General features: G+C 61.8%; 29 protein-coding genes, 2 tRNA genes and 4 rRNA genes (2 of these 35 running past the window's edge). 12 read left to right on the forward strand and 23 right to left on the reverse strand.

What is annotated here, in order from left to right; genetic code table 11:
* From AC5QPF_RS00825 to AC5QPF_RS00845, 5 genes are all read right to left on the reverse strand, one after another.
* Nucleotides 1–450, reverse strand: partial view of a DUF5924 family protein gene (locus tag AC5QPF_RS00825; RefSeq protein ID WP_494961604.1) — the 5' portion only. It extends 570 nt beyond the left edge of the window; the window shows 450 of its 1,020 coding nt (coding positions 1–450); it begins with the start codon at nt 448–450; its stop codon lies beyond the left edge, outside the window.
* 174 nt (nt 451–624) lie between these two features.
* Complete coding sequence (locus tag AC5QPF_RS00830) at nt 625–1,998, reverse strand: insulinase family protein (RefSeq protein ID WP_494961605.1); 1,374 nt, start codon at nt 1,996–1,998, stop codon at nt 625–627.
* 38 nt (nt 1,999–2,036) lie between these two features.
* Nucleotides 2,037–3,695, reverse strand: a complete 1,659-nt coding sequence (locus AC5QPF_RS00835) for a sodium-dependent inorganic phosphate transporter (RefSeq protein WP_494961606.1) — start codon at nt 3,693–3,695, stop codon at nt 2,037–2,039.
* Nucleotides 3,696–3,889: 194 nt separating this feature from the next.
* The gene (locus tag AC5QPF_RS00840; RefSeq protein ID WP_494961607.1) at nt 3,890–4,666 is read right to left on the reverse strand and encodes a TerC family protein; all 777 of its coding nucleotides are present in this window, start codon (nt 4,664–4,666) and stop codon (nt 3,890–3,892) included.
* 66 nt (nt 4,667–4,732) lie between these two features.
* On the reverse strand, nt 4,733–6,040 hold the full coding sequence (locus AC5QPF_RS00845) for a citrate:proton symporter (RefSeq protein WP_494961608.1): 1,308 nt from the start codon (nt 6,038–6,040) through the stop codon (nt 4,733–4,735).
* 397 nt (nt 6,041–6,437) lie between these two features.
* On the opposite strand from AC5QPF_RS00845, the gene AC5QPF_RS00850 reads away from it, so the two are divergent.
* Nucleotides 6,438–6,839 (forward strand): GFA family protein, encoded by a 402-nt coding sequence (locus tag AC5QPF_RS00850; protein WP_494961609.1) that lies wholly within the window; start codon nt 6,438–6,440, stop codon nt 6,837–6,839.
* Nucleotides 6,840–6,841: 2 nt separating this feature from the next.
* Here the strand turns inward: AC5QPF_RS00850 and AC5QPF_RS00855 are convergent, their stop codons facing one another.
* The 10 genes from AC5QPF_RS00855 to AC5QPF_RS00900 form a co-directional block, all read right to left on the reverse strand.
* Nucleotides 6,842–8,800: a DUF7844 domain-containing protein gene (locus AC5QPF_RS00855; protein ID WP_494961610.1), complete on the reverse strand. Its 1,959-nt coding sequence runs from the start codon at nt 8,798–8,800 to the stop codon at nt 6,842–6,844.
* The gene (locus AC5QPF_RS00860; RefSeq protein ID WP_042127693.1) at nt 8,797–9,117 is read right to left on the reverse strand and encodes a DUF2388 domain-containing protein; all 321 of its coding nucleotides are present in this window, start codon (nt 9,115–9,117) and stop codon (nt 8,797–8,799) included. Before AC5QPF_RS00860 ends, AC5QPF_RS00855 begins: the two co-directional genes overlap by 4 nt.
* Before the next feature lie 29 nt (nt 9,118–9,146).
* Nucleotides 9,147–9,437, reverse strand: coding sequence for a DUF2388 domain-containing protein (locus AC5QPF_RS00865; protein ID WP_494961611.1), 291 nt, complete (start codon nt 9,435–9,437; stop codon nt 9,147–9,149).
* A 98-nt stretch (nt 9,438–9,535) separates the two neighbouring features.
* The gene (locus tag AC5QPF_RS00870) at nt 9,536–9,853 is read right to left on the reverse strand and encodes a DUF2388 domain-containing protein (RefSeq protein ID WP_494961612.1); all 318 of its coding nucleotides are present in this window, start codon (nt 9,851–9,853) and stop codon (nt 9,536–9,538) included.
* 233 nt (nt 9,854–10,086) lie between these two features.
* Nucleotides 10,087–10,302: a DUF1127 domain-containing protein gene (locus AC5QPF_RS00875; RefSeq protein ID WP_330073003.1), complete on the reverse strand. Its 216-nt coding sequence runs from the start codon at nt 10,300–10,302 to the stop codon at nt 10,087–10,089.
* Nucleotides 10,303–10,722: 420 nt separating this feature from the next.
* On the reverse strand, nt 10,723–12,216 hold the full coding sequence (gene scpC / locus AC5QPF_RS00880; RefSeq protein WP_494961613.1) for a succinyl-CoA:acetate CoA-transferase ScpC: 1,494 nt from the start codon (nt 12,214–12,216) through the stop codon (nt 10,723–10,725).
* A 178-nt stretch (nt 12,217–12,394) separates the two neighbouring features.
* Nucleotides 12,395–13,831, reverse strand: coding sequence for an NAD(P)(+) transhydrogenase (Re/Si-specific) subunit beta (locus AC5QPF_RS00885; protein WP_494961614.1), 1,437 nt, complete (start codon nt 13,829–13,831; stop codon nt 12,395–12,397).
* A 2-nt stretch (nt 13,832–13,833) separates the two neighbouring features.
* On the reverse strand, nt 13,834–14,151 hold the full coding sequence (locus AC5QPF_RS00890; RefSeq protein ID WP_009403440.1) for an NAD(P) transhydrogenase subunit alpha part 2: 318 nt from the start codon (nt 14,149–14,151) through the stop codon (nt 13,834–13,836).
* 10 nt (nt 14,152–14,161) lie between these two features.
* Complete coding sequence (locus AC5QPF_RS00895) at nt 14,162–15,283, reverse strand: Re/Si-specific NAD(P)(+) transhydrogenase subunit alpha (protein WP_494961615.1); 1,122 nt, start codon at nt 15,281–15,283, stop codon at nt 14,162–14,164.
* Between the two features lie 418 nt (nt 15,284–15,701).
* Complete coding sequence (locus tag AC5QPF_RS00900) at nt 15,702–16,616, reverse strand: transcriptional regulator GcvA (protein WP_494961616.1); 915 nt, start codon at nt 16,614–16,616, stop codon at nt 15,702–15,704.
* A 151-nt stretch (nt 16,617–16,767) separates the two neighbouring features.
* On the opposite strand from AC5QPF_RS00900, the gene AC5QPF_RS00905 reads away from it, so the two are divergent.
* The 8 genes from AC5QPF_RS00905 (at nt 16,768) to rrf (AC5QPF_RS00940) (ending at nt 25,136) form a co-directional block, all read left to right on the forward strand.
* Nucleotides 16,768–17,949 (forward strand): acyl-CoA dehydrogenase family protein, encoded by a 1,182-nt coding sequence (locus tag AC5QPF_RS00905; RefSeq protein ID WP_494961617.1) that lies wholly within the window; start codon nt 16,768–16,770, stop codon nt 17,947–17,949.
* A gap of 17 nt (nt 17,950–17,966) precedes the next feature.
* The gene (locus tag AC5QPF_RS00910) at nt 17,967–19,187 is read left to right on the forward strand and encodes a CoA transferase (protein WP_494961618.1); all 1,221 of its coding nucleotides are present in this window, start codon (nt 17,967–17,969) and stop codon (nt 19,185–19,187) included.
* Nucleotides 19,188–19,734: 547 nt separating this feature from the next.
* Nucleotides 19,735–21,271 (forward strand): 16S ribosomal RNA (locus AC5QPF_RS00915).
* Nucleotides 21,272–21,348: 77 nt separating this feature from the next.
* A tRNA-Ile gene (locus AC5QPF_RS00920) sits at nt 21,349–21,425 on the forward strand.
* Between the two features lie 23 nt (nt 21,426–21,448).
* Nucleotides 21,449–21,524: transfer RNA gene (locus AC5QPF_RS00925), tRNA-Ala, on the forward strand.
* A gap of 235 nt (nt 21,525–21,759) precedes the next feature.
* Nucleotides 21,760–24,650, forward strand: a 23S ribosomal RNA gene (locus AC5QPF_RS00930).
* A 142-nt stretch (nt 24,651–24,792) separates the two neighbouring features.
* A 5S ribosomal RNA gene (gene rrf, locus AC5QPF_RS00935) occupies nt 24,793–24,908 on the forward strand.
* A gap of 112 nt (nt 24,909–25,020) precedes the next feature.
* A 5S ribosomal RNA gene (gene rrf / locus AC5QPF_RS00940) occupies nt 25,021–25,136 on the forward strand.
* The 16S, 23S and 5S rRNA genes sit together here with 2 tRNA genes alongside, the layout of an rRNA operon.
* Before the next feature lie 63 nt (nt 25,137–25,199).
* On the opposite strand, the gene AC5QPF_RS00945 is transcribed toward rrf (AC5QPF_RS00940), so the two are convergent.
* The 5 genes from AC5QPF_RS00945 to AC5QPF_RS00965 all read right to left on the reverse strand — a co-directional run bounded on the left by AC5QPF_RS00945 (nt 25,200) and on the right by AC5QPF_RS00965 (nt 32,101).
* The gene (locus AC5QPF_RS00945; RefSeq protein WP_494961619.1) at nt 25,200–25,667 is read right to left on the reverse strand and encodes an SRPBCC family protein; all 468 of its coding nucleotides are present in this window, start codon (nt 25,665–25,667) and stop codon (nt 25,200–25,202) included.
* Between the two features lie 24 nt (nt 25,668–25,691).
* Nucleotides 25,692–29,096, reverse strand: a complete 3,405-nt coding sequence (locus tag AC5QPF_RS00950) for an amino acid adenylation domain-containing protein (RefSeq protein ID WP_494961620.1) — start codon at nt 29,094–29,096, stop codon at nt 25,692–25,694.
* Nucleotides 29,093–30,040, reverse strand: a complete 948-nt coding sequence (locus tag AC5QPF_RS00955; RefSeq protein WP_494961621.1) for a diiron oxygenase — start codon at nt 30,038–30,040, stop codon at nt 29,093–29,095. Before AC5QPF_RS00955 ends, AC5QPF_RS00950 begins: the two co-directional genes overlap by 4 nt.
* Nucleotides 30,037–30,813, reverse strand: a complete 777-nt coding sequence (locus AC5QPF_RS00960) for a DUF3050 domain-containing protein (RefSeq protein WP_494961622.1) — start codon at nt 30,811–30,813, stop codon at nt 30,037–30,039. The genes AC5QPF_RS00955 and AC5QPF_RS00960 overlap by 4 nt, the downstream gene beginning before the upstream one ends.
* Nucleotides 30,814–31,411: 598 nt before the next feature.
* On the reverse strand, nt 31,412–32,101 hold the full coding sequence (locus AC5QPF_RS00965; protein ID WP_494961623.1) for an FCD domain-containing protein: 690 nt from the start codon (nt 32,099–32,101) through the stop codon (nt 31,412–31,414).
* A gap of 339 nt (nt 32,102–32,440) precedes the next feature.
* Here AC5QPF_RS00965 and lapG point away from each other — a divergent pair, with 339 nt between their 5' ends.
* Both lapG and lapD read left to right on the forward strand, forming a co-directional pair.
* Nucleotides 32,441–33,103, forward strand: a complete 663-nt coding sequence (gene lapG / locus AC5QPF_RS00970; RefSeq protein WP_494964100.1) for a cysteine protease LapG — start codon at nt 32,441–32,443, stop codon at nt 33,101–33,103.
* 9 nt (nt 33,104–33,112) lie between these two features.
* A complete protein-coding gene (gene lapD / locus AC5QPF_RS00975; protein ID WP_494961624.1) occupies nt 33,113–35,044 on the forward strand; it encodes a cyclic di-GMP receptor LapD in 1,932 nt (643 codons plus the stop codon).
* Between the two features lie 28 nt (nt 35,045–35,072).
* Here lapD and AC5QPF_RS00980 read toward each other — a convergent pair whose 3' ends face one another.
* The 3 genes from AC5QPF_RS00980 to AC5QPF_RS00990 all read right to left on the reverse strand — a co-directional run bounded on the left by AC5QPF_RS00980 (nt 35,073) and on the right by AC5QPF_RS00990 (nt 56,935).
* Nucleotides 35,073–35,414, reverse strand: a complete 342-nt coding sequence (locus AC5QPF_RS00980) for a tryptophan synthase subunit beta (protein WP_494961625.1) — start codon at nt 35,412–35,414, stop codon at nt 35,073–35,075.
* Nucleotides 35,415–35,732: 318 nt separating this feature from the next.
* Complete coding sequence (locus AC5QPF_RS00985) at nt 35,733–36,464, reverse strand: type I secretion C-terminal target domain-containing protein (protein WP_494964101.1); 732 nt, start codon at nt 36,462–36,464, stop codon at nt 35,733–35,735.
* Nucleotides 36,404–56,935 carry an immunoglobulin-like domain-containing protein gene (locus tag AC5QPF_RS00990; RefSeq protein ID WP_494961626.1) on the reverse strand — a complete coding sequence of 6,844 codons (20,532 nt, stop codon included), beginning with the start codon at nt 56,933–56,935 and terminating at the stop codon, nt 36,404–36,406. Before AC5QPF_RS00990 ends, AC5QPF_RS00985 begins: the two co-directional genes overlap by 61 nt.
* Nucleotides 56,936–57,289: 354 nt before the next feature.
* Between AC5QPF_RS00990 and AC5QPF_RS00995 the strand changes: the two genes are divergently transcribed.
* Nucleotides 57,290–57,671, forward strand: the 5' end (the start) of a protein-coding gene (locus tag AC5QPF_RS00995; RefSeq protein WP_494961627.1) for a TolC family outer membrane protein. The gene runs 968 nt beyond the window's last position; 382 of the gene's 1,350 nt are visible here — the first part of the coding sequence; it begins with the start codon at nt 57,290–57,292; its stop codon lies beyond the right edge, outside the window.

The raw sequence follows: 57,671 nt of genomic DNA on the forward strand, positions 1-57,671 counted from the left end.
CATCGCCGCGAACAGGGTCAGGGTGTGCATGGCCATGAACAGCCAGCGCCGTGGTGCTACCCACTTGTAGTACAGCGGGTCGATGATCGAGACCAGGCCGGCGGCGCCGAGCAGGCCAGTGAAGATCAACTGGCCGCTGTTCCAGGTGGTGGTGACGAAGAAGAACGGCAGGACGAAGAACAGGCTTTCCTGGTGGATCATCTGCGTTGCATAGCGCAGCAGCGGTTGCGGGATCTCGCGCTTGAAGGTGCGGCTGAACAGCTCGGTGAAGCTGTTTTCCAGCATCAGCCAGACCCAGCTCACCAGCATGAGGATGGCCACCCAGCTGGCCAGGCTTTCCTGGCGGTCGACGAGGATGAAGCTGCCGATGCCGGAGATGAAGCCACCGAGTGCGATGACCCCGGGGTAGCGCTTGATCAGTTCGATGATGCGCTGGATGTAGATGGGCATTTGGGGGGTGTTCGCAGAGGTCTGAAAAATACGGTTACAAGGATACCTTGGATTGGGTGAGCCTGTGAGGGCCTCATCGCGGGCAACGCCCGCTCCCACAAGGATCGCGTGCGCCGCATGACCTGTGGGAGCGGGCGTTGCCCGCGATGAGGCCCTCAAGGTCGCCACAAGGCTTCAATGCCTGCGCCGGTACCAGATGCCCCCACCAATCACCACCAGCATCACCCCCAGCACGGCCATCCAGAACACCTCGTCATACCCCAGCAACGGCTTCTCCACCCTCACCCACCCGGGCTCCTTGAACAGCTCGCGCATCGCCTGGTTCGCCTCTTCCAGGCTCACTCCGCGCAAGCGCTGGGCCGGATCGACGAAGCGTCCGTCGGCATAGCCGTTCAGCGCGCCCCAGTAGTAGTCCGCCAGCGCACTGTTGCCCTGTGTGGTCCAGGCCTCGCGGGCGATGGTGGCCGCCTGGATCCGCTCGAAGGTCCGCGGATCCAGGCCCTCCTTGCGCAGGCGCTGGAGCATGGCCTCGATCACCTCCTCGGCCTCGTCCACCTGGTCCCGCTCCAGGTCGGCATTCAGGCTGAGCATCCCGCTGTCGCCAAAGGTCTCGCGCTGGCTCCATGGCCCGTAGGACAGGCCATGCTTGAGACGCAACTCGTCATACAGCGCCCAGTCCAGGTAGCGCTGCAACAGCTCCAGGGTTTCATCGTGCTCGTTGTCCAGCACCGGCTCCAGGAACATCCAGCTCAACCGCGCGCTATTGCCCAGCAAGCCACGGGTCAACGTGCGGTAGGCCTCGGCCTGGTGGGTGACGCCGTCCAGCGCCCGGCGTTCGGCGGGTTCCACCGGCTCCAGCTCGCCCCAGGTCCGCTCCAGATAGGCCGGCAACACCTTTTCCAGGCCGCCGACGACGATCAGGCTCATGTTGTTCGGCGCGTACCAGTTCTTGCGCACTTCCTCCACTTGCGCCACGGTCATGTCCTCGACGCTGGAGCGCTCGGCGCACTTCAGGCCCAGTTCCACCGCCAATTGGTCGCTCGAGCGCTGGCCGAGGTCCTGGCGGTCAAGCCAGCGTTGCAGATGCGAGTAATGCCCGCCGTCCTCGCGCTCGACGATGCGCTTGGACAGCGCCAGGTCATCGTCGTCGATCTGGGTCTGGCGGATGATCGCCAGCAGCAGGTCGAGGACCTTGCGCTGGTTGCGCGCCGGCGCCTCGATGACGAAGGTGGTATCGGCGCTGCTGGTGTAGGCGTTCCATTCACCGCCCAGGGCCTGCATGCGTCGCTCCAGGCCGCCCTCGCCGCTGTCGTCGACGCCGCTGAACAGCAGGTGTTCGAGCAGGTGCGGCAGCTCTTTCTTGTCGCAGGCAAAGTCGTCGAAGCCGATGCCCACCACGAGGCGAATCGATACATGGTCGCGCTCATAGCCTGGCTTGAGCAGCACCTGCAGGCCGTTGGGCAGCAGGTAACCCTCGACCTGGTTGCGATCGAGGGCAAAGCCGGGGGCACAGCCCAGCAACAGGCAGACGAAGATCAGGCAACGCATGAAGAACTTCCTTGAACCGGTTCGAGGCGGCACGGGGGTCACGGCGAGTGGATTTCATCCGGTACGCTGTCGATCAGCAGCCCACCCGTGTCATGACCACCGAGTACCACATAGGCACTGCTACAGAACAATGAATTCAATCTTTTCATGTCCGCGATCAGCTCCAGGTGCAGCGAGCTGGTCTCGATGCTTTGTACCACCCCGCGTTGCAGACGGCTGACATGGGCATGGGCCAGACGCCGCTCCTGAGCACGGAAGCGGCGCTTTTCCCGGAGTAACTGACGCGCGCTTTCCGGATCTGCGCTGAGGAACACCGACAGGCCCAGGCGCAGATTGGCTAGCAACTGGGCGTGCAAGCCGGTCAGTTCCTCCAGGCCCACCTCAGAGAACTCGCGGCGTTGCGAGGTCTTCTGCTGCTGGATCTTGCGCAGCATGCGTTCGATCAGGTCGCTGGCCATTTTCAGGTTCAGGGCCAGCTCGATGATTTCGGCCCAGCGCTGGCTGTCCTGCTCGCTGAGGTCTTCCCGGGGCATCTGCGCCAGATACAGCTTGATGGCGCTGTAGAGGGCATCGATATCGTCGCCGAGGGCGCGGATTTCCTGGGTCACCGTGGTTTGGGTACCGCGCAGCACGCCGTGCATGGACTCCAGCATGCTGTCCACCAGATCGCCCAGGCGCAGGGTCTCGCGCACGGCATTGGCCAGGGCCAGGCTGGGCGTGGCGAGGGCGGCGGGATCGAGGTGGCGCGGCGTGGTGTGACCATTGGGGTCCGGGCGCTCCGGCAGCAGCCAGCTGCAGACCCGCGACATGAGGTTGACGGTCGGCAACAGGGTGAGGCAGCGCAGGCTGTTGTAGAGCAGGTGGAAGCCAATCACCAATTCGGCGGGGCGGAAGTTCAGGCTGTCCATCCATTCCACCAGCGGATGCAGCAGTGGAATGGTCACCAGCAGACCGATCAGCTTGTACAGCAGGCTGCCCAGGGCCACCTGGCGCCCGGCGCTGTTGCGCATGCTGGTGCTGATGAAGGCCAGCAGGCCGCTACCGATGTTGGCGCCGATAACCAGGCCGATGGCCACCGGCAGACTGATCACCTCGGCGCCGGCCAGGGTCGCGGTCAGCAGCACCGCCGCCAGGCTGGAGTAGGAAATCATCGCGAACAGCGCGCCGACCAGGGCATCGAGGAGGATATCGCCAGTCAGCGAGGCGAACAGCACCTTCACGCCATGGGCCTTGGTGATCGGCTCGGCTGCGGCGACGATCAACTGCAAGGCGAGGATGATCAGGCCCAGGCCGATGCCCACGCGGCCGAGCTGACCGGCACGGGTCTGCTTGCGCGAGAGGAAGAAGATTACCCCGAGGAATATCAGCAGCGGCGACAGCCACGACAGGTCGAGGGTCAGCACCCGCGACATCAGTGCGGTACCGACGTCGGCCCCGAGCATCACCGCCAGTGCCGGGGTCAGTGCCATCAGGCCCTGGCCGACGAACGAGGTCACCAGCATCGCCGTGGCGTTGCTGCTCTGCACCAGGGCCGTGACGAGGATCCCGGCGACGAACGCCAGCGGCTTGCGCGCCATGTTCTGGCTGATGACGCGGCGCAGGTTGGAGCCGTATACCCGCAACACGCCGGTACGGACAATGTGTGTGCCCCAGATCAGCAGGGCGACGGCTGACAATAGATTGAGCAGGGTCAGCATGGTGGGCCCCCTGTTTTCCTGTGCCCCAGCGGGGCTAATGAACGATGTGGCGAGCCTGGCCGTGAAGACGGCGGTTGTTTCCAGTGCTCTCTTTAAGCTTTAGTCCGCCAGGGGCTGTGGCGCCAGCGTGTTTGTCACTGATCCACAAAGAAAAAAGGCCCCGAAAGGGGCCTTGGTCCAGCGAATGGCCAGTATTACTGACCCGGAATGTCCTTGCGAAGTTTCACCGGCTCGGTCGGTTCCTGGTCACGCTTCTTCGCCATTGCGGTGCGCATGCGGATGTTGATTGCCTCTACCGCCAGCGAGAAGGCCATGGCGAAGTAGACGTAGCCCTTCGGCACATGGACGTCGAAGGCCTCGGCGATCAGTACGGTACCGACCACGATCAGGAACGACAGGGCGAGCATCTTCAGCGAAGGGTGCTTGTCGATGAAGTCGCTGATGGCCTTGGCACAGAGCATCATCACCAGCACGGCGACAATGATCGCAGCGATCATTACCGGTACATGGGAAACCATGCCCACTGCGGTGATCACCGAGTCCAGGGAGAACACGATGTCGATAATGGCGATCTGGACGATGGTGAACAGGAACTTGCCGCCCGCGCCGCTGCTCGGCTCATCGGCACTCTCATCCTCGCCCTCGAGGCCGTGGTAGATCTCCTGGGAGCTTTTCCACAGCAGGAACAGGCCACCGAAGAACAGGATCAGGTCACGCCCGGAAATGCCCTGGCCCAGCACCTCGAACAGGTTGTCGGTGAGGCGCATGACCCAGGTGATCGAGAGCAGCAGCATGATCCGCGTGACCATGGCCAGGGCCAGGCCGAAGATCCGGGTACGCTGTTGCATGTGCTTGGGCATGCGGCTGACCAGGATCGAGATCATGATGATGTTGTCGATCCCGAGCACGATTTCGAGTGCGGTCAGGGTGAAAAAGGCAACCCAGATTTCCGGGCTGGTCAGCCATTCCATGTTTGTTCCTTCGAGCGTGACGTCGCGCGCCTGGTCAGCGCGCGAACGGGTTGGGTGAATCGTTTACTAGAGGCTGCTGAACAGCGGGAAAATTCCCATGAGCAGCGCGGCGAACATTATGCACAGGCAGACTAGCACTGCCCATTTCAGCGTGAAGCGCTGGTGGTCACCGAATTCGATGCCGGCCAGGGCTACCAGCAGGTAGGTGGAGGGCACCAACGGGCTGAGCAGGTGCACCGGCTGGCCGACGATCGAGGCGCGGGCCATTTCCACCGGCGAGATGCCGTAGTGGCTGGCAGCTTCCGACAGCACCGGCAGCACGCCGTAGTAGAAGGCATCGTTGGACATGAAGAAGGTGAACGGCATGCTCACGATCGCCGTGATCACCGCCAGGTACGGGCCCAAGGCATCCGGGATCACCGCCAGCAGGCTTTTGGACATGGCCTCGACCATGCCGGTGCCGGAGAGGATGCCGGTGAAGATGCCGGCGGCGAAGATCAGGCCGGTTACCGCCAGCACGCTGCCCGCGTGGGCGGCGATGCGGTCCTTCTGCTGCTGCAGGCACGGGTAGTTGACGATCATCGCGATGCTGAAGGCGATCATGAACAGCACTGGCAGCGGCAGCAGGCCGGCGATCAGCGCCACCATCAGGGCGGCGGTCAGGGCGCCGTTGAACCACAGCAGCTTGGGACGGCGGGCGTCCGGGTACTGGGAAACAGTGATTTCGCTGTGGTCGACCTCGTCACCTGGCAGGTGCAGTTCGCCGAGGCGGGCGCGTTCGCGCTTGCCGTACATGTAGGCGATGACCAGGATGGCCACGACGCCGGCGAGCATGGCCGGAATCATCGGCACGAAGATGTCCGACGGGTCGACATGCAGGGCGCTGGCGGCGCGGGCGGTCGGGCCGCCCCAGGGGGTCATGTTCATCACCCCGCCGGCGAGGATGATCAGGCCGGCCATGATCCGCGGGCTCATGCCCAGGCGGCTGTACAACGGCAGCATGGCGGCGCAGCAGATCATGTAGGTGGTGGCGCCGTCACCGTCGAGGGAGACGACCAGGGCCAGTACGGCGGTGCCGACCGAGACTTTCAGCGGGTCGCCCTTGACCAGCTTGAGGATCTTGCGCACGGCGGGGTCGAACAGGCCGGAGTCGATCATCAGGGCGAAATACAGGATGGCGAACATCAGCATGACGCCGGTCGGCGCGAGCTTGCTGATGCCTTCGAGCATCATTGGGCCGATCTTGGCGGAGAAGCCGCCGAACAGGGCGAACAGGATCGGTACCAGGATCAGCGCGATCAAGGCCGACAGGCGCTTGGTCATGATCAGGTACATGAAGGTGATGACCATGGCGAAGCCGAGGAAGGTCAGCATGGGCGTACTCCAGGGATAGTGCGTCGGGATGGGGACGTGACGGACGGATCAGCGGGTGGGGCGCTGGGTCTGGAGTAGCAGGGGGAATTGCGGGCGCAGGTAGGGACGGAAGGACATCAGAATCACCATTGTTTTTGTTGAGTAGGCCGGGCTCCATTGAATTCAGGATGCCCTGGCGCGCCGGTCGCTATGCCGGTGGTGAGGCGATGCTAAGGGGCTAAGCTTTCAGCCAGCTTTCGAGGACTGAAAGCAGACAGGTGGTTATTTATTGATCTTCGGGCCTCATCCCCGGCAACGCCGGCTCCCACAAGGTTCAGCGGTGTACGCGATACCTGTGGGAGCCGGCGTTGCCGGCGATAGGGCCCGGGAGAACACAACATCACGGAGTGCCGAACATATGAGCCAATCACAGGAAGGCGGCTGCCATTGCGGTGCCCTGCGCTACCGGGTCCAGGGCCCGCTGACCGACGTCGCCCACTGCCACTGCTCGATCTGCCGCAAGGTCTCCGGTGGCCTGCTGATCACCTGGGCCACCGTGCCCTGCTCCGCCTTCCAGTGGCTGGCCGGCACGCCCCAGCGCTACGACTCCTCCGCCAGTTGCGTGCGCTATTTCTGCAGTCGCTGCGGCGCCCATCTGGCCCTGACCACCGACCTGAGTCCGGAATCCATCGATATCACCATCGCCACCCTGGATGATCCGGCCTGCGTCCGCCCCGACCGGCATATCTGGACCGAAAGCCGCCTGCCGTGGCTGCACCTGGATGAACACCTGCCCGGCGAGGCCCATGAGACGCTCTGACTTCAGGGCAACTCCAGCCCGCCGGCCGCCTTGTGCAGGGCCCGCAGGTGGTCACCGATCAGCTTGGTGTTGGCTTCCACCGCGCGGATTTCCTCATCGCGCTCCGGCCCCAGCAGGGCGCGGGCTTCCTTGTCGAGGTCGGTACTCAGGCTCTGTAGCTGGGCCTGGCGCTTGCTGCTGCTTTCCTCCAGCTCGCGCCGCTCGTCCGCCTGGGGCACGCCATAACCGCCCTGCCCCAGCAATTCCGCCGGTTTGCTGAGGAAGCCACTATTGGCGAGGATCTGTTGCAGGGTCTTGTTGGCCTTGTCCACGCCACCGTCATTGCGCGAACGACCGCTGAGGTACCGCTGCTTGACCTCGTCCTGGGCCAGCAGCAACTGCTGGCGCAGTGCCGCCTGTTCCAGCAACAGCATGGCGGCGCTGGTGCGCAGGTCGGCGCGCTCGAACCAGGCGCGGCGTTGCTCGGCACTCTGGTCCAGCCAGGCCTCGACGCTGTCCTGAGGGATCGGCAGATGCTGCCTGAGGACCTTGAACATGGCATCGAAACGGTCGCGGTAGGAGTCGAAGCGATAGCCCAGGCGCAGCGCCTCGCGCGGGTCGTCGAGCACGCTGGTATCCGCCAGGCCACGGCCCTGGAGTACTTCCAGCAGGCCGTTGGGCATGATGTTGTCGAGGCTGGTCAGTTGCGGGTTGCCGGTGCCGGCACGTAGCAGCTTGAGGGTCTCCACCGCGCAGTTGTTGGACAGGAAGTAATAGTTGCCGTCGTAGCTCCAGTGCATCTCCATGGCCTGGCGCACCAGGTTTTCCAGTTCGGGGCGGGACAGCTTCAGCGGCACCGAGGACAGGCTGCGCAGCTCGGTCTTGGTGTATTCGTCGATGACCTGGCCCAGAGGCAACACGAACAGCCGGGATGGATAGTCGCCCACCAGGCCGCCCCAGCTGGACAGTTGCACGTCGTTGACGAAGGCGCGGTACGACAGCACCAGGTGCTGATCCAGGTCCAGGCGGCAATCCGGGCCGCGCGGTCGGCCCGGGGCACAGATCACCAGGCGCAACATGCTGTGGCCCCAGCGACTGACCCAGTTCTGGTTGGCCTCGGCCAGCAGGTAGTCGACGGAATAGACCCGCTCCGGGTCGATCTGGCCGAGGGGTTGCTTGGCGAAGTCGTTGCCGGCGTTGAGGTAGGGCAAGGCCGTTTCGCAGGGCGGATGCGCCGGGCTCCAGCCGAAATGCTCGCTCAGGTAGGCATGCAGGGCCGGACGACGGCAGGCGTAGCTGGGGTCGAGGAGGAAGTACTCCATGTTGACCGCGACGAACTCCTTGGGGCTGCTCAGTTCATAGCTGTCCGGGGTGCGCACGTCCTGGTGGTTGTCCTGCTCGCGTTCGCCGCGGCGGCCGACGTATTGCGGCCAGCCGGCGAGATCGAGGAAGCGCGGATCGTCGCTCAGGGTGAAGCGGCGCTCTGGCTGGCCTCGGCATTCGTCGCGCAGGCCGACGTTGCCGTGGGTCTCGAACTGGCGCTTGCACTGGACGATCAGGCGGCGCTGGTCTGCCGGCCACAGGCGGGCGCGGTCGTAGATATGGGTGGTTTCGTGGAGGACGGTGGCCAACAACTCTTCGCGCACGGTGCCATGGGGGCGCCCGGTCTTCTGCGTGGCGGCGCTGCCGTCGGTGAGGCCGGGCAGGAGTCGGCGGTTGAGTTGCAGGGTCGAGACCAGCGAGGCCTGGCCGTAGACGTCCTCGGGGATGCTGTCGCTCCAGCTGACCACCACGGTGCGGTCGAGCCGGGTCTTGAAGCTGGGGGGAAATTTTTGCAGAGCTTCATCGAGCAGTGCCTGGCTGGCCTGCCTTTGCGCCGCACTCAGGCCGTCGTCTTGCAACTTCAGTTGCAGGTCGGCCAGGGCGGGCAGGCTGAGCAGCGCGAGTACGCCGCCCAGCATCCAGGCACGCAAGGGCTTCACAGGGCGAGGATGGCTTCGGCCAGGACCTGGTCGCTGGCCTGGCGGGCTTCAGGCACGCGCTGACGCAGGGTGTCGAAGGCGGCTTCCAGCTGGGCGCCACGGATATCGCCGTTGCTGGCGACGAAGCTGGCGGCGTCGTCACGGGCTTCGCGGACGACTTTCGAGTCGCGGATCGAGGTGGTGGTGTCGGACGTGAAATCGATCGACCGGCCGAAGGCGCGGACGATGATGTTGCTGGTGGCCACCAGGGTGTGCGCCTGGGCCACGTCGGCCAGCAGGAGGAAGCCGAGGGTGGCGGCGATCAGCGGGTTACGCATGGAACTTCTCCGGGGGAAAACAGGTGTGCTTATTGGACGAGAATTGCCTGCGCCAGTTCAAGGTCGCCAGCATGAAGATCGGGGTTTTCCTGGTGCAGCCGGCGCATGACCGACTCCAGCCGCGCGCCGCGGACCTGGCCGTCACTGGCGACGAAGACGGCAGCGTCGTCCCGGGCGGCCCGCACCCATTTGCGATCGAAGGGCGCGCTGGTCACCTGGCTGGTGGCGTAGCCACTGATGACGGTGCCGGCGGTGGTGGTGTCAAACGCCAGGGCCGTCCCGGGCCCGAGCAATGCAAACAGCAGAAACAGATAACGCATGGGAACGGTTGCCTTGCCAACAAGGTGACCAAGGCTATCCCAATGCAACAGCCCGGGCCAGAGCGGCTGGTCCGGGCTGTTTTGCACGCTGTTGCCGGTCAGATGGCCAGAATGGCCTGGGCTAGCTGTGCGTCGCTGGCCTGCAGGGTCGGCAGTTGCTGGCGAATGTGGGCGAAGGCGCTTTCCAGCTTCACGCCGCGGATAGCGCCGTTGCTGGCGACGAAGCTGGCAGCGTCGTCACGGGCGGCGCGTACGACCTTGTTGTCGCGGAACGAAGAGGTGACGTCGGAGGTGGCATCGGAGGTGGCCTTCAGGGCGCCCACCAGGGAATCGGTGGTCACGACGAAGCTCGTTGCGTGTGCGGTGGAAGCCAGGGCCAGCAACAGGGCGGCGCCGAGCAGGCGGGTGCGGATCATGGTCGATCTCCTCGGGGGTGGGACGAATCAGGCGGTTGCAAAAAAGCGTAACACGTAACAAGCGAAACGCCGTTTGGTTCAACTGTTAAGCTTGATTTGTGTTTTTGTAAAACTGTACTGGTCTCTGGGTTGGGCGCTCTATTCTGCGTCTTCCAGAACGAAAAAACCCGTCAGCAGTCACCTGCGACGGGTTTTTCGGAATTCGGTGCCGGCCGTGGCCGGCGGGCCTTGCATCAACGCCAGAACGGCTTGCTCAGCTCTTCGTAGCGTTGTGCTTCGCTGATACCGGCGTCGGCCAGCAGGCGGGCATCCAGGCGAGCCAGTTGGTGGCGGCTGGAGATGCGGCGCTGCCACAGGACCAGATTGGCCAGCAGGCGCAAAGGCAGGGAAGCCTTGGATTGTTCAACGTTGCTTTCGAAAACCAGACCGGAACTGAGGGTACGTTCCATGATGTGCATCCTTCCGCTTATGGCGGCATTGAGGAGGTGATTAACTTGACTGGTGCCCATGATCCTCCTCTGTGGTCCATAACAGTAGATACAGTTCACCTGCATTGTGATGGTCCAGTTAACTGTTTAAGGGCACTGTTGCACCTGAAATGGACGAAACTGTACTGGTCTGCGTCAATATGGTGCATTTTCAAGTAAAGGAGGGGGTTTGAGGCGGGAAAATGGGGGATTTTGACCGGTACAGTAGAACAGTTTTTGTAAGTTGTTAGCCGAAAACTGTTTTAGCGATCTGTTGCAACTATGTGGAAGGCACGACGCGAACTCTATGGGAGCGGGTTTACCCGCGATTGCGATGGTGAATTCACTACCGTAATCGCAGGTAAAGCCGCTCCCATACGTCCGTGCTAAATCAAAGAGGAATCAGCCCGCCAGCATCCGCCCGGTCTCTTCCAGGTTTTCATGCCACGCCAGCGCTTCGCGCAGGATATGCGGCGTATGCCCACCCCGCTCGCAGGCGCGAGTGAAGTAGTCGTTCAACGCATCGCGGTAATCCGGGTGCACACAGTTGTCGATGATCACCCGCGCCCGCTCCCGCGGCGCCAGGCCGCGAAGGTCGGCCAGGCCCTGCTCGGTGACCAGGATGTCGACGTCATGCTCGGTATGGTCGACGTGGCTGACCATCGGCACCACGCTGGAAATCGCGCCGCCCTTGGCGATCGACTTGGTGACGAAGATGGCAAGGTGGGCGTTGCGGGCGAAGTCGCCAGAGCCGCCGATGCCGTTCATCATCCGCGTGCCGCAGACGTGGGTGGAGTTGACGTTGCCATAAAGGTCGAACTCCAGCGCGGTGTTGATGCCGATGATGCCCAAGCGCCGCACGACTTCAGGATGGTTGGAGATTTCCTGCGGACGCAGCACCAGTTTGTCCTTGTAGCGCTCGAGGTTGCCGAACACGTCGGCATTGCGCCGGCTCGACAGGGTGATCGAGCTGCCCGAGGCGAAGCCCAGTTTGCCGGCGTCGATCAGGTCGAAGGTCGAGTCCTGCAGCACTTCGGAGTACATGGTCAGGTCTTCGAACGGCGATTCGATCAGGCCGCACATCACGGCGTTGGCAATGCTGCCGATGCCGGCCTGCAGCGGGCCGAGCTTGTTGGTCATGCGCCCTGCCGCCACTTCTTCCTTGAAGAAGTTGATCAGGTGGTTGGCGATGCCCTGGGTTTCGTCGTCCGGTGGCAGTACGGTGGACGGCGAATCCGGCTGCTCGGTGATGACGATGCCGACGATCTTCGCCGGGTCGATCGGGATCGCGGTGCTGCCGATGCGGTCATCGACCTTCACCAGCGGGATCGGCGTGCGGGTCGGACGGTAGGTCGGGATATAGATGTCGTGCAGGCCTTCGAGGTTGGCGTTGTGCGCCATGTTGATCTCGATGATCACCTGCTTGGCGAAGATCGCGAAGCTCGCCGAGTTGCCCACGGAGGTGGTCGGCACGATATGGCCTTGTTCCGTGATCGCCACCGCTTCGATGACCGCGATGTCCGGCAGCTTGAGCTGCTGGTTGCGCAGTTGCTCGACGGTTTCCGACAGGTGCTGGTCGATGAACATCACCTTGCCGTCGTTGATCGCCTTGCGCAGGGTGCTGTCCACCTGAAACGGCATGCGCCGGGCGAGAACGCCGGCTTCGGTCAGTTCCTTGTCCAGGTCGTTGCCCAGGCTGGCGCCGGTCATCAGGCTGATCTTCAGCGGCTGCTGCTTGGCCCGCTCGGCCAGCGCGTGGGGAACGGCCTTGGCTTCACCGGCGCGGGTGAAACCGCTCATGCCAACGGTCATGCCATCCTGGATCAGGCCGGCGGCGTCGGCCGCGCTCATGACTTTACTGTGCAGCGAGGACAAGCGAATACGATCACGGTACATGGATTGTTATCTCGGGCTACTGAAGCTAGGTGCGCAGTCTATTGCTTTCCCGAAAACTCGTCCCGCGACCAAGGTCGTATGTGAGCCCCTGAAATAGAGCCTTCCGTCGGCGCGGCGGGCACGAAAAAGCCCCGGTCGTTGCCGAACCGGGGCTTATTGTCACAGCCGCGAAGGAGGCTTATTCCACGGCTTTGACCATGTCCTCGATGACCTTCTTGGCATCGCCGAAGACCATCATGGTCTTGTCCAGGTAGAACAGTTCGTTGTCCAGGCCAGCATAGCCGCTGGCCATCGAGCGCTTGTTGACGATGATGGTCTTGGCCTTGAAGGCCTCGAGGATCGGCATGCCGGCGATCGGCGACTTCGGATCGTTCTTCGCCGCCGGGTTGACCACGTCGTTGGCACCGAGCACCAGGACTACGTCGGCCTGGCCGAACTCGGAGTTGATGTCCTCCATCTCGAAGACCTGGTCGTACGGCACCTCAGCCTCGGCCAGCAGTACGTTCATGTGCCCGGGCATGCGCCCTGCCACCGGGTGGATCGCGTATTTCACGGTCACGCCGGCGTGGGTCAGCTTCTCGGTCAGTTCCTTCAGTGCGTGCTGCGCACGGGCCACCGCCAGGCCGTAGCCAGGGACGATGATCACGGTGTCGGCGTTGCTCAGGAGGAAGGTGGCGTCGTCGGCGGAGCCGGACTTCACCGGGCGCTGCTCCTTCGAGCCGGTCGCCGCGCCGGCATCGGTATCGCCACCGAAGCCGCCGAGGATCACGTTGAAGAACGAACGGTTCATCGCCTTGCACATGATGTAAGAGAGGATCGCACCGGACGAGCCCACCAGGGAGCCGGCGATGATCAGCATCGAGTTGTTCAGCGAGAAGCCGATACCGGCCGCCGCCCAACCCGAGTAGCTGTTGAGCATCGACACCACCACCGGCATGTCGGCGCCGCCGATCGGGATGATGATCAGCACGCCCATGACGAAGGCCAGGGCCAGCATCACGGTGAAGGCGGTGTAGTTGCCGGTGAAGGTGAACACCAGGCCGAGGCCGATGGTGGTCAGGCCCAGCACCAGGTTGAGCTTGTGCTGCCCGGCGAACTGCACCGGTGCGCCCTGGAACAGGCGGAACTTGTACTTGCCCGAGAGCTTGCCGAAGGCGATGACCGAACCGGAGAAGGTGATCGCACCGATGGCTGCGCCCAGAAACAGCTCCAGGCGGTTGCCGGTGGGGATCGGGTCGCTGATTGCGCTGACGATGCCCAGGGACTGCGGCTCGACCACCGCCGCGATGGCGATGAACACCGCAGCCAGGCCAATCATGCTGTGCATGAACGCCACCAGCTCCGGCATCTTGGTCATTTCCACGCGCTTGGCCATGATCGCGCCGGCGCTGCCGCCGATCAGCAGGCCGACGAGCACGTAGGCGATGCCGTCGGTGGCCAGCTCGGCGCCCAGCTTGTAGATCAGGCCGACGGTGGTGAACACCGCGAGGGCCATGCCGAGCATGCCGAACAGGTTGCCACGGCGCGAAGTGGTCGGGTGCGACAGGCCTTTGAGGGCCTGGATAAAGCACACCGACGCCACCAGGTAGAGAAGGGTTACCAGGTTCATGCTCATGTTTACTTCTGCCCCTCTGCCTTCGCGGCTTTCTTCTTGAACATCTCCAGCATGCGCCGGGTGACGAGGAATCCACCGAACACGTTCACCGCCGCCAGGGCGACCGCGAGGGTGCCCATGACCTTGCCCAGCGGGGTGACGGTCAGGGCGGCGGCGAGCATGGCGCCGACGATGACGATGGCGGAAATGGCGTTGGTCACCGCCATCAGCGGGGTGTGCAGCGCCGGGGTAACGTTCCAGACCACGTGGTAACCGACGTAGATCGCCAGCACGAAGATGATCAGGTTGTAGACGCCGTGGGAAATCAGCATGTCTTCCATTACGGGCTCCTTATCCGTTCTTGCGGATGACCTGGCCGTCACGGCACATCAGGCACGCGGCGACGATGTCGTCTTCGAGGTTGATGGTCAGGGCGCCGTCCTTGTCGAACAGCAGCTTCATGAAGTCCAGCAGGTTGCGTGCGTATAGCGCCGAGGCGTCGGCGCCGACCTGGGCCGGCAGGTTGGTCGGACCGACGATGGTCACGCCGTTTTCCACGACGACCTGGTCGGCGACGGTCAGCGGGCAGTTGCCACCTTGGGCCGCGGCGAGGTCGATGACCACCGAGCCAGGTTTCATCTGCGCCACGGTTTCCGCGCTGAGCAGGGTAGGTGCCTTGCGGCCCGGGATCAGCGCGGTGGTGATGACGATATCCGCCTGCTTGGCGCGCTCGTGCACGGCCAGTGCCTGGCGTTGCATCCAGCTTGCCGGCATCGGCCGGGCATAGCCGCCGACGCCTTGGGCGCACTCGCGCTCCTCGTCGGTCTCGTACGGCACATCGATGAACTTGGCGCCGAGGGATTCGATCTGCTCCTTCACCGCCGGACGCACATCCGAGGCCTCGATCACCGCACCCAGGCGCTTGGCCGTGGCGATGGCCTGCAGGCCGGCCACACCGGCACCGAGGATCAGCACGCGGGCGGCTTTCACCGTACCGGCGGCGGTCATCAGCATCGGCATGAAGCGTGGGTAGTGGTGAGCGGCGAGCAACACGGCCTTGTAGCCGGCGATGTTGGCCTGCGAGGACAGCACGTCCAGGCTCTGGGCCCGGGAAGTGCGTGGCGCGGCTTCGAGGGCGAAGGCGGTGATGCCGCATTCGGCCATCTTGGCGATGAGTTCGTTGTTGAACGGGTTGAGCATGCCCGCGAGCACGGTGCCGTTCTTGATCTGGCCCAGTTCGCTGTCGTTGGGCGCTACAACCTTGAGGACCAGCTGCGCGCCAAACGCATCGGCGGCGCTTCCAAGTACGGCGCCGGCTGCTTCATAGGCGCTGTCCGGGATGCTGGCGTTGATGCCGGCTCCGCGCTGGACGGTGACCTGATGACCCTGTCCCACCAGTTTCTTGATGGTTTCGGGAGTGGCAGCGACCCGTGTTTCGCCCGTCTGCGTTTCGAGAGGAACACCAATGTGCACGTCATTTCTCCTGCGTGATCTTTGTTGTTGAACCAGCGCACTGCGGATGGTGCGTCTGGGGCGGCCGATCAGCACGATCCCGCCTGAAAACAGACGGGGCGCGGCATTTTGCAAGCGATCTTTAGTCGTATCAATGGGTTCTGATTGGAAACTACAAACAAACTACAAGTCACCCTGTGACCGCATGTCGCACCGATACGGCCACAGCCCGTCAAATACGGGCTTTAGCGACATTAAGATAAATTTTAAAAATTTTCTGACAATTTTCGCGGATGGGACGAAAAAGGTCGTTTTCAGGCGGGGAAACCCCTGTAATCAATGGGGTTTGAGGGGGTTTTGGGGGTGAGCAAAACAGTTGTCGCCGAAGCGACATTTACGTATATCTGTAGGTGTTTAAAATTATTGACTACCAAGTCAACTAGTCCGTTTGGTCCTTGTGGGCCGCGGCATAGCGCTGTGCCTCGCTGACCAGCCAGTCGCGAAAAGCCCGCAGGGACGCCGATTCCACCTTCCGCTCCGGGATCATCAGGTAATAGGCCTTGATGCTCGACAGGGCATGGGGGTTGGCGATGACCAGGCGTCCTTCCTGCAGTTCGCGCTGGATCAGGAACGGTGGGATCAGCGCTACACCCATGTCGTGCATGGCCGCCTGGGCCAACATCGAGAATAGTTCATAGCGCGGGCCTGTCATGTCGCGGGCGACATTCATGTCCAGGCTGTCGAACCATTGCCGCCAGGCGTAGGGCCGGGTGGTCTGCTGCAGCAGCGGAAGCTGGGCGATGGCCTGCGGGGTGAGCGTGGCGTGTCGTTCGAGCAAGGCCGGGCTGCACACCGGCACCGGGTTTTCTCCCATCAGCCGGTGGGATTGCGTACCGGACCAGTCGGCATCGCCGAAGTAGATCGCGGCGTCGAAGTTCGTGTCGGCGAAGAGGAACGGGCGGGTGCGGTTGGTCAGGTTGACCGTGACTTCCGGGTGGCGTTGCTGGAAGTCCTTCAGGCGCGGCAACAGCCATTGGGTGCCGAAGGTCGGGACCACCGCCAGCTCGATGACATTGGCGCCCTGCTGGCCCATCACCGACAAGGTATCCCGTTCCACGGCATCGAGCTGAGTGGCTACCCGCCTGCTGTAGGACAGCCCGGCTTCGGTGAGCTTCACCCCGCGCCGTGAGCGGCGAAACAACTCGACATTGAGAAACTCCTCCAGTCCGCCAATCTGCCGACAGACGGCACCCTGGGTGAGGGACAGTTCCTGCGCGGCCTTGGTAAAGCTCTCGTGGCGGGCGGCGGCCTCGAAGCAGACCAGTGCCGTGGTGCTGGGGATCTTGCGCCGCATATACGTCAACCTCACTAATTGAGCGTTTAAATGGCCTTGATGACCGTTACGGAGTGAGAAATTAGCACAAGACCTTGCGCAATCCTCGTTTGTCGCCCTGCCCGTTCGGGCCTAGGATCAATGCACGAGAAAAACATTCGAGGATTCACGCATGGCCGGCAAAGCAAGCTTCAACTGGATCGATCCGCTGCTGCTCGATCAGCAGCTCACTGAAGAAGAACGCATGGTGCGGGACAGCGCCTTCAGCTTCGCCCAGGACAAGCTGGCATCGCGCGTGCTTGAAGCCTTCCGTCATGAGCAGACTGATCCGGCGATCTTCCGCGAGATGGGCGAAGTCGGCCTGCTCGGCGCGACCATCCCCGAGCAGTACGGCGGCAGTGGTCTGAACTACGTGTGCTACGGCCTGATCGCCCGCGAAGTGGAGCGCATCGACTCCGGTTACCGTTCGATGATGAGCGTGCAGTCGTCGCTGGTGATGGTGCCGATCAATGAATTCGGTACCGAAGCGCAGAAACAGAAGTACCTGCCCAAGCTGGCCAGCGGCGAGTGGATCGGCTGCTTCGGCCTGACCGAGCCGAACCACGGCTCCGACCCGGGTTCGATGATCACCCGGGCGAAGAAGGTCGATGGCGGCTATCGCCTGAGCGGCAGCAAGATGTGGATCACCAACAGCCCGATCGCCGATGTGTTCGTGGTCTGGGCCAAGGACGATGCCGGCGATATCCGTGGCTTTGTCCTGGAGAAAGGCTGGCAGGGCCTGAGCGCTCCGGCGATCCACGGCAAGGTCGGCCTGCGTGCGTCGATCACCGGCGAGATCGTGATGGACAACGTGTTCGTGCCGGAAGAGAACATCTTCCCGGACGTGCGCGGCCTGAAAGGTCCGTTCACCTGCCTGAACTCGGCACGCTACGGCATTTCCTGGGGCGCCCTGGGTGCCGCCGAAGCCTGCTGGCATACCGCGCGGCAATACACCCTGGATCGTCAGCAGTTCGGTCGCCCGCTGGCGGCCAACCAGCTGATCCAGAAGAAGCTGGCCGACATGCAGACTGAGATCACCCTTGCCCTGCAGGGCTGCCTGCGCCTGGGCCGGATGAAGGATGAAGGCACCGCCGCGGTGGAAATCACTTCGATCATGAAGCGCAATTCCTGCGGCAAGGCCCTGGACATCGCGCGCATGGCGCGGGACATGCTGGGCGGCAACGGCATCTCCGACGAGTTCGGCGTGGCCCGTCACTTGGTCAACCTCGAAGTGGTCAATACCTACGAAGGTACCCATGACGTGCATGCGCTGATCCTCGGTCGCGCACAGACCGGCATCCAGGCCTTCTATTAATTAGAGAGGAACAGTCCATGGGCGCGCTTTCTCATTTGCGGGTCCTGGATCTGTCGCGGGTGCTGGCCGGACCATGGTCCGGCCAGATCCTTGCGGATCTGGGGGCGGAGGTCATCAAGGTCGAGCGGCCGGGCAGCGGGGATGACACCCGCGCCTGGGGCCCGCCCTTCCTCAAGGATGCCAGAGGCGAGAACACCAGCGAGGCGGCTTACTATTTGTCGGCCAACCGCAACAAGCGCTCGGTGACCATCGACTTCACCCAGGCCGAGGGCCAGCGCCTGGTGCGCGAGCTGGCAGCCAAATCGGATGTGGTTATCGAGAACTTCAAGGTTGGCGGGCTGGCGGCCTATGGTCTGGACTATGAGAGCCTGCGTCAGATCAACCCGAATCTGATTTATTGCTCCATTACCGGTTTCGGTCAGACCGGTCCTTATGCCAAGCGTGCGGGTTACGACTTCATGATCCAGGGTCTGGGTGGGCTGATGAGCCTGACCGGGCGTCCGGAAGGTGATGAAGGGGCCGGGCCGGTGAAGGTTGGCGTGGCACTGACCGACATTCTTACCGGGCTGTATTCCACAGTGGCGATCCTGGCCGCCCTCGCCCATCGCGACCAGCATGGTGGCGGGCAGCACATTGATATGGCCTTGCTGGATGTACAGGTGGCTTGTCTGGCCAATCAGGCGATGAACTACCTCACTACTGGTAATGCGCCGCGTCGGTTGGGTAATGCGCATCCGAACATCGTGCCTTATCAGGACTTTCCTACTGCTGATGGGGACTTCATCCTGACCGTGGGCAATGACGGGCAATTCCGTAAGTTCGCCGAAGTGGCGGGTCAGCCGCAGTGGGCGGACGATCCACGCTTCGCTACCAACAAGCTGCGGGTGGCCAACCGTGCCGAGCTGATTCCGCTGATTCGTCAGGCCACGGTGTTCAAGACCACGGCAGAGTGGGTCAGTCAGCTGGAGCAAGCGGGCGTGCCGTGTGGGCCGATCAACGACTTGGCGCAAATGTTTGCTGATCCCCAGGTGAAGGCCCGCGGGCTGGCGATCGATATCCCGCATCCGCTGGCGGGCAGCGTGCCGCAGGTGGCCAGTCCGATCCGGCTGTCCGCTACGCCGGTGGAGTACCGCAATGCTCCTCCTTTATTGGGTGAGCATACCGAGCAGGTCCTCGGTGGCGTGCTAGGCCTGGCGGCGGAGGATATCCAGCGTCTGCGCGAGGCTGGGGTGCTCTGAGGGATTGCTCTTCTATATAGAAGAAAACGGGGCGTCGGCACTGATTTGAATCAATTTCAAATTAGTGCTTGACGCCCCGTTTTATCTCTCTATAATTCGCCCCACTTCCGGCGCAGTCGGAACGGAAAACTCCTTAGGATTCAACGAGTTAGACGTTTCAGGTAGTATCGGAAGTGCTTCGGTCGTTTACGAAGGCGGTTGAAAAAGGCAGTTGACAGCAGGTTGTAACGCTGTAGAATTCGCCTCCCGCTAACGAGAGATCGCAGCGAGTCAAGTGTTTGAAGTTGAACGAGAAATTCTGAAAAACTTCAAAATAAACGCTTGACAGGCTTAGAGGAAAGCGTAGAATGCGCGCCTCGGTTGAAGCGAAGTGCTTCACCAACCGCTCTTTAACAATCGAATCAAGCAATTCGTGTGGGTGCTTGTGATAATGGACTGGTAGTCAAAAAGATTATCAGCATCACAAGTGACTATACGAGAAATCGAAATAGTTCATTTTGAGATTGCTGAGCCAAGTTTAGGGTTTTCTCAAAACCCAAGCAGTATTGAACTGAAGAGTTTGATCATGGCTCAGATTGAACGCTGGCGGCAGGCCTAACACATGCAAGTCGAGCGGATGAGAAGAGCTTGCTCTTCGATTCAGCGGCGGACGGGTGAGTAATGCCTAGGAATCTGCCTGGTAGTGGGGGACAACGTTTCGAAAGGAACGCTAATACCGCATACGTCCTACGGGAGAAAGCAGGGGACCTTCGGGCCTTGCGCTATCAGATGAGCCTAGGTCGGATTAGCTAGTTGGTGAGGTAATGGCTCACCAAGGCGACGATCCGTAACTGGTCTGAGAGGATGATCAGTCACACTGGAACTGAGACACGGTCCAGACTCCTACGGGAGGCAGCAGTGGGGAATATTGGACAATGGGCGAAAGCCTGATCCAGCCATGCCGCGTGTGTGAAGAAGGTCTTCGGATTGTAAAGCACTTTAAGTTGGGAGGAAGGGCAGTAAGTTAATACCTTGCTGTTTTGACGTTACCAACAGAATAAGCACCGGCTAACTCTGTGCCAGCAGCCGCGGTAATACAGAGGGTGCAAGCGTTAATCGGAATTACTGGGCGTAAAGCGCGCGTAGGTGGTTCGTTAAGTTGGATGTGAAAGCCCCGGGCTCAACCTGGGAACTGCATCCAAAACTGGCGAGCTAGAGTAGGGCAGAGGGTGGTGGAATTTCCTGTGTAGCGGTGAAATGCGTAGATATAGGAAGGAACACCAGTGGCGAAGGCGACCACCTGGGCTCATACTGACACTGAGGTGCGAAAGCGTGGGGAGCAAACAGGATTAGATACCCTGGTAGTCCACGCCGTAAACGATGTCAACTAGCCGTTGGAATCCTTGAGATTTTAGTGGCGCAGCTAACGCATTAAGTTGACCGCCTGGGGAGTACGGCCGCAAGGTTAAAACTCAAATGAATTGACGGGGGCCCGCACAAGCGGTGGAGCATGTGGTTTAATTCGAAGCAACGCGAAGAACCTTACCAGGCCTTGACATGCAGAGAACTTTCCAGAGATGGATTGGTGCCTTCGGGAACTCTGACACAGGTGCTGCATGGCTGTCGTCAGCTCGTGTCGTGAGATGTTGGGTTAAGTCCCGTAACGAGCGCAACCCTTGTCCTTAGTTACCAGCACGTAATGGTGGGCACTCTAAGGAGACTGCCGGTGACAAACCGGAGGAAGGTGGGGATGACGTCAAGTCATCATGGCCCTTACGGCCTGGGCTACACACGTGCTACAATGGTCGGTACAGAGGGTTGCCAAGCCGCGAGGTGGAGCTAATCTCACAAAACCGATCGTAGTCCGGATCGCAGTCTGCAACTCGACTGCGTGAAGTCGGAATCGCTAGTAATCGCGAATCAGAATGTCGCGGTGAATACGTTCCCGGGCCTTGTACACACCGCCCGTCACACCATGGGAGTGGGTTGCACCAGAAGTAGCTAGTCTAACCTTCGGGAGGACGGTTACCACGGTGTGATTCATGACTGGGGTGAAGTCGTAACAAGGTAGCCGTAGGGGAACCTGCGGCTGGATCACCTCCTTAATCGACGACATCAGCCGTATCATGAGCTCCCACACGAATTGCTTGATTCATTGAAGAAGACGGAAAAGCAGCTTATTGGGTCTGTAGCTCAGTTGGTTAGAGCGCACCCCTGATAAGGGTGAGGTCGGCAGTTCGAATCTGCCCAGACCCACCAATTAAGTTACACCGCCTCAGTCTGGGGCCATAGCTCAGCTGGGAGAGCGCCTGCCTTGCACGCAGGAGGTCAGCGGTTCGATCCCGCTTGGCTCCACCATAATCTGCATCCTGTTGAAAGCTTAGAAATGAGCATTCGGTTCGAATGTTGATTTCTAGTCTTTATAGACTGGTCCGTTCTTTAAAAATTTGGGTATGTGATAGAAATAGACTGAACGACACTTTCACTGGTGTTGATTCAGGCTAAGGTAAAATTTGTGAGTGACTCTTAAGAGTTTTGCAAATTTTCGGCGAATGTCGTCTTCACAGTATAACCAGATTGCTTGGGGTTATATGGTCAAGTGAAGAAGCGCATACGGTGGATGCCTTGGCAGTCAGAGGCGATGAAAGACGTGGTAGCCTGCGATAAGCTCCGGGGAGTCGGCAAACAGACTTTGATCCGGAGATCTCTGAATGGGGGAACCCACTCAGCACAAGCTGAGTATCTTGCACTGAATACATAGGTGCAAGAGGCGAACCAGGGGAACTGAAACATCTAAGTACCCTGAGGAAAAGAAATCAACCGAGATTCCCTTAGTAGTGGCGAGCGAACGGGGACTAGCCCTTAAGTTGATTTGAGATTAGTGGAAGGCTCTGGAAAGTGCCGCCATAGTGGGTGATAGCCCCGTACACGAAAATCTCTTGTCAATGAAATCGAGTAGGACGGAGCACGAGAAACTTTGTCTGAATATGGGGGGACCATCCTCCAAGGCTAAATACTACTGACTGACCGATAGTGAACCAGTACCGTGAGGGAAAGGCGAAAAGAACCCCGGAGAGGGGAGTGAAATAGAACCTGAAACCGTATGCGTACAAGCAGTGGGAGCCTACTTTGTTAGGTGACTGCGTACCTTTTGTATAATGGGTCAGCGACTTATATTCAGTGGCGAGCTTAACCGAATAGGGGAGGCGTAGCGAAAGCGAGTCTTAATAGGGCGCTTAGTCGCTGGGTATAGACCCGAAACCGGGCGATCTATCCATGGGCAGGTTGAAGGTTAGGTAACACTGACTGGAGGACCGAACCGACTACCGTTGAAAAGTTAGCGGATGACCTGTGGATCGGAGTGAAAGGCTAATCAAGCTCGGAGATAGCTGGTTCTCCTCGAAAGCTATTTAGGTAGCGCCTCATGTATCACTGTAGGGGGTAGAGCACTGTTTCGGCTAGGGGGTCATCCCGACTTACCAAACCGATGCAAACTCCGAATACCTACAAGTGCCGAGCATGGGAGACACACGGCGGGTGCTAACGTCCGTCGTGAAAAGGGAAACAACCCAGACCGTCAGCTAAGGTCCCAAAGTCATGGTTAAGTGGGAAACGATGTGGGAAGGCTTAGACAGCTAGGAGGTTGGCTTAGAAGCAGCCACCCTTTAAAGAAAGCGTAATAGCTCACTAGTCGAGTCGGCCTGCGCGGAAGATGTAACGGGGCTCAAACCATGCACCGAAGCTACGGGTATCACTTAGGTGATGCGGTAGAGGAGCGTTCTGTAAGCCTGTGAAGGTGAGTTGAGAAGCTTGCTGGAGGTATCAGAAGTGCGAATGCTGACATGAGTAACGACAATGGGAGTGAAAAACTCCCACGCCGAAAGACCAAGGTTTCCTGCGCAACGTTAATCGACGCAGGGTTAGTCGGTCCCTAAGGCGAGGCTGAAAAGCGTAGTCGATGGAAAACAGGTTAATATTCCTGTACTTCCGGTTATTGCGATGGAGGGACGGAGAAGGCTAGGCCAGCTTGGCGTTGGTTGTCCAAGTTTAAGGTGGTAGGCTGGAATCTTAGGTAAATCCGGGATTTCAAGGCCGAGAGCTGATGACGAGTTGCCTTTAGGCGACGAAGTGGTTGATGCCATGCTTCCAAGAAAAGCTTCTAAGCTTCAGATAACCGGGAACCGTACCCCAAACCGACACAGGTGGTTGGGTAGAGAATACCAAGGCGCTTGAGAGAACTCGGGTGAAGGAACTAGGCAAAATGGCACCGTAACTTCGGGAGAAGGTGCGCCGGCGAGGGTGAAGGACTTGCTCCGTAAGCCCATGCCGGTCGAAGATACCAGGCCGCTGCGACTGTTTATTAAAAACACAGCACTCTGCAAACACGAAAGTGGACGTATAGGGTGTGACGCCTGCCCGGTGCCGGAAGGTTAATTGATGGGGTTAGCTAACGCGAAGCTCTTGATCGAAGCCCCGGTAAACGGCGGCCGTAACTATAACGGTCCTAAGGTAGCGAAATTCCTTGTCGGGTAAGTTCCGACCTGCACGAATGGCGTAACGATGGCGGCGCTGTCTCCACCCGAGACTCAGTGAAATTGAAATCGCTGTGAAGATGCAGTGTATCCGCGGCTAGACGGAAAGACCCCGTGAACCTTTACTATAGCTTTGCACTGGACTTTGAATTTGCTTGTGTAGGATAGGTGGGAGGCTTTGAAGCGTGGACGCCAGTTCGCGTGGAGCCATCCTTGAAATACCACCCTGGCAACTTTGAGGTTCTAACTCAGGTCCGTTATCCGGATCGAGGACAGTGTATGGTGGGTAGTTTGACTGGGGCGGTCTCCTCCTAAAGAGTAACGGAGGAGTACGAAGGTGCGCTCAGACCGGTCGGAAATCGGTCGTAGAGTATAAAGGCAAAAGCGCGCTTGACTGCGAGACAGACACGTCGAGCAGGTACGAAAGTAGGTCTTAGTGATCCGGTGGTTCTGTATGGAAGGGCCATCGCTCAACGGATAAAAGGTACTCCGGGGATAACAGGCTGATACCGCCCAAGAGTTCATATCGACGGCGGTGTTTGGCACCTCGATGTCGGCTCATCACATCCTGGGGCTGAAGCCGGTCCCAAGGGTATGGCTGTTCGCCATTTAAAGTGGTACGCGAGCTGGGTTTAGAACGTCGTGAGACAGTTCGGTCCCTATCTGCCGTGGACGTTTGAGATTTGAGAGGGGCTGCTCCTAGTACGAGAGGACCGGAGTGGACGAACCTCTGGTGTTCCGGTTGTCACGCCAGTGGCATTGCCGGGTAGCTATGTTCGGAAGAGATAACCGCTGAAAGCATCTAAGCGGGAAACTTGCCTCAAGATGAGATCTCACTGGAGCCTTGAGCTCCCTGAAGGGCCGTCGAAGACTACGACGTTGATAGGTTGGGTGTGTAAGCGCTGTGAGGCGTTGAGCTAACCAATACTAATTGCCCGTGAGGCTTGACCATATAACACCCAAGCAATTTGAGTGAGGCCGGAAGGCGCGCCAGATTGCGGTGTTGTGAAGACGAAATGACCGAAAGTTTGCGACTCACACATCACATACCCGATTTGTCGTAGCGTTGAAAGACGAGACGACAGCCAGAATTTCTTGACGACCATAGAGCGTTGGAACCACCTGATCCCATCCCGAACTCAGCAGTGAAACGACGCATCGCCGATGGTAGTGTGGAGCTTCTCCATGTGAGAGTAGGTCATCGTCAAGATTAAATTCCGAAACCCCTATCTGCGTAAGCAGGTAGGGGTTTTGTCTTTAAGTAGAAGTACCAAGAATTTCGCTGAGGCTGTTGCCTGACGACAGATCGGCACACAGAATTTCTTGACGACCATAGAGCGTTGGAACCACCTGATCCCATCCCGAACTCAGCAGTGAAACGACGCATCGCCGATGGTAGTGTGGAGCTTCTCCATGTGAGAGTAGGTCATCGTCAAGATTCAAATCCAGAACCCCTGTCTGCCCTGCAGACAGGGGTTTTGTCTTTTCAGGCTTGTGGTTTTCAACTGAGCAGGTTGCGCACGTTGTTCATCGCCTCATCGGCGAACTTCTGCAGGAACGCCTGAAAGCCTGGCAGCGCCTCCGCACCGCCGTCATAGGGCTCGCCCTGGATGGTCCAGATCGCCCTGCTACGGCCTTCACCCAGCTCCTTCACCTCCATGGCCGCCCACAGGTTGCCGATGTTCAGGCTGGTGTGGATCAGGCTCCAGGTCATGGTCATCGCCTTGTCGTCCCGGGAGTTCAGTTGCTCGATAACGAAGTTGTTGTCCTTGAAGAACTTCTTGCGAATCGAGCGCACGCCGCTACCGGTCATCTCGATATGGCTCAGCGCCGGAATGAACACCGCGAAACCGGCGAAGTTGCCCACGATGTTCCACACGCTCGCTGAGTCCGCAGCGATATCGACCTGGGACACGACCAGGCAGCCTTCAGGATTGCGAACCAGCGTATCGGGTTTCAGTGCTTGCATGATGTTGCTCCTCTGGGTGGTGAATCAGATGAACTGGATTTCTCGCAGGTACTGACAGCCCCGTGCCAGCAGGGCCGGATTCTTCTCTGGATAGCGATCGCCCATGCGCTGCACCCCTTCGCGAGCATTGGCGTGATCGATCAGCGAGGTGTCGCCGATGTCCTCTTCGAAACCTTCGAGATAGAAGCCGAGGACGTCGAACAGCGCGTTGTCGCGATCAACCCGTTGCAGTTCGCGTTGCCAGCGCGCCACGCTGACCAGTTCGAAGGTCTGGCCATAATCGCGAAACGCGCTGACATAGCGCTCCCAGCGCAAAGGTTCGGGGTTGTGCAGGTTGAACACGGCCTGAGCGGCGCGATAACGACTGGCATGGAAACCAATGAAGCGAGCCAGGAAGTCCACCGGCATCAGGTCGAATTCCAGCTCCAGCGCCGGTACCTGGCCCAATTGCAATGAACCCTTGAGCATCAGCATCAGACGGTTTCTGTGTGGCTGTGAGACGCCGCTGATGCTGTTGAAGGATATATTCCCGGGGCGGAACAGGTTGACCCATACCCCTTGCTCGCGAGCCCGCTCCAGGATCCGTTCGCCGACCCACTTGCTGAGGTTGTAGCCATTGCGGATGTAGAGCGGCGGTGTCGCCGCTGCCGGCGCTTCCAATACCCGGCCTTGTTCATCCCTGGCACTGCAGGCGGAAAGGGTGGAGACGAAATTGAAGATCTTCTTGCTGCGCCCCTCGCACAGGCGCAGGCATTCAAACAGCGGCTGGACGTTGTCTGCCGCTAGCGCAGGGTAATCCAGCACATGATTGACCTGCGCTGCATTGTGGATAAGTGCGCCGTAGCGCCGGTCGAGGTCTTCGTAGTCGCTGTCGCTCAAGCCGAATCGCGGCTTGCGCAGATCTGCCTCGAACACTCGAATGCGTCTCCAGTCCAGGTCCCCGATACGGTTGTCGGCCAAGGCCTGGGCAAAGCGCTCGGCCGCGGAAACACCCTCGCCACGTCGCACCAGGCAAGCCACCTCGGTCGCCCCCCAGCCCAGCAAAGCCTCGACGATATGCACGCCAAGAAAGCTGTTGGCACCGGTGACGATCACCTTGTGCACATCCCCCAGTCGTTCGATCGGTAGTGCCCGCAACCCCAGCGGGCGATCGGCGTCGGCCAGTGCCTGAGGATGCAGCGCGCCATTCCCGTCCGCTTCGCCACTGAGCAGCGCAGCCAGGCGCAGCAGGGTCGGCTCCTCGATAAAGCGATTGATCGGGATACCTCGCCCGAAGGCCTCGCGAATCGCCAACAGCAGGCGCGACAGCAGGATCGAATGTCCGCCGAGATTGAAGAAACTGTCGTCGGTGGAGATATCCTCTGCAGGCAGCTCCAGCAGTTCGCTCCACAGTTCCAGCAGTCGGCTCTCCAGCGGATTCGCCGGCACCAGCCGCTGTACCGTGGCTGCCAGGTTCACCGGCATCTCCAGCAATGCCCGGCGATCGACCTTGCCATTGGCCGTGTAGGGCATGCGAGGCAGCACTTGGTAGAGCACGGGACGCATATAGTCGGGAAGGTGCTGCTCGGCATGGGCTCGCAGGTGCTTGATCGCCTCGGCCTCACGCGGCTGGGCGAGAAAGGCCAGCACCCGGCGTTGCACGTCGATCACCACAGCCACCTGAGCGAACGACCGGCTGGCCCGCAGGCAATGCTCAATCTCTTCCGGCTCGACGCGGAAGCCGCGTATCTTTACCTGGTTGTCGCGTCGTCCGCAGATCTCAATACCCTCGACGGTCCATTGCGCCAGGTCGCCGGTGCGGTAAAGGCGCAGGGGTTCACCGTCCGGCAGATCCAGGGTGATGAAGCGCTCGGCACTCAGCACGGCATTGTTCAAATAGCCCAGGCCCACGCCAGGGCCGCCGATGTAGAGCTCGCCAGCGCTGTGCTCCGGCACCGGCTGCAGCGCCTCATCAAGCAGCAGCACTCGGGCATTGTCGATCGGCACACCGAGGTTGCGCACATTGTCGCCAGCGGCGAAGACCCGGGTGGTGGCCAGTACCGTGGTTTCCGTCGGGCCGTAGATATTGTGGAAGCGGCATTGCCCGGCAAACCGCTCGATCACCTCCGGCTCGCAGACGTCACCGCCGGTGATCAGATGTTCCAGGCCGCTGTCCTCCAGCCGCAGCAGACTGAGCAGGGCTGGGGGCAGGAACGCATGGCTGACCTCCTGGCGCTGGATCAGTGCCTCCAGTTGCGTGGGGTCTTGCCGTTGCGCTTCGTTGGGCACCACCAGTTCCGCCCCGCACACCCAGGTCGGGATGATGTCGAGCAGTGAGGCGTCGAAATTGATGGTGGAAAACTGCAACGCCCGACTCTGCGTGCACAGTCCCACGTGCCCGGCGTACCAGGCCTGGAAGTGGCTGATGTTGCGCTGGCTGAGCACCACGCCTTTAGGGTGGCCTGTGGTGCCGGAGGTATAGATCGCGACACAGGGCGCGTCTGCTGCCGGGTGACAGCGCATCAGCCCGGTCAGTGGCAAGGGTTCAGGCAACTGACTCAGGTCGAGCCCCGGAATCGACCTATCCCATTCCGGGAATCGTCCGTCATGAATCAACACACTGGCCTGGGCGTTCTTCACGATGAAGCGCAGTCGCTCCGGTGGAGTCGCCGGGTCCAGTGGCAGATAGACAGCCCCACAGCCGAGTACGGCCAGGAGGCTGGCATACAACGCCAGCGACTTCGGCAGACAGACTGCGACCAGTGGTGCATCACCATCCAAGGACGGCAGCAACTGCGCCTGGATCGCCAGCGCCTGGGCGTGCAGTTGTGCATAACTGATTCGCTGTCCATCGAAGTTCAGCGCCGGCAGCCGCGCATGCTGCACCAGGCTGTGTTCCAGCCGTTCGATGACGGGCGTTTCGCTGGCTCGCAGCAGGTCGTGCTGTGCTCCCCGGTTGAACACATGCAGCCAGGCCAGGCGTTCCAGCCAGGGAAGGGGATGCTCGTGGGCCTGGCGCATCGGTCCGATGGCTTCGGCCTCGCGGAAATACTCGGGGTTGCGTGAGAAACGGCTGACATGCAGCGCCACGCGCTCGCGCAAGGTATCCAGCGCCATTAGATGCAACGCCTGGCCGTTGCCTGACGCTTCCTGAGGCAGCGGCTGGCGGTCGATCAGACGTTGGGCGCGGGCGGTCCCGCTCCAGTACAGCAACTCCAGTTCAGGCAACTCACCCTCGACCAGCGCACCGCTGCCGACCCGCAGGCTGAGAAAGGCGCACCCGGCGACCTCCGGCAATTCGACACTGCCGTCCTCGATAAGCAGGTCGGATCGGGTGAGCGGGCAGCCTTCCGTCAGCCGGTGCAGGATATGCCCATGCTGTACCAGCTCATCGAACAGCTGGTGCAGGGCCGGACTGGTACCGACCAGCAGAATATCCAGGCGTCTCATGGTTCTCTCCTTGGCGGCGGCAGGTACTCGGCCAGCGCGGCTTGCACGTAAGGCGCGTCGAGCAGCGTGCTGTTTTTGAAAAAGCGCAGGATGTTGCCCAGCAGGGGATGCTGGTGGGTGATCGGCCAGGCCATGCCGGCCACCTCCTCGCGTAGTGCTGTGGCGACTTGCGCGGTAACGTCCAACGCTGCGATAAGGCGGAAATCGAAGTCCTGCTGGATGTCGTTGGTCAGGTATTGACCAATGAACACCGGCAGCACCCGGGCAATGGCCTGACGGTCCGCTTCCGGTGCCTGGCTCCAGTACAGGCGCGCCAGCCGTGCCCAGAAGGAGGAGTGGCGGCCCTCGTCGAGCAGGTGATCGGCCATCAGGCCCTTGATCGATGTCTTGACGCTGTCATCCCGGGCGAAGGCGGCGACGTCATTGGTCAGGGTGTTCTCGGCGATGCCCACGCAGACCAGCTCCAGCGCATCCCGCAGATGTGCCGGCACCATCGCCAGGGCTGCTGGAATGGCCCGGCTCAGCTCGATTTCCGCTGGCAGCATGATCGGCTCGATGCCGGTCAGCGCGATGGTCTGCTGCATGAAGTCCATGGCCACCAGCGCGTGGTAATCCTCGTCCACTACCACGGTCATGGCGTCGTAGCGACAGGCGAAGGGAAAGCACACGGCGAAGCGGTTCTTGGCAATGGCGCGGGCGGTGCGGTCGACGATCTCGGTCTCGAAGATGACCACGTCGTTGATGAACTTGTAGAGGCTTTGCACCAGGACGAAATCGCGCAGCTGCGGGCATTCGCGCTGGAAGGTCGCGGTGAGCACCAGCGACTGGCGACTCAGCGGGAAGATCAGCCGCTGATCGTCCTCCACCAGGCGTCGTGGGCGGGTACGGATGGTCGCGCGGCTTTCCCAGGTATCGGCGAAGGATTCATAGTCGAGAGGGTTCATACGCTGGCCTCGGCAACTTCCTGGCGCATCGACAGACGCAGCCGATCCCAGAAGGCCAGGCGGCTCTCTACCGCGGCGATGGCGGCCTCGTACACCTCGCGCTCGCGCTGCGCATCGTCGTTGACCAGGCGTGCCAGCAACTGCCCGGCGGCCGGACCGTGGTCCTCGGAATCCACCTCGATATGGCGCTGCAAGTAGTAGCGGAAGGTCGGCGCCTGGTTGCCGGTGATGCCCCAGTCATCGAGGATGCGTTGGAACATGGTCGGGATGACGCTCTCGCGACCATGCAGGAAGGCCGCAGCCACGGCATGGGCCGGCGCGTTGAGGGCAATTTCCAGAGTCTGCTCGACGAAATGTCGCGCCGCTTCGCTGGCCCCGGCGCCGTGCAATGCGGCATGATGGTGCACGCCGTCGCGCTGCAGAGCGACGAAGCGCTCGATGCTGTCCGTGCGCGCGCCGACTTCGCGCATGGCATCCAGATACAACTCGAAATGGCTGTAGTGGCCGTGATCGACGCGGTCGTCGGACTCCTCGCCCAGCACGATCTCATTGATCAGGCGGGCGGCCTTCGGGTCCTGCGGCGGTAGCCAAGGCAACTGAATGCACGTCAGTTCCTGCTGCAGGCGCTTGGTCAGTGACATGAAGTCCCACACTGCATAGACATGGGTTTCCATGAACCGGCGCAATACCGGCAATGAATCGATTTCAGCGAAGATGGAATGGTTCGCCAGTTCGGTTTTCTTTTCATGTAACAGTTGTTCGAGACTGTTCATTGCAAGTTCCTTGAGTGATCTGACGGCAGCGCAAGTTTGGCGATAGTCATTGATTCCGGGCGAGCGCCGGCCCTGGGCAATAACCATGGAGAATCAATTGGGTATCGAGTGTTGCCGAGGCAGCCGTTACGGGTATTCGCTGCTGGCATGGAGAAGCTAAGGCAACTTCAAAATATCTCGCAAGCTATTTTTTGGATATATTTTGTTTGGCGAATTTTTCAAGTTGTAAGTGCGCGATAAAACAATTTAAAGTTGTTTTATTGATGTGAGAGTGCCCGCTCCGGCTATTTACAGCCAAAGTCATTTATTAGTGAGTGAATGCCTCACTCCGGGCACTGTTGCAGCGCTGGAATTCGGTTGAATGGACTCTGGGGGCGGTTGATCGCAATCGGCCCTCGCCCGGGGCGCGCTCCTTCTGCTGGTGGAAATGAGGCAGGCGACCGGGCCGTACCGCAGCCGATCAAGAGGTCGCTTGCTCAGTAAGAGTGTGCAGAAAACACCATGACTGTCATGGATCGACGAAGGCGATGTGGGATGTGGGAAGGCAGAGCAAGGGCAGGGCCCGCCGTCGCGGTGGGCCCGATTTCAGGCAGCGAGACTACGGATTCGTCTTCGCCAGGTAGTCGCGGATGGTCTTCATCGCGTTGTTGAGGTGGCGGTGCAGCACGGTCACGGCCAGCTCGATGTCCTGGTCGCTGGCCGCGTCGGTCAGGCCGTTGTGATCGTCCTGGGTCAGCTTGCCCAGGCCCATGGACGACAGGTGGAAACGCAGGAAGCGCTCTTCCTGCAACAATTCGTTATCAATCAGCCGCAGCAGCTTCTGGTTGGTGGCCTTGCTGTACAGGGTCATGTGGAACAACCGGTTCAGACGACCGATCTCGGAATGGCGGGTTTCGTTTTCCAGCTCGTTTATGTAGCTGCGGGCCTGGGCGATGTCGGCGGCGTCCAGCAACGGGATCGACTGGCGCAGTGCTTCGGTTTCCAGCATGACACGCAGTTCGTAAGTGTCGACGGCATCCTCGCCGATCAGCGGGGCGACTACTGCGCCCTTGTGCGCCACTACCTTTAGCAGGGACTGCGCCTCCAACTGGCGCAGCGCCTCGCGCACCGGCATGCGGCTGACCCCGAACAGCGTTGCCAATTCCTGCTGACGCACCGCCATGCCCGGTGGCAGCCGGCCATCGAGGATGGCGCTGCGCAAGCGTTCTTCGATCACGCTGCGCGCCAGGTGCGGGGGCACCTGCTCGTCACCCAGGATGCTGCTAAGGATTTTGGTTTTTCCGGCCACGCTCGTGTTGTCCTGCAATGCGGCGCTTGATTGGATCCAATCAAGCTAGTGAGGGAGTCGATTCTTGTCAAACCGGTCGGCGCTGATTGGCGGAATCGTTTCGCCCTGCGGCGCAACGCGCCTGCCGCTGAATCGCGGTGCTAATCGTGAAGGAACTTTGACGGGAAAGAAAGTGTGGCCCCTGGTCGCGCGTCAACCGATTGTCGGAGGTTTATCGCGCTGATATCAAAGTGATTGTCCTGTGCCATTGTCTTTTCCCCGGTGTAGCGGCACCATCGGCGTTTCCAGGGATTTCGCGGACAGTTTGCCTTGGCGATACGTTGGACCTTTTCTCTGACCATGCGCCGGGTAGGGCTGGCCCTGCTGCTCGGCCTGGCCATGCTGGGCGGGCTGCGCGCGGATTGGGACTTCTCCCAGATCAGCCGCAAGGCCGCGGCCCTCTATGGCCCGCTGGGCGCTGGCCAGCAGCGCATCGATGCCTGGCAGCAACTGCTGGCGACGCAGAAGCAGCTCAGCGATGCCGAGCGCCTGCAGGTGGTCAACCAGTTCTTCAACCGCCAGTTGCGCTATGAAGAGGACATCGACCTGTGGCACGAAGTCGACTACTGGGCCACACCGATCCAGTCGCTGATCAAGGGCGCGGGAGACTGCGAGGACTACGCTATCGCCAAGTACTTCAGCCTGCGCCACCTTGGCGTCCCTGCGGAAAAACTGCGTATCACCTACGTCAAGGCCCTGCGCCAGAACCGCGCGCACATGGTCCTGACCTACTATTCCAGCCCTGACGCCATGCCTCTGGTACTCGACAGCCTGATGGACGCGATCAAGCCGGCCAGCCAGCGCCCTGACCTGTTGCCGGTCTATGCCTTCAACGGCGAGGGCCTGTGGCTGACCGGCGCGGCGGGCAACAAGAAAGTGGGCGATACCAAGCGCCTGTCGCGCTGGCAGGATCTGTTAAAGAAAATGCAGGCGGAGGGATTCCCTGCCGAGCCGGTCTACTGAGGAGCTCCGATGTCACTGTTCAAACAATTGTTGCTCGCCATCTGCCTGTTCCTGGTGGTCGCTTTCAGTGGCAGCTTCATGGTCAGCCTGGAAAGCTCGCGCAGCCAGTACGTCAACCAGTTGCGCTCCCACGCCCAGGACGCCGCCACGGCGCTGGCGCTGTCGCTGACGCCGAACCTGGATGACCCGGCGATGGTCGAGCTGCTGGTCAGCTCGATCTTCGACAGCGGTTACTACGCCAGCATCCGCGTGGTCGACCTCGGTTCCAACGCCGTGCTGGTAGAGCGGCATGCCGATCCCGACCCGGGCGGGGTACCGCAATGGTTCATCAAGATGATTGGCCTGGAAGCTGCGGGCGGCGATGCCATTGTCATGCGTGGCTGGCAGCAGGCGGCGCGGGTCGAGGTGGTCAGCCACCCGATGTTCGCTCTTGCCAAGCTGTGGCAGAGCGCTCTCGGCAGCCTTGGCTGGCTGCTGCTGTGTGGTGCCCTGAGTGCGGTGGCGGGAGCGCTGTTGCTGCGTCGGCAACTGCGGCCGCTGGACTACATGGTCGAGCAGTCCCACGCCATCGCCCGTCGCGAGTTCCTCAGCCTTCCGGACCTGCCGCGAACCCCTGAGCTGCGCCGCGTGGTCCAGGCGATGAACCAGATGGTCGAGAAGCTCAAGGCGCTGTACAAGGAACAGGCCGAGCGCAGCGAAAAGCTGCGGGTCGAGTCCTATCAGGACAGCCTCACCGGTCTTGCCAACCGGCGCTATTTCGAGATGCAACTGAACGCCCGCGTGAGCAATCTGGAAGAGGCTCGCGAAGGCTATCTGCTTCTTTTGCGGGTCCAGGACCTCGCCGGTCTCAACTCGCGTCTTGGCGGCCAGCGTACCGACCAGTTGCTGCAGGCGGTGGGTCAGCAACTGCAGCGCATCTGTGCCAGCTTCCCGGAAACCAACAACCTGATCACCCGCAGCCGTGGCGGCGAGTTCGCCGTGCTGGCGCCGGGCATGGTGCATGACGATGCCATTCGCCTGGCCGAAGCGCTGGAAGCCGGCCTGCGCGGCATTTCCGATGTCACCCCGTCGGTGTGCATTGGCCTTGCGCCATTCAGCCCCGGGGACGAGCCCAAGGCGCTGCTACAGCTGGCCGACGAGGCCCTGGCCCGCGCCCAGAGCCAGCCGGAGCCGTCCTGGGTGTGCCTGGAGCAGGGCTCCGCGTCCCACGCCAGCGACAACCTTCGCCAGTGGCACACACTGCTGGACGAGTCCCTGACCCATGGGCGCTTCCAGCTGTTCTTCCAGCCGGTGGTGGACAGCAACCAACTGGAGCGTGTGCTGCACTACAAGGTGCTGTCGCGCCTGGTCGACGACAACGGCGAGACTATCGCCGCCGGCCGTTTCCTGCCCGCACTGGAGCGCTTCGGCTGGGCGACCCGGCTCGACCTGGTGATGCTGGACAAGGTGCTCAAGCAGATGCATGGCCATGATCGGTCACTGGCCCTGAACCTCTCAGCGACTACGGTCAACGACCCCGCCAGCCTGCAGAAGGTCTTCGACCTGCTGGCCCAGCACGCTGCGCTCGGCCCGCGCCTGACCCTGGAAATCGCCGAGGAACAGTTGCCCGAGCAGGCGGTGCTGGAACAACTGACCCGACGCCTGAGAGCGCTGGGCTTCAGTCTCAGCCTGCAGCATTTCGGTGGCCGCTTCAGCATGATCGGCAACCTCGCGCACCTTGGCCTGGCCTACCTGAAGATCGACGGCAGCTACATTCGCGCCATCGACCAGGAGCAGCACAAGCGTCTGTTCATCGAAGCCATCCAGCGCGCAGCGCACAGCATTGACCTGCCACTGATCGCCGAGCGTGTGGAAACCGAAGGGGAGCTGCAGGTGCTGCGGGAAATGGATATTCAGGGCGTGCAGGGCCGGCTGGTGGGCGAGCCGGCGCCTTGGGCGTGAACCCGGCCCCTTGATGGGGCCGACGGGTTCAGATCAGACCGCCGACCTCTTCGTCGTCGATGAGGTTGTTCAGGCCACCGAGGGCAGCACGTGCGGTATTGCGGTTGAGCAGTTTGGCCTGGGCACCGGGGGGCAGATCGGTGATGCTGATCACGCCCTTGCTGGTCAGCACCTCGATCAGGTCTTCCAGTACCCGGATCATGTCAAGGTCGCTCTGCTTGAGTTGCTTGAGGCTGTTCTCCACCACATCGTCGGCGAACCACTCCAGCACCTCGGCGTGATCGGCCGGGAGAATCTCCGTGGCTTCGGCAAAGGCAGCCGGCTCGACCCGCGCCAATTGGCCGTCCGCATCGCGTTGCACGTAGAACATGGGGTTTCCTCGTGAATGTGAATCCATAGTCGCTTTCAGAGAATAGGCCCTCTATCAGAAATGGCTATGCCGTTGATGCGGCGTTGCGAACGGGCTCCCATCATCAGGACCGAACAGCTCCAACGTACGACGCGGACCCTGTGGGAGCGGGTTCACCCGCGATTGCGGTAGTGAAGTCACCGTCGCAATTGCGGGTAAACCCGCTCCCAAAAGGGGCATACGTACATCCGCCGGTCCGGTGGCGCGCCAGTATGCGCTGCGAGCGTTTCCTGGCCAAGACCGCACCCGCCCCCGAAGGGGCGGGCACGCTTCCCGTCATCAGCTGTTGTTGTGATCGATCTTGATGGTCGGGTCGGCACCGCTGATCAACGAGTTGATCGTGGTGTTGGACCAGTTCACCCCTTCCAGCTTGATCGTGACGTCGGCGTTGGCGATGCCGCCGGCAGCGTTGAGCTTGCCTTCACTGCTGACCTGCAGGGTAGACTCGCCGTTCACCGTGGTGATCTTCAGGTAGTTGTCGATGGTGCTGGCCTTCTCGCCCTGGAGCAGGTCGCTCAGGTCGAGACGGTCACCCTCGGCCGCCTTGAAGTCCTTGATGATGTCGTTGCCGACATCGCCCGCCTTCCAGATGAAGGTGTCGGCGCCGGCACCACCGGTCATGGTGTCATTGCCACTACCGCCGAACAGCAGATCGTTGCCATCGCCGCCGAGCAGGGTGTCGTTGCCACTGCCGCCCAACAGGATGTCATTGCCTGCTCCGCCGTCGAGCAGGTCGTTACCGCCCTGGCCGAAGAGGATGTCGTTGCCGTTGCCGCCGTACAGCTTGTCGTCGCCATCGCTCGTACGCGACACGTCGAACTCGCTGACGTGTTCGGTGACGTACTGGTGCAGCGTCCGCGCATCGACGGCACTGACATCCACCCCGGTCTGCAGCGCCACGTACGACTTCAGCGCCTCGGCACCGTTGCCGGCCACCTGGGAGAACATGATCAGGTCGCCGAACACGATGTCGTTGCCGTCGCCAGCGTTGACCGTGTCGTTGCCCGGCAGGGTCGCCCGGTGTGGCCGAGGATGGCGTTGGCCAGGTTGCTCGGGTCGATGTTGGTCTGCGGTACGCCGTCGGAGTCGTAGGGCTTCAGGTCATTGACGTTGACGCCGCTGTTCAGGCCGATCGCCTCCACCGCCGACAGCGCCTTGAGCGTGGCGAAGCTGGCCAGCGAGTTGCTGCTGGTATCGGAGTCGGTGTAGCTGCCCTGGCCGGCCAGGCTCGACAGCTCGTAGGTACCGTCGCCCTGGGCGTGCAGGGTACCGCTCAGCGACGAGTAGTTGCTGCCGTTCTTGTACAGGTTCAGGTTGCCGCTGCTGTCGATGGTCAGCTTGTTGCTGCTGTCGATGTTGACGTTGACCACCTGGCCGAGCTTGTAGCCGATCGACGTCAGGTAGCCGTCCATGGTGACTTCGGCCTTCGACCCGCTGGCTTTCACCAGCGTCGGGTTGGTGCGCTCGCCGGTCTGGTAGTAGGTCGGCTGGCCGTCGGTGATGAAGAAGGTCTGGTTGCTGGCGGTGACGCCGGCGTTCTTCAGGGCCTGGAACCAGTTGGCAGTGGTCTTGAACGCATCCTCGTAGTTGGTACCGCCACCGGCGGACATCGCGGTCAGGGCGTTCTTCAGGGTCGTCAGGGCATTGCTGTCGGCCAGGTTGACCGACACGGTGGATTTCACCTGGGTGGCGAAATCTACCAGGAGGATGTTCACCGTACCGGAGCTGGCGCCCTGAACACTGTTGGACAGGGTGTTGAACACCGACTGCAGGGCTTTCTGCGCTGCGTCCACGCCGTCCGACTTCATGCTGCCAGAGGTGTCGACGATAAACGCCAGGTTGTAGTTCTGCCCGGCAACCACGTGCAGGCCGTTGATGTCGGCGACGATCACGTCATTGCCGTCGGTACCGGTCCAGGTGTCGCTGTCGGCAGTGGCGTTGACCACCGCGTAGGTGTCCGGATAGACCGTGACCTTGATACTGCCGGTGGTGGCGGCGGTACTGCTGTTGACGGTCTCGGTGGAGGTCGAGGTGACCGACACGTCGAAGCTGCCGCTGTAGTACGCCGGCGGCTTGATGCTCAGGTTGTTCAGGTTCCAGCCGGTGACATCCACCGCAGTGGCACCCACGGTGATGCTGTGCCCGGCATTGTCGCTGACCACCGAGCCGGTCGGGATGCCGCCGAGCTTGACGCTCAGGGTTTCCGAGCCGTCGGTGTCGGTCAGGGCAGTGGTGATGCCGACCAGCTTGACGGTGCCACCCTCGCCGCTTTCGTTGAGTTTGTAGGCGTCGTAGTAGCCCTTGCCGCTGGTGCCGTGGAAGTCGGTGATGGTCACACCGGCCGCCGCCAGTGCGGTCGTGCTTGGGTACAGTGCGGTACCGACCTGGCTCAGGTCGATGGCCGCAGCGCCGTTGATCGACAGGTTGACGTCGTAGCTGCCCGGGCCCGCCTGGTTGTAGTGGTACACCTCGACGGTGTAGTAGCCACTCTTGGTCGGGGTGAAGGTCCCGCTCAACTGGCCACCGGCGCCCCAGGTGGTGCTGGCCACATCCTTGCCGCCGACGACTACCGCCAGGCTATCGTCGCCGGTACCGGTGAAGGTGTAGGTCTTGCCGGCTTCCATGTACATCAGGCCGGAAGTCTTCGAGGCGACGCCCGCGGTGACATCGGTCGAGGCGACGTTGGTCGCGATCGCGGTCGACTGCGCCTTGCCGGCCGCGGCGTCGATCACTGACTTCAGGGTCGCGGCATCGGCGCCATTACCGCTGGTACCCAGGCCGGACAGACCGGTGTAGATCTCCTTGGTCAGGCCGATCGAGGTCACGGCATTGCTGCCGATGGCCAGGGTCGGCTTGTCGGCGACCGGAGTGATGTCGATCTTCAGCGTGGCTTCGTTGCCCAGCGCCTGGCCGTCGTACGGCTTGTATTTGACCTGCGCGTAGTCGGCCTGCTGGTTACCCACGCCGGTGCCACCGTTGGCGGTGATGCCGGACTGGTTGGCCAGCGGTACGAACTTGACGTTACCCGCGTCGATATCGGCCTTGGTGAAGACCTTGCCAGCATCCGCCGCAGTGAGGGTCTTCCAGGTCGAACCGTCCTTGTACTGCAGGGTGCCGTTGGCAGGCAGTTGAGTGAAGGTGACACCCAGCGCGCTGGCGGCGTTGTCCAGATCGCTGATGCCGAGGCTGGTCCAGGTCAAGGCCAGGTCGGTGTCCTCGGTCCCGGTGATTTCGCCACCGGTGGCTGTCGGCGCATCGTTCACCGGCACCACGTTGACCGTGGTGGTGGCGACGTTCGAGGTGTTGACCCCGTCGGTCACCGTCACGGTGATGATCCGTGGCGTGCTGCTCGGGTCATCGCTGGTGTTGATGAAGGTGATGTTCTTCAGGCGCGCGATGTAGTCGGCGATGCTCGCGTTGCCGCTCAGGGTGATGGTCACCTTGTCGTTGGTGCTGACCACGTTGGCGGTGATGCCGCCAACGCTGTTGCCCAGGTTCAGTGCATCGCCTGCCATGCGGTTGGTCAGGGTGATGGTGGCACCGGTCATGTTGGTGCTGTCGATGTCGGTGATGCTCAGGTCGGTATCGCCGATGGACACGCCTGCGCCCGGCTGGCCTTCGGTGAAGGTCACCTGGTAATCCGCACCCGCCTTGCCGCTCGAGTCGTTGGCGTCCAGATCGAGGATCGGTGCCGGCTCGAAGATCTGCGTGGTCACGCTACCTGCGCTGCCGCTCACCACCAGGCTTTCGAAGTTACCGCCGCTGGCCGAGTCGACCTTGACGGTGAACTGCTCGGTGCCTTCGGTGACGGCGTCCTTGATGGTCGGGATGGTGAAGTCGACCTTGCTGGCACCGGCCGGGATGGTCACGGTGGTGACCCCGGTATAGTCGCTGCCGTTGGTGGCGGTGCCGGTGTAGCTCAGCTTCACGGTGACGGCGGACTGCGACGGGTTGCTCAGGTTGATCGTGTAGGTCGCGATGCCACCCTCGGCCACCGAGGTGGTGCCGGTGATGCTCACCGTGGTCGGGGTCATGGTGTCGGTGACCTGGGTGGTCACGTTGTTGGTGCTGAACGTCAGGTTCTCGAAGCCGCCGCCGCTGGCGCCGGTGATCTTCGTACTGATGCTGGTGGCGTCGATGTACGGCGTGTCGGCCGGAGCACTGACGGTGACGCTGTTGGACAGCGCATCCTTTGGAATGACGATGGTCAGTCCGTTGGACAGGGTCACGGTGACCGCCGATGCCGCCGGGTTGGTCAGGGTAGCGGTGTAGACGATCTGGCCGCCTTCCTGCACCGAGCTGGTGGCGCTCAGGCTGACGTTGGTGGTGTCGATCGGACCGTCGGTGACCGTGGTGCTGGTGGTGCCGGTGGCGTCCAGTTTCTCGTAGTTGCCGCCGCTCACCCCGGTGATGCTGTTGGTCAGCGTCGGGTTGGCGGTGTAGACGTTGTTCGGCGCGGTGAAGTTGACCGTGCCGACGGTCTGGCCGACTGCGATGGTGATGGTCTGGTTGTTGGCCAGGGTAATCACCAGCGGCGACACGGTGACCGGCGCGCTGACGGTGGCGGTGTAGACCACGGTGCCGCCCTCGGCCACGCTCGGGGTCGCGGTCAGGGTCACGGTGGAGGTGTCGATGGTATCGGTCACCGCCGTGACGGCTGGCGTGGTGCTGACGTTGACCTTCTCGAAGTCACCGCCGGTGGTGCCGGTGATGGTTGCGCTGACGTTAGTGGCATCGACGTAGACGCTGTTCTTCGGTGCATCGACAGTGACAGTACCTTCGGTGGCGCCCTTGGCGATGGTGATGGTCGAGCCGTTGGACAGGCTGACGGTCATCGCCGTGCCGGTCGGGTTGCTGACCTTGGCGGTGTAGGTGATCTGGCCACCTTCGTTGACACTGTTGGTCGCCGTCAGGGTGACGTTGGTGGTGTCCAGGTTGGCCGGATTGTCGGTCACGCTGGTCACCGGCGTACCGGCAGTGACCAGTTTCTCGTAGTTACCGCCGGACACGCTGCTGATGCTGGTGCTCAGCGACGCGTTAGTGGCGTACACGTTGTTCGGCGCGACCAGGGTCACCGTGCCCACGGTGGCACCGATGGCGATGGTGATCATCAGGTTGTTGGCCAGGTTGATCACCAGCGGTGCAACGGTGACCGGCGCGCTGACGGTGGCGGTGTAAGTGATCACGCCGCCTTCGGTTACGGTCGGGGTCGCTGTCAGGGTCACGGTCGACGTATCGATCGTATCGGTGACGGCGGTCACGGCCGGGGTCGAACTGACGTTCAGCTTCTCGAAGTCACCGCCGGTGGTGCCAGTGATGGTAGTGCTGACGTTGGTGGCGTCGACGTACACGCTGTTCTTCGGCGCATCGACCGTCACGGTACCTTCGGTAGCGCCCTTGGCGATGGTGATGGTCGAGCCGTTGCTCAGGCTCACGGTCATCGCGGTGCCGGCCGGGTTGGTCAGCTTGGCGGTGTAGGTGATCTGGCCGCCTTCCTGGACGGTGCCGGTGGCGGTCAGGCTGAGGTTGGTGGTGTCGAGGTTCGACGGGTTATCGGTGACCGTGGTGCTTGGGGTACCGGCGGTCACCAGCTTCTCGTAGTTGCCGCCGGACACATTGGTGATGCTGTTGGTCACTGCCGAGTTGGTGGCATAGACGTTGTTCGGTGCGGTGAAGTTGACCGTACCGACGGTCTGGCCGACATCAATGGTGATGGTCTGGTTGTTGGCCAGGGTGACCACCAGCGGAGCCACGGTGACCGGGGCGCTGACGGTGGCGGTGTAGGTGATCACACCGCCTTCGACGGCGCTCGGGGTCGCTGTCAGGGTCACGGTCGACGTGTCGATCGTGTCGGTGACGGCAGTCACGGCAGGCGTGCTGCTGACGTTCAGCTTCTCGAAATCACCACCGGTGGTGCCGGTGATGGTGGTGCTGACGTTGGTAGCGTCGACGTACACGCTGTTCTTCGGTGCATCGACCGTCACGGTGCCTTCGGTGGCGCCTTTGGCGATGGTGATGGTCGAGCCGTTGCTCAGGCTCACGGTCATCGCGGTGCCGGCCGGATTGGTCAGTTTGGCGATGTAAGTGATCTGGCCGCCTTCCTGAACGGAACCGGTGGCGGTGAGGCTCAGGCCGGTGCTGTCGAGGTTGGCCGGATTGTCGGTAATCGCCGTGGTTGGCGTGCCGACGGTCACCAGCTTCTCGTAGTTGCCACCGGTCACGTTGGTGATGGTGTTGGTCACCGCCGCATTGGTGGCATAGACGTTGTTCGGTGCGGTGAAGTCGACCGTACCGACGGTCTGGCCGACCGCGATGGTGATGGTCTGGTTGTTGGCCAGGGTGACCACCAGCGGAGCCACGGTGACCGGGGCGCTGACGGTAGCGGTGTAGGTGATCACACCGCCTTCGACGGCGCTCGGGGTCGCTGTCAGGGTCACGGTCGACGTGTCGATCGTGTCGGTGACGGCAGTCACGGCAGGCGTGCTGCTGACGTTCAGCTTCTCGAAATCACCACCGGTGGTGCCGGTGATGGTGGTGCTGACGTTGGTAGCGTCGACGTACACGCTGTTCTTCGGTGCATCGACCGTCACGGTGCCTTCGGTGGCGCCTTTGGCGATGGTGATGGTCGAGCCGTTGCTCAGGCTCACGGTCATCGCGGTGCCGGCCGGATTGGTCAGTTTGGCGATGTAAGTGATCTGGCCGCCTTCCTGAACGGAACCAGTGGCGGTGAGGCTCAGGCCGGTGCTGTCGAGGTTGGCCGGATTGTCGGTAATCGCCGTGGTTGGCGTGCCGGCGGTTTCCAGCTTCTCGTAGTTGCCGCCCGAGACGTTGGTGATGCTGTTGGTCACGGCCGGGTTGGTGGCGTAGACGTTGTTCGGTGCGGTGAAGTTGACCGTACCGACGGACTCGCCAACCGGAATGGTAATGGTCTGGTTGTTCGCCAGGGTGATGACCAGGGCGGTACCGGTAACTGGAGCAGTGACGGACGCGGTGTAGGTGACCACACCACCTTCAACGGCGCTCGGCGTCGCGGTCAGGGTGACGGTCGACGTATCGATGGTGTCGGTCACCGCGGTGACGGCTGGCGTCGGGCTGACTTCCAGCTTCTCGAAGTCGCCGCCAGTGGTACCGGTCACGGTGACGCTGACGTTGCCTGCGTCCACATAAACGGTGTTCTGCGGTGCCGCGACAGTGATCGAGCCTTCAGTCTGGCCCTTGGCGATGGTGATGGTTTCACCGTTGCTCAGGGTGACCTTCATCTCGGTGCCGGTCGGATTGGTCACGCGAGCGGTGTAGATGATCTCGCCGCCTTCCTGGACATTGCCGGTGGCGCTCAAGGTCAGGCCGGTGGTGTCCAGACGCGCTGGATCGTCGGTGACGACGGTGGTCGGCGTGCCGGCGGTTTCCAGGTGCTCGTAGTTGCCGCCGGTGACGCCCGTGATGCTGTTGGTCAGCGGAGTGTTGGTGTTCAGCACGTTGTTCGGCGCGATGAAGTCGACCGAGCCGCTGGTGGCGTTGACCGGGATGGTGATCGACTGACCGTTGGCCAGGCTGATGACCAGTGCGGTGCCGGTAACTGGAGCAGTGACGGAGGCGGTGTAGGTCACTACGCCGCCTTCAACGGCGCTCGGCGTCGCGGTCAGCGTCACAGTGCTGGTGTCGATGGTGTCGGTAACGGCAGTCACCGCCGGGGTCGGGCTGACTTCGAGTTTCTCGAAATCACCACCGGTGGTGCCGGTGACGGTCACGCTGACGTTGCCTGCGTCGACATAAACGGTGTTCTGCGGCGCCGCGACAGTGATCGAGCCTTCGGTCTGGCCCTTGGCGATGGTGATGGTCTCACCGTTGCTCAGGGTGACCTTCATCTCGGTGCCGGTCGGGTTGGTGACCCGAGCGGTGTAGATGATGTCGCCGCCTTCCTGGACGTTGCCGGTGGCGCTCAAGGTCAGGCCGGTAGTGTCCAGGCGAGCCGGGTCATCGGTCACGACGGTGGTCGGCGAGCCGGCGGTTTCCAGGTGCTCGTAGTTACCGCCCGTCACGCCCGTGATGCTGTTGGTCAGCGGAGTGTTGGTGTTCAACACGTTGTTCGGCGCGATGAAGTCGACCGAGCCGCTGGTGGCGTTGACCGGGATGGTGATCGATTGGCCGTTCGCCAACGAAATCACCAGCGCAGTGCCAGTCACCGGAGCGGTGACGCTAGCGGTGTAGGTCACTACGCCGCCTTCAACGGCACTCGGCGTTGCAGTCAGGGTAACGGTGCTGGTGTCGATGGTGTCGGTTACAGCGGTGACAGCCGGAGTCGGACTAACCTCGAGCTTCTCGAAATCACCACCGGTGGTGCCGGTCACGGTCACGCTGACATTGCCGGCATCGACGTAGACCGTGTTCTGCGGTGCAGCAACGGTGATGCTGCCCTCGGTCTGGCCTTTGGCAATGGTGATGGTTTCACCATTGCTGAGGGTGACCTTCATCTCGGTACCAGTTGGATTGGTCACGCGAGCGGTATAGATGATCTCGCCGCCTTCCTGGACATTGCCGGTGGCGGAGAGGGTCAGGCCAGTAGTGTCCAGGCGAGCCGGGTCATCGGTCACGACGGTGGTCGGCGAGCCAGCAGTTTCCAGATGCTCGTAGTTGCCACCGGTAACCCCGGTGATGCTGTTGGTCAGCGGAGTGTTGGTGTTCAGGACGTTGTTCGGTGCGATGAAGTCGACCGAACCGCTGGTGGCATTGACCGGGATGGTGATGCTTTGGCCATTCGCCAACGAAATCACCAGTGGGGTGCCAGTCACCGGAGCAGTGACGGAGGCGGTGTAGGTCACTACGCCGCCTTCAACGGCGCTCGGCGTCGCGGTCAGCGTCACAGTGCTGGTGTCGATGGTGTCGGTGACAGCAGTCACAGCCGGGGTCGGGCTGACTTCGAGTTTCTCGAAATCGCCACCGGTGGTGCCGGTTACAGTGACGCTGACGTTGCCTGCGTCCACATAAACGGTGTTCTGCGGCGCCGCAACAGTGATCGAACCTTCAGTCTGGCCCTTGGCGATGGTGATGGTTTCACCGTTGCTCAGGGTGACCTTCATCTCGGTGCCGGTCGGATTGGTCACGCGAGCGGTGTAGATGATGTCGCCGCCTTCCTGGACGTTGCCGGTGGCGGAGAGCGTCAGGCCAGTAGTGTCCAGACGTGCTGGATCGTCGGTCACGACGGTGGTCGGAGTACCCGCGGTTTCCAGGTGCTCGTAGTTGCCACCGGTGACGCCCGTGATGCTGTTGGTCAGCGGGGTGTTGGTGTTCAGGACGTTGTTCGGTGCGATGAAATCGACCGAACCGCTGGTGGCGTTCACTGGGATGGTGATCGACTGACCATTGGCGAGGCTGATAACCAAGGCAGTGCCGGTTACCGGAGCGGTGACGCTGGCGGTGTAGGTGACGACGCCGCCTTCAACGGCGCTCGGGGTCGCAGTCAGGGTGACGGTGCTGGTGTCGATGGTGTCGGTGACAGCAGTCACAGCCGGGGTCGGGCTGACTTCGAGTTTCTCGAAATCGCCACCGGTGGTGCCGGTCACGGTCACGCTGACATTGCCGGCGTCCACATACACGGTGTTTTGCGGCGCTGCGACAGTAATCGAGCCTTCAGTCTGGCCCTTGGCGATGGTGATGGTTTCACCGTTGCTCAGGGTGATCTTCATCTCGGTGCCGGTCGGGTTGGTGACCCGAGCGGTGTAGATGATCTCGCCGCCTTCCTGCACGTTGCCGGTGGCGCTCAAGGTCAGGCCGGTGGTGTCCAGACGCGCTGGATCGTCGGTGACGACGGTGGTCGGCGTGCCGGCGGTTTCCAGATGCTCGTAGTTGCCACCGGTAACCCCGGTGATGCTGTTGGTCAGCGGGGTGTTGGTGTTCAGCACGTTGTTCGGTGCGATGAAATCGACCGAACCGCTGGTGGCGTTCACTGGGATGGTGATCGACTGACCATTGGCCAGGCTGATAACCAAGGCAGTGCCGGTTACCGGAGCGGTGACGCTGGCGGTGTAGGTCACTACGCCGCCTTCAACGGCGCTCGGCGTCGCGGTCAGGGTGACGGTCGACGTATCGATAGTGTCGGTCACCGCGGTGACGGCTGGCGTCGGGCTGACTTCCAGCTTCTCGAAGTCGCCGCCAGTGGTACCGGTCACGGTGACGCTGACATTGCCTGCATCGACGTAAACAGTGTTCTGCGGCGCCGCAACAGTGATCGAGCCTTCAGTCTGGCCCTTGGCGATGGTGATGGTTTCACCATTGCTCAGGGTGACCTTCATCTCGGTGCCGGTCGGATTGGTCACGCGAGCGGTGTAGATGATCTCGCCGCCTTCCTGGACATTGCCGGTGGCGGAGAGGGTCAGGCCGGTAGTGTCCAGACGTGCTGGATCGTCGGTAACGACGGTGGTCGGAGTACCGGCGGTTTCCAGATGCTCGTAGTTGCCACCGGTAACCCCGGTGATGCTGTTGGTCAGCGGGGTGTTGGTGTTCAGCACGTTGTTCGGTGCGATGAAATCGACCGAACCGCTGGTGGCGTTGACCGGGATGGTGATCGACTGACCGTTGGCCAGGCTGATGACCAGTGCGGTGCCGGTAACTGGAGCAGTGACGGACGCGGTGTAGGTGACCACACCACCTTCAACAGCGCTCGGCGTCGCGGTCAGGGTGACGGTCGACGTATCGATGGTGTCGGTCACCGCGGTGACGGCTGGCGTCGGGCTGACTTCCAGCTTCTCGAAGTCGCCGCCAGTGGTGCCGGTCACGGTCACGCTGACATTGCCGGCGTCCACATACACGGTGTTTTGCGGCGCTGCGACAGTAATCGAGCCTTCAGTCTGGCCCTTGGCAATGGTGATGGTTTCACCATTGCTGAGGGTGACCTTCATCTCGGTACCAGTTGGGTTGGTGACCCGAGCGGTGTAGATGATCTCGCCGCCTTCCTGGACGTTGCCGGTCGCGGAGAGGGTCAGGCCGGTAGTGTCCAGACGTGCTGGATCGTCGGTCACGACGGTGGTCGGAGTACCGGCGGTTTCCAGGTGCTCGTAGTTGCCACCGGTGACGCCCGTGATGCTGTTGGTCAGCGGGGTGTTGGTGTTCAGCACGTTGTTCGGTGCGATGAAGTCGACCGAGCCGCTGGTGGCATTGACCGGGATGGTGATGCTCTGGCCGTTAGCCAACGAAATCACCAGTGCAGTGCCAGTCACCGGAGCGGTGACGCTGGCGGTGTAGGTGACGACGCCGCCTTCAACGGCGCTCGGGGTCGCAGTCAGGGTGACGGTGCTGGTGTCGATGGTGTCGGTGACAGCAGTCACAGCCGGGGTCGGGCTGACTTCGAGTTTCTCGAAATCGCCACCGGTGGTGCCGGTCACGGTCACGCTGACGTTGCCTGCGTCCACATACACGGTGTTCTGCGGTGCCGCGACAGTGATCGAGCCTTCGGTCTGGCCCTTGGCGATGGTGATGGTTTCACCATTGCTGAGGGTGACCTTCATCTCGGTGCCGGTCGGATTGGTCACGCGAGCGGTGTAGATGATCTCGCCGCCTTCCTGGACGTTGCCGGTGGCGCTCAAGGTCAGGCCGGTAGTGTCCAGACGTGCTGGATCGTCGGTCACGACGGTGGTCGGAGTACCGGCGGTTTCCAGGTGCTCGTAGTTACCGCCCGTCACGCCCGTGATGCTGTTGGTCAGCGGGGTGTTGGTGTTCAACACGTTGTTCGGCGCGATGAAGTCGACCGAGCCGCTGGTGGCGTTGACCGGGATGGTGATCGACTGACCATTGGCCAGGCTGATAACCAAGGCAGTGCCGGTTACCGGAGCGGTGACGCTGGCGGTGTAGGTGACGACGCCGCCTTCAACGGCGCTCGGGGTCGCAGTCAGGGTGACGGTGCTGGTGTCGATGGTGTCGGTGACAGCAGTCACAGCCGGGGTCGGGCTGACTTCGAGTTTCTCGAAATCGCCACCGGTGGTGCCGGTCACGGTCACGCTGACATTGCCGGCGTCCACATACACGGTGTTTTGCGGCGCTGCGACAGTAATCGAGCCTTCAGTCTGGCCCTTGGCAATGGTGATGGTCTCACCATTGCTGAGGGTGACCTTCATCTCGGTACCGGTCGGGTTGGTGACCCGAGCGGTGTAGATGATGTCGCCGCCTTCCTGGACGTTGCCGGTGGCGCTCAAGGTCAGGCCGGTAGTGTCCAGACGTGCTGGATCGTCGGTAACGACGGTGGTCGGAGTACCGGCGGTTTCCAGGTGCTCGTAGTTGCCGCCCGTCACGCCGGTGATGCTGTTGGTCAGCGGGGTGTTGGTGTTCAACACGTTGTTCGGTGCGATGAAGTCGACCGAACCGCTGGTGGCGTTCACTGGGATGGTGATCGACTGACCATTGGCGAGGCTGATAACCAAGGCAGTGCCGGTTACCGGAGCGGTGACGCTGGCGGTGTAGGTCACTACGCCGCCTTCAACGGCGCTCGGCGTCGCGGTCAGCGTCACAGTGCTGGTGTCGATGGTATCGGTAACGGCAGTCACAGCCGGAGTCGGACTAACCTCGAGCTTCTCGAAGTCGCCGCCAGTGGTGCCGGTGACAGTGACGCTGACGTTGCCTGCGTCGACATACACGGTGTTCTGTGGCGCCGCGACAGTGATCGAGCCTTCGGTCTGGCCCTTGGCGATGGTGATGGTTTCACCATTGCTGAGGGTGACCTTCATCTCGGTGCCGGTCGGATTGGTCACGCGAGCGGTGTAGATGATCTCGCCGCCTTCCTGGACATTGCCGGTGGCGGAGAGGGTCAGGCCAGTAGTGTCCAGGCGAGCCGGGTCATCGGTCACGACGGTGGTCGGCGTGCCAGCAGTTTCCAGGTGCTCGTAGTTGCCACCGGTGACGCCCGTGATGCTGTTGGTCAGCGGGGTGTTGGTGTTCAACACGTTGTTCGGCGCGATGAAGTCGACCGAGCCGCTGGTGGCGTTGACCGGGATGGTGATCGACTGACCATTGGCCAGGCTGATAACCAAGGCAGTGCCGGTTACCGGAGCGGTGACGCTGGCGGTGTAGGTGACGACGCCGCCTTCAACGGCGCTCGGGGTCGCAGTCAGGGTGACGGTGCTGGTGTCGATGGTGTCGGTGACAGCAGTCACAGCCGGGGTCGGGCTGACTTCGAGTTTCTCGAAATCACCACCGGTGGTGCCGGTCACGGTCACGCTGACATTGCCGGCGTCCACATAAACGGTGTTTTGCGGAGCTGCGACAGTGATCGAGCCTTCAGTCTGGCCCTTGGCGATGGTGATGGTTTCACCGTTGCTCAGGGTGATCTTCATCTCGGTGCCGGTCGGGTTGGTGACCCGAGCGGTGTAGATGATCTCGCCGCCTTCCTGGACGTTGCCGGTTGCGGAGAGGGTCAGGCCGGTAGTGTCCAGACGTGCTGGATCGTCGGTAACGACGGTGGTCGGCGAGCCAGCAGTTTCCAGATGCTCGTAGTTGCCACCGGTGACGCCCGTGATGCTGTTGGTCAGCGGAGTGTTGGTGTTCAGCACGTTGTTCGGTGCGATGAAATCGACCGAACCGCTGGTGGCGTTGACCGGGATGGTGATCGACTGACCGTTGGCCAGGCTGATGACCAGTGCGGTGCCGGTAACTGGAGCAGTGACGGACGCGGTGTAGGTGACCACACCACCTTCAACAGCGCTCGGCGTCGCGGTCAGGGTGACGGTCGACGTATCGATGGTGTCGGTCACCGCGGTGACGGCTGGCGTCGGGCTGACTTCCAGCTTCTCGAAGTCGCCGCCAGTGGTACCGGTCACGGTGACGCTGACGTTGCCTGCGTCCACATAAACGGTGTTCTGCGGTGCCGCGACAGTGATCGAGCCTTCAGTCTGGCCCTTGGCAATGGTGATGGTTTCACCATTGCTGAGGGTGACCTTCATCTCGGTACCAGTTGGGTTGGTGACCCGAGCGGTGTAGATGATCTCGCCGCCTTCCTGGACGTTGCCGGTGGCGCTCAAGGTCAGGCCGGTGGTGTCCAGACGCGCTGGATCGTCGGTGACGACGGTGGTCGGCGAGCCAGCAGTTTCCAGATGCTCGTAGTTGCCACCGGTAACCCCGGTGATGCTGTTGGTCAGCGGGGTGTTGGTGTTCAGCACGTTGTTCGGTGCGATGAAATCGACCGAACCGCTGGTGGCGTTGACCGGGATGGTGATCGACTGACCGTTGGCCAGGCTGATGACCAGTGCGGTGCCGGTAACTGGAGCAGTGACGGACGCGGTGTAGGTGACCACACCACCTTCAACAGCGCTCGGCGTCGCGGTCAGGGTGACGGTTGACGTATCGATGGTGTCCGTAACGGCAGTGACGGCAGGCGTCGGGCTGACTTCCAGCTTCTCGAAGTCGCCGCCAGTAGTACCAGTCACGGTGACGCTGACATTGCCGGCGTCCACATACACGGTGTTTTGCGGCGCTGCGACAGTGATCGAGCCTTCAGTCTGGCCCTTGGCAATGGTGATGGTTTCACCATTGCTGAGGGTGACCTTCATCTCGGTGCCGGTCGGGTTGGTGACCCGAGCGGTGTAGATGATGTCGCCGCCTTCCTGCACGTTGCCGGTCGCGGAGAGGGTCAGGCCGGTAGTGTCCAGACGTGCTGGATCGTCGGTCACGACGGTGGTCGGCGAGCCGGCGGTTTCCAGGTGCTCGTAGTTACCGCCCGTCACGCCCGTGATGCTGTTGGTCAGCGGAGTGTTGGTGTTCAACACGTTGTTCGGCGCGATGAAGTCGACCGAGCCGCTGGTGGCGTTGACCGGGATGGTGATCGACTGACCGTTGGCCAACGAAATCACCAGTGGGGTACCAGTCACCGGAGCAGTGACGGAGGCGGTGTAGGTGACCACACCACCTTCAACAGCGCTTGGAGTCGCGGTCAGGGTGACGGTCGACGTATCGATGGTGTCCGTAACGGCAGTGACGGCAGGCGTCGGGCTGACTTCCAGCTTCTCGAAGTCGCCGCCGGTGGTACCGGTCACGGTGACGCTGACGTTGCCGGCATCGACGTAGACCGTGTTCTGCGGTGCAGCAACGGTGATGCTGCCCTCGGTCTGGCCTTTGGCAATGGTGATGGTCTCACCATTGCTGAGTGTGACCTTCATCTCGGTGCCGGTCGGGTTGGTCACGCGAGCGGTGTAGATGATCTCGCCGCCTTCCTGGACGTTGCCGGTCGCGGAGAGGGTCAGGCCGGTAGTGTCCAGACGTGCTGGATCGTCGGTCACGACGGTGGTCGGCGTGCCAGCAGTTTCCAGGTGCTCGTAGTTGCCACCGGTGACGCCCGTGATGCTGTTGGTCAGCGGAGTGTTGGTGTTCAGCACGTTGTTCGGTGCGATGAAATCGACCGAACCGCTGGTGGCGTTGACCGGGATGGTGATCGACTGACCGTTGGCCAGGCTGATGACCAGTGCGGTGCCGGTAACTGGAGCAGTGACGGACGCGGTGTAGGTGACCACACCACCTTCAACAGCGCTCGGCGTCGCGGTCAGGGTGACGGTTGACGTATCGATGGTGTCCGTAACGGCTGTGACGGCAGGCGTCGGGCTGACCTCGAGCTTCTCGAAGTCGCCGCCGGTGGTGCCGGTCACGGTGACGCTGACGTTGCCGGCATCGACGTAAACAGTGTTCTGCGGTGCCGCGACAGTGATCGAGCCTTCAGTCTGGCCCTTGGCGATGGTGATGGTTTCACCGTTGCTCAGGGTGACCTTCATCTCGGTGCCAGTTGGGTTGGTCACGCGAGCGGTGTAGATGATGTCGCCGCCTTCCTGGACGTTGCCGGTGGCGGAGAGAGTCAGACCGGTGGTGTCCAGACGTGCTGGATCGTCGGTAACGACGGTGGTCGGAGTACCCGCGGTTTCCAGATGCTCGTAGTTGCCGCCGGTGACGCCGGTGATGCTGTTGGTCAGCGGAGTGTTGGTGTTCAGGACGTTGTTCGGCGCGATGAAGTCGACCGAGCCGCTGGTGGCGTTGACCGGGATGGTGATCGACTGACCGTTGGCCAACGAAATCACCAGTGGGGTACCAGTCACCGGAGCAGTGACGGAGGCGGTGTAGGTGACCACACCACCTTCAACGGCGCTCGGCGTCGCGGTCAGGGTGACGGTCGACGTATCGATGGTGTCCGTAACGGCAGTGACGGCAGGCGTCGGGCTGACCTCGAGCTTCTCGAAGTCGCCGCCAGTGGTGCCGGTGACAGTGACGCTGACGTTGCCTGCGTCGACATACACGGTGTTCTGCGGCGCTGCGACAGTGATCGAGCCTTCAGTCTGGCCCTTGGCGATGGTGATGGTTTCACCATTGCTCAGGGTGACCTTCATCTCGGTGCCGGTCGGGTTGGTCACGCGAGCGGTGTAGATGATGTCGCCGCCTTCCTGGACGTTGCCGGTGGCGCTCAAGGTCAGGCCGGTAGTGTCCAGACGTGCTGGATCGTCGGTAACGACGGTGGTCGGAGTACCGGCGGTTTCCAGGTGCTCGTAGTTGCCGCCCGTCACGCCGGTGATGCTGTTGGTCAGCGGGGTGTTGGTGTTCAACACGTTGTTCGGTGCGATGAAGTCGACCGAACCGCTGGTGGCGTTCACTGGGATGGTGATCGACTGACCATTGGCCAGGCTGATAACCAAGGCGGTGCCGGTTACCGGAGCGGTGACGCTGGCGGTGTAGGTGACGACGCCGCCTTCAACGGCGCTCGGCGTCGCGGTCAGCGTCACAGTGCTGGTGTCGATGGTGTCGGTGACAGCAGTCACAGCCGGGGTCGGGCTGACTTCGAGTTTCTCGAAATCGCCACCGGTGGTGCCGGTTACAGTGACGCTGACGTTGCCTGCGTCGACATAAACGGTGTTTTGCGGCGCCGCGACAGTGATCGAGCCTTCAGTCTGGCCCTTGGCGATGGTGATGGTTTCACCATTGCTCAGGGTGACCTTCATCTCGGTGCCGGTCGGGTTGGTCACGCGAGCGGTGTAGATGATGTCGCCGCCTTCCTGGACGTTGCCGGTGGCGGAGAGCGTCAGGCCAGTAGTGTCCAGGCGAGCCGGATCGTCGGTGACGACGGTGGTCGGAGTACCCGCAGTTTCCAGGTGTTCGTAGTTGCCGCCCGTCACGCCCGTGATGCTGTTGGTCAGCGGAGTGTTGGTGTTCAACACGTTGTTCGGTGCGATGAAATCGACCGAACCGCTGGTGGCATTGACCGGGATGGTGATCGACTGACCATTGGCCAGGCTGATGACCAGAGCGGTACCGGTAACTGGAGCAGTGACGGACGCGGTGTAGGTGACTACACCACCTTCAACGGCGCTCGGCGTCGCGGTCAGGGTGACGGTCGACGTATCGATAGTGTCGGTCACCGCGGTGACGGCTGGCGTCGGGCTGACTTCCAGCTTCTCGAAGTCACCACCGGTGGTGCCGGTCACGGTGACGCTGACGTTGCCGGCGTCCACATACACGGTGTTTTGCGGCGCTGCGACAGTAATCGAGCCTTCAGTCTGGCCCTTGGCAATGGTGATGGTTTCACCATTGCTGAGGGTGACCTTCATCTCGGTACCGGTCGGGTTGGTGACCCGAGCGGTGTAGATGATCTCGCCGCCTTCCTGGACGTTGCCGGTGGCGCTCAAGGTCAGGCCGGTAGTGTCCAGACGTGCTGGATCGTCGGTAACGACGGTGGTCGGAGTACCTGCGGTTTCCAGGTGCTCGTAGTTGCCGCCCGTCACGCCGGTGATGCTGTTGGTCAGCGGAGTGTTGGTGTTCAACACGTTGTTCGGCGCAACGAAATCAACCGAAGCCGCGCTCTGGCCAACCGGAATGGTGATGCTCTGGCCATTGGCAAGGTTCACGACCAGTGCGGTGCCAGTGACTGGTGCGCTCACCGACGCGGTGTAGGTGACTACGCCACCTTCAACGGCGCTGGGCGTGGCAGTCAGGGTGACAGTCGAGGTATCGACGGTGTCGGTCACGGCAGTCACGGCCGGCGTCGCGCTGATATCCAGCTTCTCGAAGTCACCACCGGTGGTGCCGGTTACGGTGACGCTGACGTTGCCCGCATCCACATAGACGGTGTTCTGCGGTGCCGCGAAGGTCACGCTGCCTTCGGTCTGGCCCTTGGCGATGGTGATGGTCTCGCCATTGCTCAGGGTGACCTTCATCTCGGTGCCGGCCGGATTGCTCAGGGTGGCGGTGTAGACGATGTTGCCACCCTCGGCGACGGTACCAGTGGCGCTCAGGGTCAGGCTGGTGCTGTCCAGGTTGGCCGGGTCGTCGGTGACCGTGGTGGTGACGGTGCCGTTGTTGGCGACCAGGTTCTCGTAGTTGCCGCCACTGACGCCGGTGATGCTGTTGGTCAGCGCCGGGTTGGTGGCCAGTACGTTGTTCGGCGCGGTGAAGTCCACCGAGGCGGAGCTCTGGCCGACCGGGATGATGATGGTCTGGCCGTTGTTCAGGTTCACGGTCACCGGGGTGCCGGTCACCGGTGCGGACACAGACGCGGTATAGGTGACCACGCCGCCCTCGGTCACGCTCGGCGTGGCGGTCAGGGTAACGGTGGAGGTATCGGTGGTGTCGGTGACCGCCGTCACGGCAGGCACGTTGCTGACCGCCAGGTTCTCGAAGTTGCCGCCAGAGGTACCGGTTACGGTCACGCTCAGGTTGCCGCCGTCCTTGTAGACGGTGTCCTGCGGCGCCGCGACGGTGACGCTATTGGTGGTCTGGTTGGCGGCGATGACGATGGTCGCGCCGTTGGACAGGGTGACGGTGACCGGGGTACCCGCCGGATTGGTCAGGGTGGCGGTGTAGACGATGCTGCCGCCTTCGGCGACGGTGCCGGTGGCGGTCAGGGTCAGGTTGGTGGTGTCGACGGTGTCGGTGACGGTGGTGACCGCCGGGGCCGGGTTGGCCACCAGGCTTTCGAAGTTGCCGCCGCTGACGCCGGTGATCGTGGTGCTGACTGGCGCGGCGCCGGTGTAGACGTCGTTCGGCGCGGCAACCTGCACGGTGCCGCTGGTGCCGCCGACCGGGATGGTGATGGTCTGGCCATTGGACAGGGTCACGATCACCGGTGCGCCGGTCACCGGCGAGGTGACGCTGGCGGTGTAGGTGATCAGGCCGGTCTCGCCCACGGTCGGGCTGGCGCCGAGGCTGACGGTGGTGGTGTCGACGCTGTCGGTGACGGTGGTCACGGCCGGGGCCGGGTTGGCCACCAGGTTTTCGAAGTTGCCGCCGGTCACGTTGGTGATGGTGGTGCTGATCGGCGCGGCGCCGTTGTAGACGTCGTTTGGTGCGGTGACATTGACCGTGCCGCTGGTACCACCCACCGGAATGGTGATGGTCTGTCCGTTGGACAGGGTGACGACCACCGGGGTGCCGGTGACCGGCGCGCCTACGCTGGCGGTGTAGGTGATCACGCCGTTCTCGGCGACGCTGCTGTTGGCGGCCAGGCTGACGGTGGTGGTGTCGACGGTATCGGTGACGGTGGTCACGGCCGGGGCCGGGTTGGCCACCAGGCTTTCGAAGTTACCACCGGTCACGTTGGTGATAGTGGTGCTGATCGCCGGCGCGCCATTGTAGACATCGTTCGGTGCGGTGACATTGACCGTGCCGCTGCTGCCGCCGACCGGGATGGTGATGGTCTGGCCATTGGACAGGGTCACGATCACCGGTGCGCCGGTCACCGGCGAGGTGACACTGGCGGTGTAGGTGATCACGCCGTTCTCGCCCACGGTCGGGCTGGCGCCGAGGCTGACGGTGGTGGTGTCGACGCTGTCGGTGACGCTGGTCACGGCCGGGGCCGGGTTGGCCACCAGGTTCTCGAAGTTGCCGCCGGTCACATTGGTGATGGTGGTGCTGATCGGCGCGGCGCCGTTGTAGACGTCATTCGGTGCGGTGACATTGACCGTGCCGCTGGTGCCGCCGACCGGAATGGTGATGGTCTGGCCATTGGACAGGGTCACGACCACCGGTGCGCCGGTGACGGGCGCACCGACGCTGGCGGTATAGGTGATCACGCCGTTCTCGGCGACGCTGGTGTTGGCGGCCAGGCTGACGGTGGTGGTGTCGACCGTATCGGTGACGGTGGTCACAGCCGGAGTGGTGTTGGCGACCAGGTTTTCGTAGTTGCCGCCGGTCACGCCGGTGATAGTGGTGCTGATCGGGCTGGCGCCGTTGTACACGTCGTTCGGTGCGGTGACCTGCACGCTGCCGACGGACTCACCTACCGCGATGGTGATGGTCTGGCCATTGGACAAGGTTACGGTGACCGGCGAACCCGTGACTGGCGCGGTGACACTGGCGGTATAGGTGATCACGCCGTTCTCGGCGACGCTGCCGCTGGCGCCCAGGGTGACGGTGGTGGTGTCGATGGAGTCGACGATGGTGGTCACCGCTGGCGTGGTGCTCGGTACCAGGTTCTCGAAGTTGCCCCCGGACACGCCGGTGATGGTCGTGCTGACGGTACTGCCGTTGACGTACACGTCATTGGCGGCGGTCGGCACCTGGACGCTGCCGGTGGACTCGCCCGCAGCGATGACGATCGTCGAGCCGTTGGACAGGGTAATGGTGACCGGGGTCTGCGCCGGATTGTTCAGGCTGGCGGTGTAGACGATGGTGCCGCCTTCGGTGACGCTGCTGCCTGCGGTCAGGCTGACCGTGGTGGTATCGATGGTGTCGGTGATGGTGGTGACCGCCGGGGTGGTGTCCGGAGTGATCACCAGGCCTGCGCCGCCGCTGGTGCCAGCGATGGTGGTGGAAATCTGACGGTTGTCGATATAGACGTTGTCGCTGGCCGGAATCGCCACAGTGACGCTGCCACTCAGTTGGCCGGCGGCGATGGTGATTACCGAGCCATTGGAAAGCGTGACGGTCAGGTCGGTGGTCGGTGCTTGCGTAACGGTCGCGGTGTAGACAAGTGCACCGCCAGCTTCGGACACTTCAGGTGTCGCGGTCAGCACGAGGCCGGTCGCGCGCAGGTCTTCGGTCGTGGTGTCTGTCGTCGCACCGGTGAGCTGATCGTCGGCCGCCGCGGCGAAGTTCAGGCCTGCAGTCTCGTAGCCGATCGTCGGGTCTACCACCGCAGCCGTTGCATCCAGCATCACCGTGCTGTGGCCACCACCTGCAGCGCCACCGCCTGCGGAAGCCTCACCCGCAGCCGTCGCTTCCAGGTCTTTGGTCGGGTCGGCACCCGCGGCGATCGCCTGCTGCAGCTCTTCAACGGAAGGCGCGGCCTGAGCAGTGGCTTCTGCCAGGTCGGTGGTCGAAGCCGGGGCATCAGCACTCCATTGGCTCTCACGACCCAGATCGAGACTGCGGCCATCGGCCAGTTCCAAGGTCACGGCACCGGACAGCCCCGTCAAAACCTGGTCGCCAGTAAACAGGCGATCACCCTCGATGAGAATTCGCTGAACCCCCTCAGGGGAAACGGCAACGACCTGGCCAACAACACGTTTGACGATGGCGACAACACTGCTCATGACACTCTCCGAACTAACCGTTCCATGTGGCTTCCATACGCGATTGGGCTGGTGTGTGCCGCTATCTGCCTGGAAAGTTGCGCAAGGCGACTACAAAAATGATTTATGTCAATTTTATGGCTTTGCTTGGGTTCTAATTCTTTTTCGTCAAACTATTGACCCGTTGGCCGCCATCCTAAACAATCGGCTTACTAATGTCACATTGATATTTCAATAGGTGAAGCCCCCACGATCTGTGATGGGGTTCTCATTAGGAAATTTCCGACACGCGGTTTCCCTTTATAGCCATTTTCTGGCGGGATGCCATGTTTTGCTCTGATGTGGGACAAGCCGTCCCTAGGGAAGAAAAACGAAATGCGCCTGTCCGTTTTCACTGCTGTCCCCTTCGCTCTGTTCGCCACCCTCAGCAATGCACAAACCCTGCCGCAAGCCATGCAGCAAGCGCTTGAAGCGCACCCGGAAGTGCAGGCGGGGATCAACGGTCGCCTGGCCGCTGACAAGCAAGTGCGGGTCGCCCAAGGTGGCTACCTGCCCAAGGTCGACGTGCTCGCCGGCTATGGTCGCGAAGGCACCGATAGCACCAGCACCCGCGCTACCAATGGCGACCGCTGGGAAACCCTGAACCGTGGCGAGTCCAGCATCCGCCTGCGTCAGATGGTATTCGACGGTTTTGCGACGTCCAGCGAGGTCGGGCGTCAACAAGCCACCGCCAATGCTCGGGCCTATGCGTTGTTGG

This window comes from Pseudomonas sp. Con_6 (assembly GCF_059379395.1).

What these genes read in the sequence shown, in the direction of transcription:
- AC5QPF_RS00980 (WP_494961625.1), bottom strand. Translation starts at nt 35,414, where the DNA reads ATGTTCTACGTGCAACGCGATGCGGACGGCCAATTGGCGCGGGTCGAG.
- scpC (WP_494961613.1), bottom strand. Translation starts at nt 12,216, where the DNA reads ATGTACCGTGATCGTATTCGCTTGTCCTCGCTGCACAGTAAAGTCATG.
- AC5QPF_RS00840 (WP_494961607.1), bottom strand. Translation starts at nt 4,666, where the DNA reads ATGGAATGGCTGACCAGCCCGGAAATCTGGGTTGCCTTTTTCACCCTG.
- AC5QPF_RS00910 (WP_494961618.1), top strand. Translation starts at nt 17,967, where the DNA reads ATGGGCGCGCTTTCTCATTTGCGGGTCCTGGATCTGTCGCGGGTGCTG.
- AC5QPF_RS00850 (WP_494961609.1), top strand. Translation starts at nt 6,438, where the DNA reads ATGAGCCAATCACAGGAAGGCGGCTGCCATTGCGGTGCCCTGCGCTAC.
- AC5QPF_RS00870 (WP_494961612.1), bottom strand. Translation starts at nt 9,853, where the DNA reads ATGATCCGCACCCGCCTGCTCGGCGCCGCCCTGTTGCTGGCCCTGGCT.
- AC5QPF_RS00950 (WP_494961620.1), bottom strand. Translation starts at nt 29,096, where the DNA reads ATGAGACGCCTGGATATTCTGCTGGTCGGTACCAGTCCGGCCCTGCAC.
- lapD (WP_494961624.1), top strand. Translation starts at nt 33,113, where the DNA reads ATGTCACTGTTCAAACAATTGTTGCTCGCCATCTGCCTGTTCCTGGTG.
- AC5QPF_RS00885 (WP_494961614.1), bottom strand. Translation starts at nt 13,831, where the DNA reads ATGAGCATGAACCTGGTAACCCTTCTCTACCTGGTGGCGTCGGTGTGC.
- AC5QPF_RS00830 (WP_494961605.1), bottom strand. Translation starts at nt 1,998, where the DNA reads ATGCGTTGCCTGATCTTCGTCTGCCTGTTGCTGGGCTGTGCCCCCGGC.
- AC5QPF_RS00875 (WP_330073003.1), bottom strand. Translation starts at nt 10,302, where the DNA reads ATGGAACGTACCCTCAGTTCCGGTCTGGTTTTCGAAAGCAACGTTGAA.
- AC5QPF_RS00845 (WP_494961608.1), bottom strand. Translation starts at nt 6,040, where the DNA reads ATGCTGACCTTCCTCGGCTTCGCCATGGTCATCACCTTCATGTACCTG.
- AC5QPF_RS00865 (WP_494961611.1), bottom strand. Translation starts at nt 9,437, where the DNA reads ATGCGTTATCTGTTTCTGCTGTTTGCATTGCTCGGGCCCGGGACGGCC.
- lapG (WP_494964100.1), top strand. Translation starts at nt 32,441, where the DNA reads ATGCGCCGGGTAGGGCTGGCCCTGCTGCTCGGCCTGGCCATGCTGGGC.
- AC5QPF_RS00900 (WP_494961616.1), bottom strand. Translation starts at nt 16,616, where the DNA reads ATGCGGCGCAAGATCCCCAGCACCACGGCACTGGTCTGCTTCGAGGCC.
- AC5QPF_RS00860 (WP_042127693.1), bottom strand. Translation starts at nt 9,117, where the DNA reads ATGCGTAACCCGCTGATCGCCGCCACCCTCGGCTTCCTCCTGCTGGCC.
- AC5QPF_RS00905 (WP_494961617.1), top strand. Translation starts at nt 16,768, where the DNA reads ATGGCCGGCAAAGCAAGCTTCAACTGGATCGATCCGCTGCTGCTCGAT.
- AC5QPF_RS00835 (WP_494961606.1), bottom strand. Translation starts at nt 3,695, where the DNA reads ATGCTGACCCTGCTCAATCTATTGTCAGCCGTCGCCCTGCTGATCTGG.
- AC5QPF_RS00945 (WP_494961619.1), bottom strand. Translation starts at nt 25,667, where the DNA reads ATGCAAGCACTGAAACCCGATACGCTGGTTCGCAATCCTGAAGGCTGC.
- AC5QPF_RS00890 (WP_009403440.1), bottom strand. Translation starts at nt 14,151, where the DNA reads ATGGAAGACATGCTGATTTCCCACGGCGTCTACAACCTGATCATCTTC.
- AC5QPF_RS00960 (WP_494961622.1), bottom strand. Translation starts at nt 30,813, where the DNA reads ATGAACAGTCTCGAACAACTGTTACATGAAAAGAAAACCGAACTGGCG.
- AC5QPF_RS00990 (WP_494961626.1), bottom strand. Translation starts at nt 56,935, where the DNA reads ATGAGCAGTGTTGTCGCCATCGTCAAACGTGTTGTTGGCCAGGTCGTT.
- AC5QPF_RS00955 (WP_494961621.1), bottom strand. Translation starts at nt 30,040, where the DNA reads ATGAACCCTCTCGACTATGAATCCTTCGCCGATACCTGGGAAAGCCGC.